A 57,671-nucleotide genomic window follows, 5' to 3' on the forward strand; every position below is an offset into this window, starting at 1 on the left:
GGGGTTGGTGTACAACGCATCTGCTTCATTGACTTGCACATCATCTTCCTGGCCGCCAAGTTGCCCCAGCTCCGCTTCGACGCTGACATCAAAGCGATGGCAAAAATCCACCACCTCTTTGACCCGTGAAATATTTTGCGCAAAAGGCAAATGCGAGGCGTCAATCATGACTGAGCGCACGCCAGAACGAACCTTCTGAGCGATATCGTCAAATTTCGTGTGATGGTCGAGATGAATCGCCAGTGGATGGTGATATTGCTTCGCCATCGCGCTGACCAGCGCCATCAGATTTTCTGTACCGGCATGAGTAAATGTGCCGGGCGTTCCGGCGATGATGACCGGCGCATGCATGCTGGCAGCAGTTTCCACCACCACTTGCATCGTTTCGAGATTGTGAATATTGAATGCCGGAACCGCATAACCGCCGCGCTGCGCGTTGTTCAGCATCTGCTTTGTCGATACCACGTACATTTTCACATCCTGTCGTTTATTTTCGATATCAAAACATAATGAAATTATTTGTTTTTAAATGTCGAGATAACGATCACAAAAACGACAATTCGAAAATTAATCAGAATGACAGGCAAAAAAACGGCCTCCCGATAGGGAAGCCGTAGCAAAGTGCGCGTGTTTTTATGCCGGATGCGACGTAAACGCCTTTTCCGTTATACGGGGTAGTGCTGTTCGTATAAGGCGTATCAGGCGATAGTAATTTTGCTATCGAGATAAACGTCCTGCACGGCGTTAATCAGTTTCACGCCGTCAGCCATCGATTTCTTGAACGCCTTACGTCCAAGAATCAGCCCCATTCCGCCAGCGCGTTTGTTGATAACCGCAGTACGCACTGCATCGCTGAGGTCAGTTTCACCGCCCGCAGCACCGCCGGAGTTTATCAACCCAGCCCGGCCCATATAGCAGTTAGCTAACTGATAACGCACCAGATCAATCGGGTTTTCGCTGGTCAATTTGCTGTAAACACGATCGTCGGTATAACCGTAATTAATCGCTTTATAGCCGCCGTTATTTTCCGCCATTTTTTGTTTGACGATATCCGCACCTATGGTCGCCGCCAGATGGTTCGCCTGACCAGTCAGGTCGGCGGAAACATGGTAATCAACGCCATCTTTCTTAAAGGCGGAGTTACGCAAATAGGCCCACAGCACTGTCACCATGCCCAGCTCGTGCGCACGTTCAAAAGCCGCAGAAATTTCTTCAATCTGGCGACGTGACTCTTCCGAGCCAAAATAGATAGTCGCACCAACCGCCACCGCGCCCATATTGAACGCCTGCTCCACGCTGGCATACAGCGTTTGATCGTAGGTATTCGGGTAACTTAGCGTCTCGTTGTGATTAAGTTTGACGAGGAATGGAATGCGATGCGCGTAACGCCGCGATACCGATGCCAGCACGCCGTAAGTTGACGCCACACAGTTACAGCCCGCTTCGATCGCCAGTTCAACAATGTTTTTCGGGTCAAAGTAGAGCGGGTTAGCGGCAAATGAAGCTCCGGCAGAGTGCTCAACGCCCTGGTCAACCGGCAGAATAGAAAGATATCCTGTGCCAGCCAGACGCCCGGTGTTGTACAACGTCTGCATATTACGTAACACCGCTGGCGGGCGATTATTGTCAATCATCACGCGGTCTACGTAGTCATGTCCGGGGAGATAAAGCTGGTCAGAAGGAATAGTCATACAACGGTGCTGTAAAAGGTTGTCGGCGTCTTTGCCAAGCAACTGCGCAATATCTGTCATTACTATGCTCCCGTAAATTCCGATTGGATATCGGCTATGGATTGTCCTGGCCCGCCTTTTGCGGGCAATCATAATCCTGGTCGTTACGGGCGAGTTTTTCCATCTTTTGGATGTTTTTTCAGCGTTTTCTGTTGGCTCGATTCATCAGAAAAAATGTTACAGCGGTCAAGCTTTCACCGCAAAGGTATTTAAAAGGTATTATTAAGTGGTATTGTCATCGCGTACCTTACATTACCTGTCATGAAGGAATTAAAAGATGAAAACAACAGCAAAGCTGTCGTTCATGATGTTTGTTGAATGGTTTATCTGGGGCGCGTGGTTTGTGCCATTGTGGTTGTGGTTAAGTAAAAGCGGTTTTAGTGCCGGAGAAATTGGCTGGTCGTATGCCTGTACCGCCATTGCGGCGATCCTGTCGCCGATTCTGGTTGGCTCCATCACTGACCGCTTTTTCTCGGCACAGAAAGTGCTGGCGGTATTGATGTTCGCTGGTGCGGTGCTGATGTATTTCGCCGCGCAACAGACCACTTTTGCCGGGTTCTTCCCGTTACTGCTGGCCTACTCGCTAACCTATATGCCGACCATTGCGCTGACTAACAGTATCGCTTTTGCCAACGTGCCGGATGTGGAGCGTGATTTCCCGCGCATTCGTGTGATGGGGACTATCGGCTGGATTGCCTCTGGTCTGGCATGTGGATTCTTGCCGCAAATGCTGGGTTATGCCGATATCTCACCGACGAACATCCCGCTGCTGATTACTGCCGGAAGTTCTGCTCTGCTTGGTGTGTTTGCGTTTTTTCTGCCCGACACGCCACCAAAAAGCACCGGCAAAATGGATATTAAAGTCATGCTCGGCCTGGATGCGCTGATCCTGCTGCGCGATAAGAACTTCCTCGTCTTTTTCTTCTGTTCATTCCTGTTTGCGATGCCACTGGCGTTCTATTACATCTTTGCCAACGGTTATCTGACCGAAGTTGGCATGAAAAACGCCACTGGCTGGATGACGCTCGGCCAGTTCTCTGAAATCTTCTTTATGCTGGCATTGCCGTTTTTCACTAAACGCTTTGGTATCAAAAAGGTATTGTTGCTTGGTCTGGTCACCGCTGCGATCCGCTATGGCTTCTTTATTTACGGTAGTGCGGATGAATATTTCACCTACGCGTTACTGTTCCTCGGTATTTTGCTGCACGGCGTAAGTTACGATTTTTACTACGTTACCGCATACATCTATGTCGATAAAAAAGCCCCCGTGCATATGCGTACCGCCGCGCAGGGGCTGATCACGCTCTGCTGCCAGGGCTTCGGCAGTTTGCTCGGCTATCGTCTTGGCGGTGTGATGATGGAAAAGATGTTCGCTTATCAGGAACCGGTAAACGGACTGACTTTCAACTGGGCCGGGATGTGGACTTTCGGCGCGGTGATGATTGCCATTATCGCCGTGCTGTTCATGATTTTTTTCCGCGAATCCGACAACGAAATTACGGCTATCAAGGTCGATGATCGCGATATTGCGTTGACACAAGGGGAAGTTAAATGAAAACAGAACGTATTCTCGGTGCTCTTTATGGGCAGGCGTTAGGGGATGCGATGGGGATGCCCTCCGAGCTTTGGCCACGCAGCCGCGTTAAAGCACACTTTGGCTGGATTGACCATTTTCTGCCTGGACCAAAGGAGAATAACGCAGCCTGTTATTTTAACCGCGCCGAATTCACCGACGATACCTCGATGGCGCTGTGTCTGGCGGATGCGTTACTGGAACGTGAAGGCGAGATCGATCCGGATCTGATTGGGCGTAATATTCTCGACTGGGCGCTGCGTTTCGACGCCTTTAACAAAAACGTACTAGGTCCGACCTCGAAGATTGCGCTTAACGCCATTCGCGACGGTAAACCCGTTGCTGAACTGGAAAATAACGGCGTGACCAACGGCGCAGCGATGCGCGTCTCGCCATTAGGTTGTTTGCTTCCGGCGCGTGATGTTGATTCCTTTATTGATGATGTGGCGCTGGCCTCCAGCCCGACCCATAAATCCGATCTGGCAGTTGCAGGTGCGGTAGTCATCGCATGGGCGATTTCTCGTGCCATTGACGGAGAAAGCTGGTCAGCGATTGTTGATTCACTGCCTTCAATTGCGCGACATGCACAGCAAAAACGCATCACTACCTTCAGCGCCTCACTGGCAGCACGTCTGGAGATTGCGCTGAAAATTGTGCGCAATGCCGACGGCACCGAATCCGCCAGCGAACAGCTGTATCAGGTCGTTGGCGCAGGTACCAGCACTATTGAGTCCGTTCCGTGCGCCATTGCGCTGGTTGAACTGGCACAAACCGACCCGAATCGCTGCGCCGTCCTGTGCGCTAACCTTGGCGGCGACACAGACACCATAGGTGCTATGGCGACGGCAATTTGCGGCGCGTTGCATGGCGTTAACGCTATCGATCCTGCGTTAAAGGCGGAACTGGATGCGGTAAATCAGCTTGATTTCAACCGCTATGCCACAGCGCTGGCGAAGTATCGCCAACAACGGGAGGCGGTATGAGCAGCGCTCGATTACACACGCTGCTGCCTGAATTAACCACGCGTCAGCCAGTGATGGTCGTCGGCGCGGCGGTCATTGATGTGATCGCCGACGCTTATGCCCTCCCCTGGCGTGGGTGCGATATCGAACTGAAACAGCAGAGCGTTAACGTTGGCGGCTGTGCACTGAATATTGCCGTGGCATTAAAGCGCCTCGGCATCGAAGCGGGTAATGCCTTGCCGCTCGGTCAGGGGGTGTGGGCGGAGATTATTCGCAACCGGATGGCAAAAGAGGACTTAATCAGCCTGATCGATAACGCCGAAGGTGATAACGGCTGGTGTCTGGCGCTGGTTGAGCCGGATGGCGAACGCACTTTTATGTCATTCAGCGGTGTGGAAAATCAGTGGAATCGCCAATGGCTGGCACGATTAACCGTTGCGCCTGGCAGCCTGCTCTATTTTTCCGGTTATCAACTGGCCTCGCCCTGCGGCGAATTGTTAGTGGAATGGCTGGAAGAGCTGCAAGACGTGACGCCATTTATCGATTTTGGCCCACGTATTGGCGATATCCCGGATGCATTACTGGCGCGGATCATGGCCTGTCGACCTTTAGTGTCACTCAATCGTCAAGAGGCTGAGATTGCCGCCGAACGTTTTGCTCTATCCGCAGAGATAACAACACTAGGCAAGCAATGGCAGGAGAAATTTGCCGCGCCGTTGATCGTTCGTCTCGATAAAGAGGGCGCATGGTATTTCAGCAACGACGCTTCTGGCTGCATTCCGGCATTTCCAACGCAAGTTGTAGACACCATTGGGGCGGGCGACAGTCATGCCGGCGGCGTACTTGCCGGGCTGGCCTCTGGTCTGCCACTGGCGGATGCCGTATTACTGGGCAATGCAGTGGCGTCGTGGGTTGTCGGGCATCGGGGCGGTGATTGTGCGCCAACGCGCGAGGAACTACTCCTCGCACACAAAAACGTATAGATCGCTGCGACAGTGGCTGATGCTGTACTCAATAGGCCGTTGCTGTTGGTCAAGCGCCACTTGCTTGATCACCAGCACCGGTATTTTGCTATCTAACTGAATATGTGACTGAAACTCGGCATCCGGCATCCGGGCGCTAACGCGGGAACGCGTACGTTGTGGGTAAATGTGCTGGCTGCGGAAGTAGTCATAAAGAGAAATCCCGATGGCATCAACATCATGAATTAAATGTGCCGGAACCCACGATTCCTCAATCGATACCGCTTCTTCATCGACATAGCGAATACGCTTAAGCAAAAAGACATCACTTCCCGCTTCGACCGCCAGCTGCTGCGCAACTTCTTCGGGACATTTCACGACACGCTTGTTAACCCATAGCGTATCGGGCTTTTTCCCGCGCAATACCACCTGCTGAGAAAAACCTCGCGCTTCTTTCAACGAGTATTCGAAGATGTTGTTGATCTGCGTACCGTAACCACGCGAACGCGTCACCACGCCCTCTTCTTCCAGCGCCTGCATCGCCTTGCGCACCGTAATGCGCGAAACGCCGGTTAACTGACTTAAATCACGCTCACCGGGCAAAATATTGCCATGCTCCAGCACCCCGCTGCGCACGGCATTTTTTACCGTTTCGGCAAACTTAATATAAAGCGGCGTGTTATCCGCCGCTAAAATACGTTCGTTCAGTTGGGCAATCAGCTGGGTATGCGCTTGTTCCATTTGTCTTTTTCCTGCCGGGGAGTCTGGTGGGAGTATATCACTGCTTCTTATTTAAGGCGTTTCTTTAATCCCATCAACGAATCCCTGCAACTCCTCCTCTGTGCCATTAAACACATTAAAATCCACCGGACCATTAATGCCATCTACCTGCCCACGGTCGGAATGCTGCCAGAAGCGCCAGGCCATGCCGTCATTGTCCGGACGACGTTGATAGTAGTGAGCCACCCACCACGGATATTCATTGAAATAGCCCGCCAGATTCGTGTGATAAAAAACGGCTCCTGAGTAAATAATCGGCTTTTTCCCCGTACTTTTTTCGACCATTTTTAGCCACTGACTTACCCGCTTGCGTAATTCTTTTGCCGATAATTTTCCCCGTTCTTCTACGTCCAGCACGGCAGGGAAATCGCCTTGTGAGAAATCCACCGTTTGCAGAAATAATCTCGCCTGAACTGAAGCGGATACCGACGGGGAAAAATAATGATACGCCCCGCGCAGCAGGCCATTTTCGCGGCTTAGTTGCCAGTTACGCGAAAAATAGGGGTCCACCAGCTTTTCGCCTTCCGTCGCCTTAATAAAGGCAAATTGTAAGCGAATACCGTTATCGCGCATTTTTGCCACCCGCTGCCAGTCGATTCGCTCCTGCCAGCGTGAAACATCAATACCATGAATGGTGTAACTGGCAGGAATGCGAATAGCAAAAGATTTGACCGGGCGATAACCGTAGAAGTGGATGTAGTCTTTAATCTGAATTGCTGTCGAATAGAAAAAATTCACCGTCTGACGCGGATAAATTGCAACGATGGAAATTAGCCCAAGAGCGCATAATAAAGCGGTGAATTTTTTTCGACTGGTGATTCTCAGCTGCATTGGTTTCATCCCTGAATGTCAGCGCCAAAGGCTGACAATAACCAAAGCAGCTATAGTACGGTGCTCACCACCAGGCGTGGAAGTGGTGAACCGGACCAATACCGTGACCAACTTCCAGCGTGTCGGCCTGGGCTAACGCCGATGAAAGCCAGCTTTTTGCCTCCTGTACGGTGTCAGCCCAGTTTGTATGGCGCGGGCGCAGTGCAGCCAACGCCGCAGAGAGCGTACAACCAGTGCCGTGAGTGTTTTTGGTCATAATGCGCGGTGCGGTAAACCGTTGTTCACCCTCGCGGGTAAACAGCCAGTCCGGGCTTTGCTCATCATCCAGATGACCACCTTTCATTAGCACTGCGCCACAGCCCATCGCCAACAGCGATCGCCCTTGTTCCAGCATTTCCTGTTCGGTGCGCGCGTGTGGCGCGTCGAGCAAGGCGGCTGCTTCGGGCAAGTTTGGCGTTATTAATGAAACATGTGGCAATAATCGACTGCGTAGCGTGGCAACTGCCGAAGGTGAAAGCAGCGGGTCGCCGCTTTTTGCCAGCATAACGGTGTCGAGTACCACGTTTTGGATCTGATAACGTTGCAACCGTTCTGCCACCGCTTCAACAATATCGGTTTCCGCCAACATACCGATTTTAGTGGTGTCGATTCGCACATCACTGAACACCGAATCGAGCTGGGCGGCGACAAAATCAGGCTCAATGCGATACACCGACTGTACGCCACGGGTATTTTGCGCCACCAGTGCAGTAATCACTGAGCAACCATAAGCGCCAAGTGCCGAGAAGGTTTTAAGATCGGCCTGAATCCCCGCACCACCACTCGGATCAGTACCGGCAATCGTCAGAGCGTTAATTCGTTTCATGCCTGCACCTCCTGCGTCAATTGCCAGAGCGCATCAAGGAAATGTGGAACAAAACTGCCTGGCCCCTCGCTTCTGGCAACTGCGCGTTCTCCGGCTTGTTTCATCCAGTGACAGGCAGATGCGATATTTTCCAGCGTATCGCCTGGTAGCGCACAACAGGCAGCGACAACCGCCGATAATGCACAGCCAGTTCCTACCACTTTGGTCATTAGCGGATCGCCACCGTGAATGCCAACGATACGATGTCCATCGGTAACATAATCCACCTCGCCAGTGACCACGACGATTGCGCCAGTTTCCCGTGCCAGTGTTTGTGCAGCAGGTATCGCGTTAGCTGCGGCATCAGTGGTATCCACTCCCCGTCCGCCATTAGCAACGCCAGCTAATGCCATGATTTCCGAAGCATTACCACGTATGGCGGTTGGCTTATGAGACAGAAGTTCCAGACAAAAACGGCGGCGATAATCGAGTGCACCCACCGCTACTGGATCAAGCGTCCAGGGTGTTTGAGAGCGTTTTGCCTGTTCAACGGCGGCACGCATCGCCTGTGCGCGTGGCTGCGTCAGCGTGCCAACGTTAATCAGCAACGCACTGGCGATTGCCGCAAACTGACTGGCCTCTTCGGTTTCGATGACCATCGCTGGCGATGCACCGAGCGCCAGTAAGGTATTGGCAGTAAAGGTTTGCACCACATCATTGGTCATACAGTGCACAAGGGGGGAATGTTTGTGAAAAAGATGTAACGCGTGCGCAGATTGCGCGGAACTCAGCAGGTCGACTTGCATAGTTTGCTCCTGCCATAACGTGAAGAAGCAATGACCTGGTGGTCCGTGACTTCCCTACGCTGGCATTATCCAGATCAGGTGATACGGGTATTTCTCAGCCTTCACGCAGAAGGGCACCCCGAGTCGTTTGGTTGAATCTCTATATTTTGTGCCAGCTTAGGGGAAGTGGCTTGCAGATGCAAGCTCGCCTCCATTAATTGCTTCTTCTCTGTGTACCCCATTTTGTACCCCATATCAGAAATGAAAAAGAAACATTTAACATCTATCATTCAGATGATAAAAACTATTGATTATCTTAATTTGCTAATTTATATTATTTATCTAAATTTGATAGGTGAGATAAAAAATGACAGAAACCCAGATCTACGAGAACATTAAGCAAGCCATTAGCAGCGCACCACGAAATAGCCAAACGATGGAAATGCACCTCCAGATGATCAAATATGCTGACCATCTGAAAAAGGTTACGGCAAAAGAGTTTTGTGAAGGTGTAGGACTTAAAGCCAGCTTTGGTACAGAGTTCAGCAAAATGAGAAATCTTACCGAGCGACTCAAAGCTGCTGGACTTGACACCACGAAGTTATAAAAAACAAATCATCAATATATTATTTTTGTTTTCCAGACTTACTTGCATATGTTTCTACGAGCATAAAAAACAACAACCACCACATAGCTATTACCATAATAATGTTTTCCTTTTATATTAAACAGAGAAATAGAATTAGAGCGTGGAATAGATGAATTCTATTTTCTATAACTTCTTGAGGTTGAATGTAGAAAAAGACAGCTCTTTCATTTCAATAACACCGAAATTTGATAGCTGTTTCAGCCAGAATTTTAAACCTGACTCAGAGCAACCTGCTCGATGTAACACATCGCTATATTTTAGCGGTGTTGGCTTTCCTTTATAGAGGTAAACAAGCGTTTCGTAGGTGTGTTTTCCGGTGTCGTTACACTGAATGCGGTCTACTTGATTTTTTACTAAATATTGGATCATAGTCCTCCTTATTAAAATGGAATGTCAAAATCGTCCTCTTCTGTCTCAGGTATCGTGTATATATGTTCTCTTCCTGTAAATTCAGAAACCACTATTGAAATTAGCCTGTATGCCTCTATTTTATCGCCCTGCGTTTCAGCTAAAGCCCACTCAAGGGCTGCTTCTGTTGGCTGTCCATTCGGTTTGCAAATAGTGACACCGCCCCAAGGAAGCTCTGTTTTTTCCTGCTGAATAGAGCGTGTTGTTTCTAGTGTTTTTTTATCTTCCGTAGGGGGAAGCTGTTCAGGAACAGCTTTAACAGTAGATACTTGCTCTGTCTGTGGCTTTTCTGCATTTACAGAGGCTTTCGCTTCTCTTGGTGCTGTAATATGTGCATCTGTAAAGGGTAATGCTTTATAGAGTGATGTTTGACCGTGGCGTGCCTCTACAGAAAGAACTCCCATATCAACAAACATATTTATAATATTGCGTACCTGACGATCACTAACCATTCCAATATTAGCTAATGTTTTTTGAGTAGCGTAACATTCTTGCCCTTGTTCATTGAATCCAGCTATATAGCTATAGATTTCAACGGCTGGCAGTGTAGCGGTGTATTCATTACCAGATGGTGAGTACCATTTTTTAAACATCTTCAACCATTGCTCAACAACTACATATTTTTGTTTACCATCTTTCTGATTTAGACATTTGGCTTTCGCTTCGGCAATTGTTTTGATATTTTTGATCATTTAGTTCCTCCTTTGTAAGGACTGTAATTAGTAGTTCATTAACAAGTTTTGGAATTGATTTCCCTTCTGCCTTTGCGCGATTTAACAACGCGTTATAAGTTGCAGAGTCAAAATTAATATTCATTTGGTTTTCTCCTCTCCTGTTATTATTCTTTCTCTGCTTCTGCCTTACGCAGTTCATCAATAATCTTGAGTGCATCGTCAAAGCATTTTTCACGCTCTGGATAACCTCGACTCCTTGCCATATTACGATTCATTACTACTTGATGTCGTGTTAACTCACCTTTTTTAAATGCCTCTACGACGTGTTCCGGTATAAACCATTTCATAAAAAACTCCTTATTCAGTTAAAAGAAAAACACCTTGCAAGCCTGACGGCTTCAAAGTGCATTGATTTTGATTATTTAGAGAAGAATGTTTTTCTGTCCCTCTAGTACCTATTATTACATATAAATAAACATTTGTCAATATCTTTTCATAAAAAATCAGAACCTTTTCATGCACTTACATTTTTTCTTAGCGATTCGTGCTCTCCTGTGTAGTGCTATTCTTCATTACCAGCTAAAACGCTCTAAAACGCGTTCTAACGAAGTTTTGATAAAAGCAATACATTCTCTTATGTAATGGCTGTTTAGCTCGCCAGAGGCTTATTTAAGTGGCTTATTTTGTATTTGTTAGATGATGATAGATATAAAACAGAGAGTTCTTAGATTAGTTACTTTATAAAACGCTCTGTAAAGCCCTGTAGTGAGTTTATATATGTAGGCAAAGCGGTTTCCATTCTCTACCCTGCTTAATGCTGTTAGAGAAGCATTTAGACCCCTTATTTTTAATTACCTAAAGTATCCTCTATACATCTCTGTTATGAAACACCTCTGAATCCTTCATAAAACACATTATGACGCAAAGAACACTTTTCTAAGGTGATTCCCTTCCTGAACTCTGTTTCTTGCGTCAGAGAGCTACACAGAGAGCTTATAAAGCTATTATTAATAATAAAGTAGATAAAGTAAGTAAGATAAGTAAGAAGATTAACTAAGATAGATAAGATTAATAAGATCAGAATTCTCTTTCGGTGTCGCCTCTGGCTTTTCCACCGAAAACAATTACACGACTACAGAATGTAGGAAGTGAAATTGTATTGAGGCTTAGTGAAATTACACGAGGAAAGCAGAGTGTAATTGAGCTTTAGCCGCTCTCTCTTCGAGTAATTACACAACTACAGAGAATAACAGAGTTATTAAATGTAGGAGGGTAATTAAGAGTTAGAGAGAGTTAACACGTAAGCAATCAGATGATTGGTTAGGTGATTACTCTTACTGCGCACAGCGCAATAGTATTCCTTCGTGGGCGTTACCGCCAACGATAGTTACACGAAGAAAGTAACGCTTTGCTTTCGGTGTGAGCGGAACGGGCCAGCCACAAAGCCCGAAAGGTAGCGGAGTAAGGCTGCTTGCCAGAGAGTGGAGCTAACGCCGGAAGGCAAAAGATCATATATATAGTATAAAGAATATTATTTAATTATAGTATTGGTGGAACTCATTACCTAAGGTAAACCGGAGACCACTTCCAACGGTTAGGCAACCACTTCCAATTGTGTTATTTCCCCTTTTACCCTAAGTAAATTTTAGCCTTTCGTTACATCCATTTATCACATAGCACTTACCCTGTGTAAATCATAGAATAATGCTCTCTATTCCCTGTGTAATTCCATACTAAAAAATTCAATGAAAAGTAGTTTAAAAGTGCAATGTTAGCTTTCTTCACTTTTACATCACTTTCGCTGCGCCTTGTGTAATGCGGCTTACAGAGCACTATCAGAAATTATTGATCAAAAATCAACCTATTATTTGTCGAACAAGTTTTCTTTAATGCAACAAAAATTATTTTTTCAAAATAAACACACAATTTAATAGCTTGCTAATTTTACCAAAATGTAACTACATGATTCTCATGCAAGAAGTGTAGTGATAAGGCAGGCTAAATCACCACACTAAAAAACTTCGAATTTCGTAGTGAAAAAAGTACTTTACACACCTAATCAACACGCTCAATAATCACTACACACAAATCAATACAGAAGAAAAAAGAAGATGGCTAATATTGGATACATTAGGGTATCGACTGTGCAACAAAACACAGACCGTCAATTAGCAGGAGTAACTCTTGATAAAGTCTTTGAAGATAAAGCGTCAGGCAAGAACACTCAGCGCCCACAGTTTGAGGCAATGATGAACTATGTGCGGGAGGGTGACGTGTTACACGTCCATAGTATTGATCGCCTTTGTCGTAATACAGCCGACCTTCTGGCAACTGTAGAGCAATTAACAAAGCGCGGCGTGTCTGTGCATTTCCATAAAGAAGACTTTAAGACAGGAAAGAACTCTCCCGCAGGGAATATGATGCTCACAGTTCTTGCAGCAGTGGCACAAATGGAACGTGAAATGATGCTTGAGCGTCAACGTGAAGGGATCGCCGCAGCCAAGGCCGCTGGACGTATAGCAAAACGTGGTAATGGAAAAGCAATTGATCGAGCGGGAATTGCTGCCGCTCTCGCGAATGGTGGCTCAATTCGGAGCGTAGCAAAAGATTTCAGTGTCAGCACGCAGACGGTGCAACGTATCAAGAAAGAGCAGGTGGCGTAATGCCTCCTTGATATTTGACAGGGACGGTCGGCAAAAATCGGGGCTTGCTGATCTCAGCGTTGAGCGGTTCTTGCAATGGTGCCTAGGTGCTCGCTTGTATTCCCCTTCGATAATCACCACTAAGCCACTTATTGCCTTGTGGAGTGGCCCGAAAATTACTGATATCTTATTGATTCAGTCGATCCCATTTAACCGCAGATACAATTCCCCAATTACCACTAGCATTAGGCCTACGCCACTTCGCGGTTTCCATTCCACGAAGGTATTCGAGAGCTTCATTGAACGAACTGAAACGTTTCTGGGCTGATTTTTCCCCTACTCTAAACGAACCATCGCGAGTACTTGCCAATCCTGGATGAAAACACGACCCATCTGCAGCATAAGGAACAAGTACCTCCTGATCATCAGGTTTCCTTGAATCAGAAGCCAGTAACTGCCAAGGCTCAATACGCAAAGCGTCAGCCAGAACCTCAATTGCATCAAGAGATGCATTAGAGCAACCACGCTCAATTCGACTCATATAACTACGTGCAAAACCACACCGATCTGCAAAGGCCTCTTGGCTTAAGCCAATAGCTATACGGAACTCTTTTACTCGTTGTCCAAAAAGGTATCTCAGATTCTTTCGCATGGCACAAAGATGCAATTTGACGCACCAATTAACCACGCACTAATCGTGACATTTTGAATCAATCATGTATTATTAGCATCACCATCCATTTGACACACCAAGGGAGACAAATGAAAAAACTAGTATTTGCCGCTTTGTTAATTCCAGTGATGGGCCACGCCACAACCTTTTCCTGTAAAGCAATACAGGAAGGTCATATTGACTCGGGAAGTCAGAAAGTTTCTGTAGATTCAACTTTTGATATACAAGATAAAAAAATGACCATAAATCTTGGCGGTAAAACTTGGAGACTTGATTTGGTAGGTCAAAAAAGCATCGCAAAGATGTATGCTACACCTGACGGAGGGGTTGCAGCCACATACATTGACAATGGCAGTATACCGATATTTGTATTACGCCCTTCTAATCCCGATGGGGAGATGGCTGTTTACACATTGAGTATGTGTTCTGAAGTATGATTGATCGGCGTGATATTCACGCCGTTTTTGGGGAAATTTGTATATTGAAAAATATAGAAATAGAACTTTTATCAAGCCTATTTATTAACAGGTAGTAATGTCAGATCGCCATAATGGGCTTGTCTATGGCAATTAGGACATAATGCAATAGCATTTTCCACAGAGTCCTCCCCCCCCTTTGAAAGCCACTCAATATGATGAACTTCTAGAAATGGAGTACCATCTTCCTTTAGAAAAGGAGCATCTCGCTTACAATATTGACATTTTCCATTTGCTCTCAAAAGAACTTCAGCAACTACATATGGGCTTCGTTTATAAACTCGTGTTGTTACTTCGATTAGTTCCGGGATTTTACTTTCTGTCGCTAAAATTTGCTTTCGTTCCACTGAAGATAATTTTGCAGCCGTCTCAACAGCTTCTTCGAAAACCGATTTTACTTGACGATAACGCCACATCCCTTCTAAATCCTGGTATAATTCCCAAATACCGTGCACAGATGGTTGATAGATTTCAAAAATATTTCCACGCTTGAACAATCGGTCATACTTATGATGCCGATGAGTTACATCATCAGTTCGTCGGGCAGTTTTGTTGAAACTCCAGTAGCTCCGCTTACAATTAACTGTATTAGCAATTAAATTGAGCCAAGTATTATCTTTATAAGATGGAAATAGCTTTCTAAGATAATCATCTACCTGCTTAGCCGTTGCAGCCCCACCAAACTGATTAGCAATTATCTGTATGGTAATAGCTCTTATCGGTTGATCGCCATACTTGTATTTTTTGCCTAAATTTTTAACCATAGAAGACTCACTAAGCCTAAATTCATCTTAAGTTATTATTGTAAATTAGTTGTGAAAATTTTTGATCTCAGACAATAAAAATCTACAAATTATTAGCTGGTTATACACTAAGAAGGATACACGAATAACTAAGTCTCCCAACAAAGACCATCGATCACATAACAAACGGTGGAAAGTGGGAATGTGTGCAGATAACGCTGGGTAATCCCTACTCCACTCTTTTCATGACCTACCACCTGTTGCAGATGCGCCAAATTACTCACCCAACCAGCTAAACAAGTAGAAATCATAGTATGCCGGAAACTATGCACCAAGCGCCGCTGCCCATAATCATCAAGATAAGGAATATCAAGCTGATCACGAACATCTGAAAGAACTTTACCTATCTTTGACATATTTCGACCTGAGACTTCCGAAAAGATTTTCTCTTTCCATTGGCGGTTAACAAAATCCAGAAACCCCCACTCAATCAGTTTGGGATGAATCACTACCTGTCTTGTAGCATTCTCAGTTTTACCCAGCCTTCTTTCCGCGATCAGAAGATAGTGCCGCTGGCTATCTTCATCAAATTTGATCTGCGACTTCTCCAGTTTAGCAATCTCACCTCTTCTGGCTCCTGTGTACGCCAACAACAAAGTGATCCACTTCTGCCATCCATCAGGCTGCTTTAGTGCCCATCCTACAAATTTTTTCATTTCTGCTGCACTGTATGCACCAAACCTAGCTTTGGATGGTGCCGCTACTATTCCATCAGTCGGAGACTTAGATAGAATATCTTTGTTTTCAGTCAGAAATGTTTTGAATAACGATTTGTAGATTTTAAGGTGCTTATGTACAGCCTCAGCACCAACTAAATCCTCTGGCAGCACATCATCACATTCGATTAGTTGCTGAATAGTCATTGACCTATACGGTTGCACTACACGCTTTGGTAAGTTTTCGACAGTTTCCATTACTCGCTTAATATCTTGTTTGGTGATTGCCGTTACGTCTGTTTCTTTTCCCAAGACAACAAGCAATACCTCCATATAACGCTCATTTGCCATTGAGATCGATTTTGTCCAATTTCGACCTCTTTCCTCCTTGTACATAGCCCACGCATCAGCAAGTGTTAGCACCTTTTCCGGTTTGGCTGGTGGTTGAAGCTGCAAAACTTCTTTAGAAATATTGTTCAATTGCTGAGGGAGTGGCAACGGAATCATTACGTTACGTGACGAAGCGATCAAGTTTGAAACAAACTTATTAAATTGTGGCAACGGAGTAGCGAGTGATTTAACGAAAGGAATGTGCGGAGTAAGGCCAATCATCAACGCCGATGCTTCGCGATAACTGTCAGTAAAAAGTGATTTTTTGTATATCCGACCATCCGAAAGCCGGATTTGTAGATAGTAATTACCGTTTCGCTGAAATGTGTATGGGAGAGTTCTTGACCTCATAAACGACCCCTTTTTGTACCTTAACAGCATGATTTATGGTCAAAAAGAGATACAACCACATAATTTTCAAGACTATTTTGGCCCCCTACGCTGGCATTATCCAGATCAGGTGATACGGGTATTTCTCAGCCTTCACGCAGAAGGGCACCCCGAGTCGTTTGGTTGCGATGATAAATCGCAAAGGAGGATGGTAATGTCCAGCGCACGCGTTGTAAACGAGGAAAAACGGCAGTTTTACAATCGCGTTAATAAATTATTTGATATATGAATCCAGCACCTTCAGAACGACATCCAGATCTTCTTCACGTTTTAGCTCATCCCCCTGGTGAACGATGTGTTCCGTCAGATGACCTTTAATCACTTCCCGCATCAGACCGTTTACCGCGCCACGGATAGCAGCAATCTGTTGTAAAACTGCAGCGCATTCGTGCGGCTCGTCGAGCATTTTCTTGAGCGCCACGACCTGGCCCTGAATCTTACTGGCACGCGCTTTCAGTTTCTGTTTATCACGGATGGTATGAGACATGGCAACACCTGGTTAACAAGAATATGAAAAATCATAGCACTATTAATCTACTGGGGGGTAGTATCAGGTACTGGGGGGGAGTAGAATCAGATTGCCGAATTAATACTAAGAATTATTATCATGACCGAATTTACCACTCTTCTTCAGCAAGGAAATGCCTGGTTCTTCATCCCCAGCGCCATCTTACTTGGTGCGCTTCATGGCCTGGAACCAGGGCACTCAAAAACGATGATGGCGGCGTTTATCATCGCCATCAAAGGCACCATTAAACAGGCGGTGATGCTCGGACTGGCAGCAACCATTTCGCATACCGCGGTGGTCTGGTTGATTGCCTTTGGCGGGATGGTGATCAGCAAACGTTTTACTGCTCAATCTGCAGAACCGTGGCTCCAGTTGATTTCCACGGTGATCATTATTGGCACCGCGTTCTGGATGTTCTGGCGTACCTGGCGCGGCGAACGCAACTGGCTGGAGAATATGCACGAGCACGAGCACGAGCACGAGCACGAGCATGATCATGAGCATCATCACCATCACGAACATGGCGAGTATCAGGATGCCCATGCACGAGCCCATGCCAATGACATTAAAAGACGATTTGATGGTAGAGAGGTCACCAACTGGCAAATTTTGTTATTTGGCTTAACCGGTGGCCTTATCCCCTGCCCGGCAGCAATTACCGTGCTGTTGATTTGCATTCAGTTGAAAGCCCTGACACTGGGCGCAACACTGGTCGTCAGTTTTAGCATTGGCCTGGCGTTAACGCTTGTCACCGTAGGCGTTGGCGCAGCAATCAGCGTTCAGCAGGTCGCAAAACGCTGGAGCGGATTTAACACTCTCGCTAAACGCGCTCCCTATTTTTCCAGTCTGTTGATTGGCTTAGTTGGTGTGTATATGGGCGTACATGGCTTCATGGGCATAATGCGATAACTCAATCCTTTAGGCTTGCATGTTATCTTCAGCCCAGGATGATTCTTAAATCAGCTATTTCCGCTGACTCTCTGCTCGCTAAGGATGCTTTTAGGGCATCCTTTCATTTACACTTTTTACGAAATCATGGGATCACTAACAAAATATCGCTTGTCAGTTATATTGTATGGCAGGAAAGATATGCGACTGATATTACAGATCCCCAAAGTGGAGAGTTTATGACCATTAAAAATAAGATGTTGCTGGGTGCGCTTTTGCTGGTTACCAGTGCCGCCTGGGCCGCACCAGCCACCGCGGGTTCGACCAATACCTCGGGAATTTCTAAGTATGAGTTAAGCAGTTTCATTGCTGACTTTAAGCATTTCAAACCAGGTGACACCGTACCAGAAATGTACCGTACCGATGAGTACAACATTAAGCAGTGGCAGTTACGTAACCTGCCCGCGCCTGATGCCGGGACGCACTGGACCTATATGGGTGGCGCGTACGTGTTGATCAGCGACACCGACGGTAAAATCATTAAAGCCTACGACGGTGAGATTTTTTATCATCGCTAAAAAAAGCCCCCTCGGAGAGAGGGGGAAATGCAAACACCTTGTTATTTTTTATTATTAGCCACTTGCTCGTCTTGCTTATTATTAGTCGTATTTCACATTGATTAATGCGGTTGCCTCCAGTGCGCCAGATTTAACTTTGTTTGTATCGTAAACGTAGTAACTGGCCGTTATCGGAATTGAAACCGTTGTATCTGTAAGTTTTGACTTTGCCGCAATTTCTTTTAAATTTGTATATCCTTTACTGCTGTTAGTGATATTTAAAAGTGTGACTGGCGTACCATTACTTTCAAGAATAAATCCTACGCCATTATCTTCCGCACCTTTCAGGATCGTGTTGCTGTTGGTTAACAAGTCAGAACTTGATAAATACACCTGCATTTTCCGTGATGTTTGATTTTGTTGACCTAATAAGTTTTTACAACGCAGAACAATATCCCCTTTGTTACTATTTATTGTTGCTTTGTTACCTGTAGCTGGTAATTGTGAAACGGGAATACTCTCTAACGTAATTAATAAATCGTCCGGTTTGCAGGTTGTGGTTATCGGGTTGTATGACAATGTCAGATTAAAGGAATAGACACCTGCATTTTGTGCCAATGCATTTCTGTAGCTATTTACACATGCATCCCATGACTTGCCACCGAATAAACACAGTAAAAATTGTACTGCAGCACTCCCGCGTGTCGATGATGAAGCACTGGATAATGTCGCAACACCATTAATCATCACTGAACCGCCGCCCCCCGCAGAAACATTCACTTTTGCATTACTGGCCGCAGGTGTCACCGTTACCGAATAACCACTGGTGAAACTGGTCTGAGTATTTGACAACGTGATGTTGTTTTTATTGGTCCATTCAAAATGTAAATTTAATTTAATGGTATCGTTATAAAGTCCAACAATAATATCCGACGGGCTCATAGGGGTGATAGTATTTGTACTCACGCATGACGAATCATTAAAATTATGCTCATATGTCGCCATTTGTGTTTGAGTAAGTGCAAAATCCCCCTGAACAACCAAATTGTGCTGAACAGATAACTCACTATAACATGCTGCATAGCTCACAGGCATAACCATCATTATTAATATAAATAGCATTATGCGAATTTCCATAGAACCACCTGACTATTACTGGCAAATATAATTTTTACTTTCATCAATCTCTTTACCGAAGGTGATTGTGCATGAAAGCCCTTGTTGCTTATCAATTGCCACATTAACCGATGGCGGTACTTCATTGGTGCGAATAAATAACTGGCTTCCCTGGCCGACAACACCAATATTATGACCATGGATATCATTGACTTCATAACCAAACGTTAATGGTTGCCCATCCGCTCTTAATGCTTTTATAAACCATGGCTTGCGCTGATCGGTATCAAAATTAACCAGTACAACCGCGCCGCGATAAGGGGCGGCAATTTTCCGGTTGCCACGTAATTCTGCTTCGCTATCGCTTTGTGACACATCCAACATCAGGTAATTTTCCCGATAAGGTGTCATTCCGTCGTATACCACCACTCCATTACGGTTTGTTGTGCGATATTTTTGCCCATTGACATAAGCATCTTTAATTCCTGGCGCATTCATCACAGCAAACGTTTCAGAAAGACGGTTTGCCAGATTAACGCCACCCGACCAGGCGACAATGCCCCCTGAAACACTGGCTCCAGCCTGTCGATAAGCACTCGACTGACTATAACTGCCATTCACTGTCGCAACCGGCGCGTTCCAGGTTAAATTCGCCCCAGCTGTCGTTTCATTTCCCTGATACTGATAACTCAGGTTGACCCCATAGTTAAACTGATCCCGGCTTCCAACGGTTCCTGATAATCCCGTATTATTTGAGGCAACCCCCTGATCATCAAACGTCGTTGAGTTAGACATATATATTTGCCGACGAGGCGTCGTAACGTCATCACCCCAATCAAAGGGAATCGATATAAAAATATTAAAACGTTTCTCTTCATGATGATTCTCGTCATAAGCCTGGCTTGCCGCGAGGGTATAGCTTATCCGTCGCAGGTTGTTGGAATAACTCAACTGATAATCCTTACTACTGCCGCTACGCCCCCAGTAATCTCGCCATAACGTACTTAATGACACAGAACCCCAGCCTTCTGGCAATGACTGGCTCATATTAGCAGAAAAGCTATTTTTACGGCCAAAATCGTTCTGGTAATAATCGGCAATGTCATAGATATCGTTTTCATCACGGCGATAATTATCTTTATTGTTTGCCCAAACGTGATCGTTAAATGTCCGGTAATCACGCGACGAATAACGCCAGGCTGCCAGACCAAAACGCGTCGACGTTTGGCTCACAAATTTGTTGTAGGCAATTTGATAACTTTGCCCGTCAAACACATCGCCGTTGTCTTGTTTACTATGCGACTTCGTGGCATCGACGGAAATGGCACCAATGCGTGTATTCCAGCCAGTCCCCAAAGTGAACGCGTAATAATTATTCGCGACCATCGATCCGCCATACAGCGTCAATAAGTTATTAAAACCATACTGATAACCCGCCTGAACAAAATCACTTTGTTTGCTCGCCCCTTCAATATGGCTACGACCTGCCGCAAAATCATATTTCGACACGCCGGGTTGCAGCATATTCGGCACTGCTGCATAAGGCACCAGATAGGTGGTTACCGAACCGTCCGCCTCTTTCACGCTGACATCAAGATCTGCTCCACCACCGGCCAACTGCAAATCTGTAATCGCAAACGGGCCAGGAGGAACCTCTTTCTGATAAACCACAAAACCGTTCTGTTCAATAGTTACCAGCGCGTTACTCTGAGCAATCCCCTGCACCCGTGGCGTAAAATTCTGTTTCGAGTTAGGCAACATCTGCATATCACGAAACAACCGCACACCGCTGAAGCGAACAGAATCAAAAATATCGCTTGATGTGTACATATCACCCACGCGAAGCGTGCCGAGAAGTTGGGCAAATCCACGTTCCAGATACAGGGTATTGCTTTTCCACACCCCTGGATTGCTATTTGTTTTACTGAAACTGGCATCAGAATGCAGTTGCCCCCCCAGTAAGTTTAACCCGCTGTTAAAACGTACATATGTACTCTTGCTATTACCCGACGCTTTATAGTCGCTGTAATACTGACTCACATAATAAGAGGTATAAAACGCATTAATACCCCGCTCCCAGTTTTCCGGTGGAACATAGCCACTTTCCAGTTCTTCCACCCACGCCTGCGGGACACTGAAATCGAGACGAAAAACTCCGATATCCCAGGTATAGCTCCCACCCTGAACAAGTTGCTCAAATGTTAAACATTGCTTACCGCTGGCAAAGTTATCGGTATTAATGCCTAACCGCTTGATAATTTCCCTTGATAAACATGTTTCTTGCGGGTTGTCTTTAACAATAATCTCATATTTCCCGCGCCATTGCTTATTGACATAAATATCGATGTCATACTGCCCCGGCAAGGGTTGATTATCATCAAGACGAATATTTGCAACCTGCTGGTCTTTCATTCCACCTATCATAAAATGGGTATCAAAGGTTTCTTCAGCTGCATAAGCTTCAATGCCGAGCAATAACGCTACGATTGCTGATGCAAGTGGGGTCATTCTCAACATAGGCAGCTCCTGCAATTAAATTTTGTCACTAATATAGTTGCCATGGTCATCGATAATGGTCAGATGCCAGTTATTCGCATTATTACTTTTGACATTAATACTCTGACTTTCTAAGGGGGCAATCATAATAGTTTCATAATTGACTTTGACATTATTAGCTTTGACATCCGAAATCGTCACCCAATTTGCTGAGTCATTTTTTATCACCAATCCATTGCCACTGCGATTTACCCGTAACTTTTTAAATGTCGCTTTATTTACCGGTGCAATACCCGCAGGCCGGTAAAACAATTTGATTCTGTTTTGCATTGCAAATTTCAGTGCATTCTTGCCCTCTTGCTCTGGACTATTTGGTGGAATATCCAGAACATTCAGATAAAAAATGCTCTCTTTATTAGTGGGCAGTTTATTCGGCATAATTTTGATTTTTACTTGCTGCCCGGAATTTGCCCCTATTTTTGCCACTGGTGGCGTTAACATGAAAGGAACCTGAATTTTTTCTGGTGGTAACGACGTATCACCATCATCAATCCACGCCTGCAGCAGCGAAGAACGGTTTCCCTGATTCATCAACTGCACCATCACTTCTTTATTTTCTGCCGGGTAAATAATACGCGTCCCGTAGATAACAATACCGGCATGTGCAGGAAGGACCATAGAAGAAATGAGTAAAGCAAATAATCCTTTCATCTTAATGCCTCTTAAATTAAAAGGCCGCCATGGGGATAGCGGCCATGTTTATTACCTGGAGAAACTTGAAATTTTATTTATTAATCCTGCGCCACACGCATAACCAGAGAAGATAACACATCACCTGATTGCACTGAATTATCTGTCAGCTTCAGGTATTTTGCTTTAAACGGAATAGCATATTGACCTTCCGCTGTTTTATAACTCTCAATGTTAAAAGGTGCAGAAACATCCAGGACATCGCTGTTATCACCTAAATAGAGATAGTACCCCACGGTATCGTTGCTACTGGCTATCGCCTTATCGTTTCCGGTTATTTTATCGTTGGTAATCAACGAGAGTTTTACACCAGCAACTTCTTTCGGACAGCTAATTTTTAACATGCTGCTGGTTACACCGACTGCATCATCATAGGTCGAGTATTTAGCTTTACCTTCAAAGACAGTGGTTGGTACAGTTGGCATATTAATACTTACTGAATCGCCACCCGCTTCGAATTTACACGGAGATTCTGCAATATTCCCTTTAATGGTTAATGTTCCGGTATCAACGTCTGCGGCAAATACCCCAGCGCTCATAAAAAAAGAAGAAAAGACAGCGGCAGCAATAATTGAACGTTTCATAATATGTTCCTTAATAAAATTTATTTTTTGGTTGTTAAGAGTCTGTATCTCTTAGAAACAAATTTCTCACATCAAAAAAGTTGCCGCAATGTAAACATATTGTTTTATTGATTTAAAGCAAATTAACTATTGCAATATAAATACAACAAATACTTAAGCATATTAAATATTTATCACATCTATTAATTAATGCAGATTTTTGTAAATGGTATTATTTATATCAATAAAAAAGCTAAAATCATTCACACGAATGATTTCAGCTTTCTAAATCCGATTAAAAAACCAGGGTGGCAAATTAATCGTAGCGATTTAACACGATTCGACGTTTGCTATCGCTACCTGCAACAACCACTTCTGTCGTTACACCTTTGACTGGCGAAGAAACCTGATGACGGGTATCAACATCATACGTTAACTGACCACAATGCTGTTGAGGTTGTCCATTAACCATAGCCATACTGCATGTTGGGGGACTGATCCTGCCATTAATCGTTAATGTGGCAGTCTGTGAAGAGAACGCGGGAGAAGCCATTCCATAGGCAAGAAAAATAATTCCTGACAGCCAGTACTTATTCATTGAACGTTATCCCTGTAGTAAAGGTTATGCCTGGATAGAATGAGTGCATAACAAACTATAGCTGTACATCCACTACACAGCCACGAAGGATGATAATGAAGCATTGCCTGTACGATCAATCGACTTTATAGAGTTTCGGACGAAGGTCCGCAGAATATTTGCAGCATTAAATAAGTGTTCATTAATGCGGCAAAAACAAATACACCGCATCAATGTAACATCTCTGCGGTGTATGAAAAGCAACCAAAAAGGTTTATACGCGTTAGACCGCGCGGAAGGAAATCTCGCCAGGAATGACTTCTCCCTGCCAATAAAGCTGGGCTGCAACGCGGTCAGCCAGCTGGCGGTAGATAGCGGTAAATTCGCTCTCCGGACGGCTGATAACCGTTGGCGTGCCTTTATCGAGATCTTCACGTAAGGAGATGTGTAACGGCATCTGCCCCAGCAACTGCGTGTGGTATTTCTCGGCCAGTTTCTCTGCACCACCGGTACCGAAAATCGGTTCATGGTGACCACAGTTACTGCAAATATGCACACTCATGTTCTCGACAATACCGAGCACCGGAACCTCGACTTTCTCGAACATCACAATGCCTTTTTTCGCATCGATCAACGCAATGTCCTGCGGGGTGGTGACCACTACCGCGCCAGTTACTGGAATGTTCTGTGCCAGTGTCAATTGAATGTCACCGGTGCCTGGCGGCATATCAAGCACCAGATAGTCGAGATCCGGCCACAAGGTTTCCTGCAACATTTGCATTAACGCCTTGCTCGCCATCGGACCACGCCACACCATCGCATTGTCGTCAGTGACCAGATAACCAATTGAATTGGTTGCAAGGCCATGAGACATAATCGGTGCCATGTGGGTACCGTCCGGCGAAGTTGGACGCTGATTTTCTGCGCCCAGCATGGTGGGGATTGATGGGCCGTAGATATCGGCGTCCAGAATGCCGACTTTCGCCCCTTCCGCCGCCAGTGCCAGCGCCAGGTTTACCGCCGTGGAGGATTTACCCACGCCGCCTTTACCGGAGCTGACCGCAATGATGTTCTTCACGCCGTTAATTCCCGGCTGATTCTTCACGCGTTTTAAGGTGGCGATATTGTGCGACAGTTTCCAGTCGATAGCTTTCGCCCCGGTGATACGCAGCAGTTCGGCGCTACATTGCTCTTTTAACTCTTCGAACGCGCTATGCCAGACGAATGGCATAACCAGTTCCACATGCAACGTGTCGTCCATCCAGGCGACATGGTGCAACGCTTTCAGCGTGGTGAGGTTATGCTTCAGGGTTGGGTGCTGAAAATTGGCCAGTGTCCCGGCGACCATTGCGCGCAAGGCTTCTGGTGATTTGGCCTGGGATTGTTCGTTCATCCCGACTCCTTTTTTGTATAGATAAACCATCAGCTGATAGTTTACCTGAAGAATATAGAGAAGTACTTACTTAACATTTTCCCATTTGGTACTATCTAACCCCTTTTCACTATTAAGAAGTAATGCCTACTATGACTCAAGTCGCGAAGAAAATTCTGGTGACGTGCGCACTGCCGTACGCTAACGGCTCAATCCACCTCGGCCATATGCTGGAGCACATCCAGGCTGATGTCTGGGTCCGTTACCAGCGAATGCGCGGCCACGAGGTCAACTTCATCTGCGCCGACGATGCCCACGGCACACCGATCATGCTGAAAGCTCAGCAGCTCGGTATCACCCCGGAGCAGATGATTGGCGAAATGAGTCAGGAGCATCAGACTGATTTCGCAGGCTTTAACATCAGCTATGACAACTATCACTCGACGCACAGCGAAGAGAACCGCCAGTTGTCAGAACTTATCTACTCTCGCCTGAAAGAAAACGGTTTTATTAAAAACCGCACTATTTCTCAGCTGTACGATCCGGAAAAAGGCATGTTCCTGCCGGACCGTTTTGTGAAAGGCACCTGCCCGAAATGTAAATCCCCGGATCAATACGGCGATAACTGCGAAGTCTGCGGCGCGACCTACAGCCCGACTGAATTGATCGAGCCGAAATCGGTGGTTTCTGGCGCTACGCCGGTAATGCGTGATTCTGAACACTTCTTCTTTGATCTGCCCTCTTTCAGCGAAATGTTGCAGGCATGGACCCGCAGCGGTGCGTTGCAGGAGCAGGTGGCAAATAAAATGCAGGAGTGGTTTGAATCCGGCCTGCAACAGTGGGATATCTCCCGCGACGCCCCTTATTTCGGTTTTGAAATTCCGAACGCGCCGGGCAAATATTTCTATGTCTGGCTGGACGCACCGATTGGCTATATGGGCTCTTTCAAGAATCTGTGTGATAAGCGCGGCGACAGCGTAAGCTTCGATGAATACTGGAAGAAAGATTCCACTGCCGAGCTGTATCACTTCATCGGTAAAGATATCGTTTACTTCCACAGCCTGTTCTGGCCAGCAATGCTGGAAGGCAGCAACTTCCGCAAGCCGACCAACCTGTTTGTTCATGGCTATGTGACGGTGAACGGCGCGAAGATGTCTAAGTCTCGCGGTACCTTTATTAAGGCCAGCACCTGGCTGAATCATTTTGACGCCGACAGCCTGCGTTACTACTACACTGCGAAACTCTCTTCGCGCATTGATGATATCGATCTCAACCTGGAAGATTTCGTTCAGCGCGTGAATGCCGATATCGTTAACAAAGTGGTTAACCTGGCCTCCCGTAATGCAGGCTTTATCAACAAACGTTTTGACGGCGTGCTGGCAAGCGAACTGGCTGACCCGCAGTTGTACAAAACCTTCACTGATGCCGCTGAAGTGATTGGTGAAGCGTGGGAAAGCCGCGAATTTGGTAAAGCAGTGCGCGAAATCATGGCGCTGGCTGATCTGGCTAACCGCTATGTCGATGAACAGGCTCCGTGGGTGGTGGCAAAACAGGAAGGCCGCGATGCCGACCTGCAGGCAATTTGCTCAATGGGCATAAACCTGTTCCGCGTGCTGATGACTTACCTGAAGCCGGTACTGCCGAAACTGACCGAGCGCGCAGAAGCATTCCTCAATACAGAACTGACCTGGGATGGTATCCAGCAACCGCTGCTGGGCCACAAAGTGAATCCGTTCAAAGCGCTGTATAACCGCATCGATATGAAGCAGGTTGAAGCACTGGTGGAAGCGTCTAAAGAAGAAGTGAAAGCAGCTGCCGCGCCAGTTACTGGCCCACTGGCAGATGATCCGATTCAGGAAACCATCACCTTTGACGACTTCGCCAAAGTTGACCTGCGCGTGGCGCTGATCGAAAACGCAGAGTTTGTTGAAGGTTCTGACAAACTGCTGCGCCTGACGCTGGATCTCGGCGGTGAAAAACGCAATGTCTTCTCCGGCATTCGTTCTGCTTACCCGGATCCGCAGGCACTGATTGGTCGTCACACCATTATGGTGGCTAACCTGGCACCACGTAAAATGCGCTTCGGTATCTCCGAAGGCATGGTGATGGCTGCCGGTCCTGGCGGGAAAGATATTTTCCTGCTAAGTCCGGATGCTGGTGCTAAACCGGGTCATCAGGTGAAATAATCTCCTTTCAAGGCGCTGTATCGACAGCGCCTTTTCTTTATAAATTCCTAAAGTTGTTTTCTTGCGATTTTGTCTCTCTCTAACCCGCATAAATACTGGTAGCATCTGCATTCAACTGGATAAAATTACAGGGATGCAGAATGAGACACTTTATCTATCAGGACAAAAAATCACATAAATTCTGGGCGGTGGAGCAGCAAGGCAACGAGTTACATATCAGTTGGGGCAAAGTCGGCACTAACGGGCAAAACCAGGTAAAAAGCTTTGCTGATGCTGCGGCAGCGGCAAAAGCGGAGCTTAAGCTGATCGCGGAGAAAACGAAAAAAGGCTATGTGGAAAATGCTTCAGCAAACGTGCATATCCCCCCCATCACCAAAGCCACTCCTGAAGTTAAAACTCCCCCTGTGAGTCAAAATAAACACCCATGGCTGGCTGATGATGCAGTCATTCCTGTCACTGACGATATTAATCGATTTGCTTTTCCACATCGCTCTCGCCCCAGAGAGATCAATTATCTGCACAAAGATGGTCAAATATGGCAGCGCATTGCGAATAACACCAGGGCATATGACCCCGACAATAATTACCGCTCTTATCCTGAAAACTGGCAGCAAGCGTTTGCCGAGTTACAAAGTCGAATTCTGGACAATCAACAAACAGGGAGTGCGCAATCTGATGCGGCATTGCTCTGGAGTTTTTGGAACTCTTACTCTGCAGATGAACTGGTCGATGACTTAGTCATTCGCTGTGGTCTGGAAAGTGCCGTTGAAATCGCCCTTTTTGCTCTTCAACTCAAATATAAACCAGTAAAAGGCGCAGTCACCACCATCATTCCACCTGGTCACAAAGCAGAATCGCTACCGAGTTGGCATCAACGTCTATGTCATCATCTTTCACTCGCTTCAGAAGATGAGTGGCAACGCTGTGTGAATAAAGTGCTTACTGCTATTCCGACGCTATCCCCAGCACGGCAACCTTTTGCGGCGTTACTGCTCCCTGAACGCCCGGATATTGCCAATGCTATGGCTCTACGTTACGCAGACCAAAACGTTCCGGCGATGACCTGGTTAAGACTGGTAGTAACCGATGATGCCGCTCTGACTGCAGCAGAAAAATACGACTTCCCACCGTTATATCGTGATTTTCGCGCTTATCTGGCAATGTTGCTGGCAAATAATGGGGTGAGCGGTGTAAGCCGGATACTTACTGAGTTTGTGGAAGAGCATTCTGACAATCCCACTTATCTCTTCGAGCGCATCAGCGAGACTGAAGATCTTGTCAAATGGTTATGGAAAACGAATCACCCGGATGCGATTCAAATTCTGATCCTCGGTGTAATTGGCAAGAAAAAGCACCTGGAATACTTAAGCAAAGCCTGTCAAAAACATCCCGCTGCGGCTATTGCCGCTTATGCAACTTTGCTGGCAATACATGAAGATGCACAGTGGCGCAACGCGCTTGTCAAACTGGTTACCGTCACGCCAGAGTTGGTATGTGACGTCATTCCCTGGGTTAATGCTAAAGCGGCAGGCATCTTATCTGAATGTCGTCCGCAGCCAGTAGCTGAAGAATGTGAATATGCCACTGTGGATATGTTGCCGGAGCTGTTTGTTTCGCCGCCCTGGATGACCAAAGAGAAAAAGAAAAATACGCCTGTGTTTGATCTTCCAGTGCTTCCAGTTCCTTCTGTTTCTGATGTCACTCCCGAGATTGCCAAAAGACTAACCCGTACTTACCTTGTCACCCGCTTCCAGCAAATAGCCCAACAGCAGGCGACAAAACAAACATTGTTTACCGACCTGCCGCCGATAAAAAAAGCAAGCTGGGAGAAACACTTAATACCGCTTACACCGGAGCAACAAATACTGTGGCATCTTGGTTTTGAAAAATGGCGGGAAAGCGGAGAAAAAATCTACGAAAAAATTCCGGCGCCACAAAGCGCCGTTGATGCCCTGCTACGCTTCGATTTTCCAGCACTCAATGCTGAATTTGTGCAATACCATAACAATGCATACAAAAGCTGGAATCTCATTGCCCTCTGTTACCTGCCTGGTCAACAGGCCATTTCTTTTCTTAACCAGATAGTCAAAGAAGATAACTACTCTGATGAGGGAAATATTCTGGCAATTTTTGGTAGCGCCGCCATACCTGCATTTATGACCTGCCTGCAACGTGATCCACGACGTCTGTGCTTCTTCCCCTTTTTCCTCGGTGTCAGTGACCTGGCCTTACCGATGGCGCAACAATTACAGAAAAAAATGTCTTATGACGATGCGCGAAACTGGCTGACTGATTACCCGCGCCATGCCGCCGCCGGACTGCTTCCTGTAGCACTGGGTAAACACTGCCAAAATCGGGAATATGCCCGCCAGGCGCTCCGCCTGCTGGTGAATTTAAACCAACGAGAAACGATTGAGGAAATCGCCCGGGGGTATAACCAACCAGATGTTTTAGCTGCGCTGGCAACATTGTTCGATAGCGACCCACTGGAAGAATATCCTGCAAAAATCGCCCCATTGCCCGGCTTTTATCAGTTCACCTTATGGCGCAGACCACGGCTTAAAAGTAACAATCTGCCTCTGTCCGATGACGCTATGCGCCACCTGGGCACTATGTTGAGCTTCCCTCGCGACATTACCGCCTACGCTGGACTGGATATCATTAGAGAAATCTTCACCCGGGAATCACTGGCTGACTTTGGCTGGGATCTCTACACGGCATGGATGGAATCTGGCGCGCCCGCAAAAGAAAACTGGGCATTTACCTCGCTGGGGATTTTAGGCAATAACGACACCGCGCGTAAACTAACCCCGCTTATCCGGGCCTGGCCGGGTGAATCCCAGCATAAACGCGCGGTTTCTGGGCTCGATGTGTTAGCCAGTATCGGTAGCGATATTGCGCTGATGCTGCTTAATGGCATTGCACAAAAAATTAAATTCAAAGCATTGCAGGAACATGCCCGCGACAAAATCAATATGGTCGCCGAAAATCGCGGATTGACAATGGCCGAACTGGAAGACCGCCTGGCTCCAGATTTAGGGCTTGATATCAACGGCTCGCTGATACTTGATTTCGGCCCACGTCAATTCACCGTTGGTTTTGACGAAACCTTAAAACCTGTAGTGCGCGATGCAAACGGCAAGGTCCTGAAAGATTTACCCAAACCAAATCAGAGCGATGATAAAACACTGGCAACTGACGCCGTTAACCTCTTTAAACAATTGAAGAAAGATGTTCGTGCTATCGCCAGCCAGCAAATTACCCGTCTGGAACAGGCTATGTGCCAGCGCAGACGCTGGACGACAGAGCAGTTCCGCCTGTTCATGGTGGAGCACCCACTGGTACGTCACTTAACCCGACGACTGTTATGGGGGGTATATACTGAGGAAAACACGCTGATTGCCTGCTTCCGGGTCGCAGAAGACAGCACTTACAGCGATATGCAGGATGAGCTATTCACGCTACCAGCAGGAAACATCGGTATTCCGCATATGCTGGAAATCCCCCCTGAATCTGCCGCTGCATTCAGGCAAATTTACGCTGATTACGAACTGCTCCCCCCCTTCCAACAGCTCGATCGTGGTAGTTATCGTCTTGCTGATAATGAACGGAATACCCACGAACTGACACGCTGGAGCGGACGCCTTTGCCAGGCAGGGCGCATTGTCGGGCTAGAGCGCCGAGGTTGGCAACGTCTGGAAGAAAGCGGCAGCGTCTATGCGATGCGCAAATCTACTCCTTATGGCGATCTCGAACTTGAAACAGAACATTTTTCATTAATTTATGGCGAAACAGGTTATGGCGACCTGTTACCTGTTGAAAGCGTAAAAATCACCTCGCCAGATGATCGCTACGGTAAACAACCTTTACTTACTTTTTCCATGCTCGACGACATCACCGCCAGCGAGCTGATTAACGACATTGAATCATTGTTTGATTAAAAGGATTTAGCAATGAAAACCTATATTTATCAGGACGAAAAATCACATAAATTCTGGGCAGTGGAGCAACAGGGAAACGAGCTGCATATTAGTTGGGGCAAAGTCAGTACCAACGGGCAAAGCCAGGTAAAAAGCTTTGCTGATGCTGCGGCGGCGGAAAAAGCGGAACTGAGGCTGATTGCGGAGAAGATGAAGAAGGGGTATGTGGAGCAAGCGAAGGATAATTCTTTGCAACCTTCCCAAACGGTAACGGATTCTCTCAAGGTAGCGGCCTTATCCACCATTATTCAGGAACAACCCTTTTGCGTAGCAGAAGCCCGTGTGGCTGACAAAAATACAGATGATGTTTTACCGTGGCTGGCGAAAGATATTGCTGTCGTTTTTCCGCCCGAAGTTGTACACACCACGTTAAGCCATCGCCGCTTTCCCGGAGTTCCTGTTCAGCAAGCAGACAACTTGACCCAGTTACGTCGCTTAGCCTGTAGCGTGTCGCAACGGGATAATAAAACAGCCACATTTGACTTCAGCGCCTGTTCTTTAGTATGGCAAAACACCGTCGCCCAGGCGATCAGTCAGATCGACTGCCTGAAAACAACACAGTTACCATCACCAGTAATGGCTGTACTCACGGCACTTGAAATGAAATGCACAAGATATAAAGTGCGTGAGGATGTTATGGATCAGATCATTCAGGAAGGCGGTCTGGAATATGCTACTGATGTAATAATACACCTTCAACAGATTGATATTGAATGGAATTATGCGAATAATATCATTATTATTCTGCCGTCTGGCATTGCACCTGATAACTTGCAGCAATATTCCAGTTTTGAATTACGCCTACGGAAACATTTATCACTGGCGGAAGAGTCTCTCTGGCAAAAATGTGCACAAAAACTTATTGCCGCAATTCCACATATTCCAGAATGGCGGCAACCATTAATTGCTTTGTTATTACCCGAAAAACCAGAAATTGCACATGAAATTGCCCAGCGTCTACTGGGGAAAAAAAAATTACCCTCGCTTGAGTGGCTAAAAATAGTGGCGACTGATGAGCACATTCTTGCCTCATTAGAAAAATATCACGAGCCATATGCCATTTTTGATGATTACTATTGTGGTGCGATATGGTCAGCCACCGTATTACAGGAGCAAGGTGTTGCAGCCCTGCCCCGATTTGCTCCCTATGCCGCAAGTGACTACTGCGCCGATGTGTTGCGTCATATCAATCATCCGTTCGCATTAACACTGCTTATACGTGTAGCCGGGCATACTAAACGCTGTCACGATCGAATGACGAAAGCCTGCGCTGCGTTCCCACACGCAGCACTGGCAGCACTGGCGGAACTTCTAGTGCAAAAAGAAGAGAATAGTTGGCGCATTATGCTAATGACGATGCTTATCTCGCAACCAGCACTGGCAGAACAGGTCATTCCCTGGCTTTCGACACCCGCAGCTGCAGTGCTGAAATCATGCCAGCAACAACTGACACAGCCATCAAACCATGCCAGCACCGATCTACTGCCGGCCATAGTAGTCTCCCCACCATGGCTTTCGAAAAAGAAAAAATCGTCGATTCCGGTGCTTGATTTAGCACCATTAGGCATTGAGCCAATCAGTTATCTGACAGAAGAAATCAGTAATCAACTTTTGGCGAAATATATCTGGTATTCAAAACACATCACGGTTAGTCATGAAGAAAGTACTGCCAATCTGTTGGCAAGGATGGGTTTTCAACGACGGATCGCTGGTACATATATTAAAGCTCCCGAAGCGGTAGTTGAGGCATGGCTAAATGAAGATTATTCAACCTTAATAAGTGAATTTAAGGTGTTTCATTCACCTACCGGGCATTATTGGCATTTGGGGATTTTGACAACATTGCCGCTGGAGAAAGCAATAAGAGCATGGAATGCCCTTACTCTATCTCCGCATACCGATACCGAATACGCCATGTTACATTTTGGACTCAAAGGATTACCTGGGTTAGTAAACTCACTTGCACGTTATCCACAGGAAGCCTTGCCCATAACGAATTACTTCGCAGCGAGTGAGCTGGCTCCTGCCGTCGCCCGCGCCTTCAACAAACTCAAAACCCTACGACAAGACGCCCGCACCTGGCTGCTGAAATACCCGGAACACGCCATTACCGGCCTGCTACCTTCGGCGCTCGGCAAAGCCGGTGAAGCACAGGATAACGCCCGCGCTGCCTTGCGTATGCTTATCGAAAACGATCATCAGCCATTACTGCAAGAAATCGCCCGGCGTTATAACCAGCCGGAAGTAACAGATGCGGTGAACGCTATGCTTGCGCTCGATCCCTTAGATAATCACCCGACAAAAATCCCCACTCTTCCGGCCTTTTATCAGCCATCGATCTGGACCCGCCCGGTATTAAAAGCAAATGCCCAATCACTGCCAGATAACGCCCTCCTCCACCTCGGTGAAATGCTCCGCTTCCCTCAGGAAGAGGCTCTGTATCCGGGATTATTGCAGGTGAAAGATGCCTGTACCGCCGACTCACTGGCTGAATTTGCCTGGGATCTGTTTACCGCCTGGCAGACCGCTGGCGCACCGTCGAAAGAAAGTTGGGCGTTCACTGCGTTAGGCGTTCTCGGTAACGATGACACCGCCCGCAAACTGACGCCATTAATCCGCGCCTGGCCTGGCGAATCTCAGCATAAACGTGCCACCGTTGGGTTGGATATTCTCGCTGCTATCGGCAGCGATATCGCCCTGATGCAGCTTAACGGCATCGCCCAGAAACTGAAATTCAAAGCATTACAGGAGCGAGCAAAAGAAAAAATTGCCGACATTGCCGAAAGCCGCGAACTCACAGTGGCAGAACTTGAAGATCGGTTAGCACCGGATCTCGGTCTGGATGATAACGGTTCGCTGCTGCTGGATTTCGGGCCACGGCAGTTCACCGTCAGCTTTGATGAAACCTTAAAACCGTTTGTGCGTGATGCTTCCGGCAGCCGCCTGAAAGACTTGCCTAAACCGAACAAAAGCGATGATGAAACCCAAGCGAACGATGCAGTTAACCGCTACAAACTGTTGAAAAAAGATGCGCGTACCGTTGCCGCCCAGCAGGTAGCAAGGCTGGAATCCGCCATGTGCCTACGCCGCCGCTGGTCGCCGGAAAACTTCCAGCTATTCCTGGTTGAGCATCCGCTGGTTCGCCACTTAACCCGCCGTCTGATTTGGGGCGTTTATAGCACCGAAAACGAGCTACTGGCCTGTTTCCGGGTGGCAGAAGATAACAGCTACAGCACCGCTGACGATGATCTTTTCACCCTGCCGGAAGGCGATATCTCTATTGGTATTCCTCACGTTCTGGAAATATCACCGACGGATGCCGCCGCCTTTGGTCAGCTTTTTGCCGACTACGAACTTTTACCGCCGTTCCGTCAGCTCGACCGCAACAGTTATGCCCTGACTGAAGTCGAACGCAACGCCAGCGAACTAACCCGCTGGGCAGGCAGAAAATGCCCGAGCGGTCGGGTTATGGGGCTGTCGAATAAAGGCTGGGTGCGTGGTGAACCGCAGGACGGTGGCTGGATCGGCTGGATGATCAAACCTCTGGGCCGCTGGTCATTAATCATGGAAATCGATGAAGGATTTGCAGTTGGTATGTCGCCAGCCGAACTCAGTGCCGAGCAACTCTTAAGCAAGCTGTGGCTATGGGAAGGCAAAGCAGAAAGCTATGGCTGGGGGAGTCATTCAACACAGGAAGCGCAGTTCTCCGCACTCGATGACATCACCGCCAGCGAGTTGATTAACGATATTGAAGCCCTGTTTGAATAAGGAAAGAACATGGACAAGGAATTACCGTGGCTGGCGGATAACGCCCAACTGGAACTGAAATATAAAAAAGGCAAAACACCACTCAGCCATCGCAATTGGCCGGGAGAACCGGTGCCTGTTATCACTGAAAGCCTCATCCAGACACTGGGTGATAAATTGCTACACATTGCTGAGAAGAAAAAAAACATTGTCTGGCGTTATGAAAATTTTTCACTGGAATGGCAGTCCGCCATCACGCAGGCCATCAACTTGATCGGCGAGCACAAACCCTCAGTTCCGGCCCGGACAATGGCGGCGCTAGCCTGTATCGCGCAAAATGACAGCCAACAGTTGCTCGACGAAATCGTCCAACAAGAGGGACTGGAATATGCGACTGAGGTGGTGATTGCACGCCAGTTTATTGCACAGTGTTATGAGAGTGATCCTCTGCTAGTGACATTGCAGTATCAGAACGAGGATTATGGCTATGGTTATCGCTCAGAAACCTATAACGAATTCGATCTCCGACTGCGTAAGCATCTCTCTCTGGCAGAGGAAAGCTGCTGGCAGCGTTGCGCCGACAAACTCATTGCCGCACTGCCAGGACTACCCCAAGTTCGCCGTCCTTTTATTGCGCTGATCCTCCCGGAAAAACCAGAAATCGCCAATGAGTTGGTAGGCCTTGAATGCCCGTGGACTCATTTTCATTCTAAGGAGTGGTTAAAAGTTGTTGCTACTGACCACAGGGCAGTGGGAAAACTCGAACGCTACTGGAGCCAGGATATATTTAGCGATCGCGAAGCCAGCTACATGTCGCATGAAAACCACTTCGGCTACGCGGCCTGCGCCGCCCTTTTGCGCGAACAAGGAATTGCAGCCGTTCCACGCCTCGCGATGTATGCCCATAAAGAAGATTGCGGCAGTCTGCTGGTACAAATTAACCATCCGCAGGTCATCCGTACCCTGCTGTTAGTTGCTGATAAAAATAAACCCAGCCTGCAACGTGTGGCTAAATACAGTAAAAACTTCCCCCATGCGACGCTTGCCGCACTGGCAGAGCTTCTGGCGTTAAAAGAACCGCCTGCACGCCCTGGTTATCCAATCATCGAAGACAAAAAGCTGCCTGCACAGCAAAAAGCTCGAGATGAATACTGGCGTACGCTGTTACAAACGCTGATGGCATCGCAGCCACAACTGGCAGAAGAGGTGATGCCGTGGTTAAGTACTCAAGCCCAGGCAGTGCTGAATAGTTATTTATCGGCACCGCCCAAAACGGTTATTGATAGCACCGATAACATCCAAATGCCTGAAATCCTCGTTTCACCACCGTGGCGTAGTAAGAAAAAAATGACAGTTCCACGTCTTGATTTGGCACCGTTCGAATTAACGCCGCAAGTTTACTGGCAACCAGGCGAACGAGAGAGGCTTGCCGCCACTGAGTCTGCCCGTTATTTCAGCACGGAATCTCTTGCGGAACGCATGGAACAAAAAAGTGGACGAGTTGTATTACAGGAGCTGGGTTTTGGAGATGATGTATGGCTGTTTTTGAATTATATACTCCCCGGAAAACTGGATGCTGCACGCAATTCACTCATTGTTCAGTGGCATTACTACCCAGGGCGGGTTGAAGAGATCATGAATGGCTGGAGCTCCCCGGAAGCTCAATTAGCAGAACAGGCGCTTCGCAACGGTCACGTAGAAGTGTTAATTAACATATGGGAAAATGACAGCTACTCACGCTATCGTCGGGAAAAGAGTATCTGGAACCTGTATTTATTGGCGCAGTTGCCGCGTGAGATGGCTTTGACTTTCTGGCTACGTATCAATGAGAAAAAGCATCTGTCTGCGGGTGAGGACTATTTTCTCAGTATCTTCGGATTGGATGCTCTACCAGGTCTGCTGTTGGCTTTTTCACATCGTCCAAAAGAAACATTTCCATTAATTTTAAATTTCGGCGCAACAGAACTGGCCCTGCCCGTTGCCCGCGTCTGGCGACGTTTCGCGGCGCAGCGTGATCTGGCTCGCCAGTGGATTTTACATTGGCCGGAACATACAGCTACTGCACTTATCCCTCTTGTCTTCACCAAATCCAGCGATAATAGCGAAGCTGCATTACTTGCCCTGCGTTTACTTTACGAACAGGGACATGGCGAATTACTGCAAACCGTGGCAAACCGCTGGCAGCATACAGATGTATGGCCTGCCCTGGAGCAATTACTTAAACAGGGTCCAATGGACATTTACCCGGCACGCATTCCCAAAGCCCCTGATTTCTGGCATCCGACAATGTGGTCCAGACCGAGACTTATCACGAATAATCAGCCTGTTACCGATGATGCTCTGGAAATTATCGGCGACATGCTGCGCTTTACCCAGGGCGGACGTTTTTATTGCGGGCTGGAACAACTGAAAACGTTCTGCCAGCCACAAACGCTGGCAGCTTTTGCCTGGGATCTCTTCACCGCGTGGCAACAAGTTGGCGCCCCCGCAAAAGACAACTGGGCATTTCTGGCGTTAAGTCTCTTCGGTGACGAAAGCACGGCTCGGGATCTGACAACACAGATCCTCGCCTGGCCACAGGAAGGCAAATCTGCCCGTGCCGTCAGTGGCCTGAACATACTTACTCAGATGAATAATGATATGGCGCTGATACAGCTGCATCATATATCGCAACGGGCGAAATCCCGCCCCTTACGTGATAACGCGGCGGAATTTCTTCAGGTGGTCGCAGAAAATCGTAGGCTAAGCCAGGAACAGTTAGCGGACAGATTAGTCCCAACACTGGGTCTTGATGATCCGCAGGCGTTGAGTTTTGATTTTGGTCCACGGCAATTTACCGTTCGCTTTGATGAAAACCTTAACCCGGTTATCTTTGATCAGCAAAACGTTCGCCAGAAAAGCGTTCCCCGGTTGCGCGCCGATGACGATCAACTGAAAGCGCCCGAGGCACTGGCCCGACTAAAAGGGCTAAAAAAAGATGCGACTCAGGTGAGCAAAAACCTGCTCCCGCGTCTTGAAACGGCCCTACGCACCACCCGACGCTGGTCGCTGGCAGATTTTCATACTCTGTTTGTTAATCATCCCTTTACCCGCCTGGTTACTCAGCGATTAATATGGGGCGTGTATCCGGCAAATGAACCGCGTCGTTTACTCAACGCCTTTCGTGTGGCCGCAGAGGGGGAGTTCTGCAATGCACAAGATGAGCCCATTGACCTGCCTGCGGATGCTTTGATTGGCATTGCCCACCCGTTAGAAATGACAGCAGAAATGCGCAGTGAATTTGCACAGCTTTTTGCCGATTACGAAATTATGCCGCCTTTTCGCCAGTTGACGAGGCGCACAGTGCTGCTCACGCCTGACGAGTCAGCCAGTAACAGCCTGACTCGCTGGGAAGGTAAATCCGCTACCGTTGGGCAACTTATGGGAATGCGATACAAAGGCTGGGAGTCAGGCTATGAGGACGCATTTGTCTATGACCTGGGCGAGTACCGGCTGGTCCTTAAGTTTTCATCCGGTTTTAACCACTACAATGTTGATAGCAAAGCGCTAATGAGCTTCCGTTCTCTTCATGTATACCGTGACAATAAATCTGTCACTTTTGCCGAACTTGATGTGTTTGATTTGAGTGAAGCGTTAAGCGCACCCGACGTCATTTTCCATTAAACCACAGCGGGCAGTGATGCGACTGCCCGTTATTAACACGACCTGCCACCGGGAAAAGCGATGATCGTGCAAAAAGAGCTGGTCGCTATTTATGATTATGAAGTCCCTGTACCTGAAGATCCGTTTTCCTTCAGACTTGAGATCCATAAATGCTCTGAATTATTTACAGGTTCCATCTACCGGCTGGAGCGATTCCGGCTACATCCAACATTTCATCAACGTGATCGAGAGGATATCGACCCGCTAATAAATGATGCGTTGATTTATATAAGAGATGAGTTTATTGATGAGCGAAAATTACGGGGCGAATCACCAGAAATGGTAATAGCCATTTTTAATCGTGAACTACAGAATATATTCAACCAAGAAATAGAAAAATAGCTTTATTAAAGAGGGAGACGGTATTCCCCCTTAGATGCGTTTCAATTTGCCCGTTACTTCAACAAATCAATCAACCGTAACAGAGCCACTAATAACTCCAGTACGGCAATGAGCACAGTTAACTTTTGTGTCAGCGTGTCCATCCGCTCTCCTTATTAAGGAGCGCAACACCAGCACCTTACCCTTACACTGCCTGTCGATACTGGTTTACGTATGTTGGACCACGATGTTGCACTCCGGATCAGGGCACTACCTGCGGCACCACCCGTCCGGTAGCCATGACTTGAAATGGGTTCGATCCGGCGCAACGTCCCAACAGTCAGGATTATAAATCTCATTATCTTAATTGCAACGGGGTCCACCGATGGTTATAATTCGTTCGTTGGAACACGATGTTGCACAGGCTGCGGCGTTGGGCCTGAAAATAGTAAATAAAAGAACCTGCCTCACCAGCAGGTTTTTTTATTTACTGTGATCTGCTTTCCAGATATTTTCCGCTCAAACAACTAATGCGCCAAACATTTATTGCGCGTAAAATATCGTTTATTTCATTAATACATTTCAGGGATGAATATATGTCACCGCAGAATAATCATCTGCAGCGTCCGCCTGCCGCTGTGTTATACGCCGATGAACTGGCAAAATTAAAACAAAATGATCACGCACCTTGCCCGCCCGGTTGGCAGTTAAGTTTGCCTGCGGCCCGTGCTTTTATCCTTGGCGACGAAGCGCAAAATATTAGCCGTAAAGTCGTGATCAGTCCCTCCGCTGTCGAACGCATGTTAGTCACTCTCGCTACCGGGCGCGGTTTGATGTTGGTGGGGGAACCTGGCACCGCAAAATCGCTCCTGTCTGAATTACTGGCAACCGCTATTAGCGGCGATGCCGGGTTAACCATCCAGGGCGGCGCATCTACCACCGAAGATCAAATCAAGTACGGCTGGAACTACGCTCTGCTTATCAATCATGGTCCATCAACGGAAGCGCTGGTCCCTGCCCCGCTTTACCAGGGAATGCGCGACGGCAAAATCGTCCGTTTTGAAGAAATAACGCGTACACCGCTGGAAGTGCAGGACTGTCTGTTAGGTATGCTTTCTGACAGGGTGATGACGGTGCCGGAACTCACCGGTGAAGCCAGTCAGCTCTATGCGCGGGAAGGCTTTAATATTATTGCCACTGCCAATACCCGCGATCGCGGCGTCAATGAAATGAGTGCTGCGCTAAAGCGTCGTTTCGATTTTGAAACTGTCTTTCCGATTATGGATTTCGCTCAGGAGCTGGAGCTTGTCGCCAGTGCTTCGGCGCGTTTGCTGGCCCATAGCGGTATTCCGCATAAAGTGCCTGACGCGGTACTGGAGTTACTGGTCCGCACCTTCCGCGATCTGCGTGCCAACGGCGAAAAGAAAACGTCAATGGATACACTAACAGCGATTATGTCCACCGCTGAAGCCGTGAACGTGGCCCACGCTGTGGGCGTCCGCGCCTGGTTTTTAGCGAATCGCGCAGGTGAGCCAGCCGATCTGGTGGACTGTATTGCCGGAACCATCGTCAAAGATAACGAAGAAGATCGCGCTCGTCTGCGCCGTTACTTCGAACAGCGAGTCGCCACACATAAAGAAGCTCACTGGCAGGCTTATTATCAAGCCCGCCACCGCCTGCCGTGAGGAAAGATGCATGAGCGAGCCGTTAATTGTCGGCATCCGGCATCATAGCCCGGCCTGCGCCCGGCTGGTGAAATCGTTAATCGAAAGCCAGCGGCCACGATACGTGTTGATTGAAGGCCCGGCTGATTTTAATGACCGGGTAGACGAACTGTTTTTAGCCCACCAGCTTCCGGTAGCTATTTACAGTTATTGCCAGTATCAGGACGGTACGGCCCCCGGGCGCGGTGCCTGGACGCCATTTGCTGAATTTTCACCGGAGTGGCAGGCGCTACAAGCCGCACGTCGTATTCAGGCACAAACTTACTTCATCGATTTACCTTGCTGGGCGCAGAGTGAAGAAGATGACGATTCGCCTGATACGCAAGAGGAAAGCCAGACCTTGCTGCTGCGTGCCACCCGCATGGATAACAGCGACACCCTGTGGGATCACTTGTTCGAAGATGAAAGCCAGCAAACTGCATTACCCTCTGCGCTGGCGCACTATTTTGCACAACTGCGGGGCGATTCCCCCGGAGATGCTCTCAATCGTCAGCGCGAAGCCTTTATGGCCCGCTGGATTGCATGGGCGATGCAGCAAAACAATGGCGACGTGTTAGTCGTCTGCGGCGGCTGGCATGCTCCGGCACTGGCAAAGATGTGGCGCGAATACACGCAGGAAATTAACACGCCGGAATTGCCCTCGCTGGCAGATGTCGTTACAGGTTGTTATCTCACCCCCTACAGTGAAAAGCGCCTTGATGTGCTGGCAGGATACCTTTCCGGTATGCCTGCCCCGGTCTGGCAAAACTGGTGCTGGCGGTGGGGCTTGCAGCAGGCAGGTGAACAACTGCTGAAAACGGTTCTTACCCGTTTGCGCCAGCACCACTTGCCTGCTTCAACAGCGGATATGGCTGCCGCTCATCTGCATGCGATGGCACTGGCACAGTTGCGCGGTCATACACTACCGTTACGCACTGACTGGCTGGATGCCATAGCAGGCTCGCTGATTAAAGAAGCCCTGAATGCGCCGTTGCCGTGGAGCTATCGCGGCGTTATTCATCCCGATACCGATCCGATTCTGCTAACGTTGATAGACACATTAGCGGGTGACGGATTCGGTAAACTTGCCCCTTCTACGCCACAACCGCCTCTGCCAAAAGATGTCACCTGCGAACTGGAACGTACCGCAATCTCTCTTCCGGCGGAGCTTACCTTAAATCGCTTTAACCCCAATGGACTAGCGCAAAGTCAGGTGTTACATCGGCTGGCAATACTGGAGATCCCAGGGATTGTACGCCAGCAGGGAAGCACACTGACACTTGCAGGCAACGGTGAAGAACGCTGGAAATTAACCCGCCCGCTTAGCCAGCATGCGGCATTGATTGAGGCCGCCTGCTTTGGTGCAACACTCCAGGAAGCCGCACGCCATAAATTAGAAGCCGATATGCTGGACGCGGGTGGAATCGGCAGTATCACCACATGTCTTAGCCAGGCGGCGTTAGCGGGTCTGGCGTCCTTCAGTCAGCAATTACTGGAACAACTCACATTATTAATCGCCCAAGAAAATCAGTTTGCCGAAATGGGCCAGGCGCTGGAAGTGCTTTACGCCTTGTGGCAGCTCGATGAAATCAGCGGTATGCAAGGCGCGCAGATATTACAAACGACGTTATGCGCGGCTATCGATCGCACGCTGTGGCTGTGTGAATCTAACGGCAGACCGGATGAAAAGGAGTTTCACGCTCACCTGCATAGCTGGCAAGCGCTTTGCCATATCCTGCGCGATCTACATAGCGGCGTTAATTTACCCGGCGTTTCTCTTTCTGCGGCGGTAGCCTTACTGGAGCGACGCAGTCAGGCGATTCATGCCCCGGCGCTGGATCGCGGCGCGGCTCTTGGCGCACTAATGCGTCTGGAACATCCCAACGCCAGTGCCGAAGCGGCGCTGACGATGCTGGCGCAGTTATCCCCGGCACAATCCGGCGAGGCGCTGCACGGTTTGCTGGCGCTGGCCCGCCATCAACTGGCCTGTCAGCTGGCATTTATCGCCGGTTTCAGTAGTCATTTAAATCAACTGAGTGACGACGATTTTATTAACGCCCTGCCCGATTTACGCGCGGCGATGGCCTGGCTACCACCACGAGAACGCGGGACGCTGGCGCATCAGGTGCTTGAGCATTACCAGCTCGCACAGCTTCCCATTTCAGCGCTGCAAATGCCGTTGCATTGTCCACCGCAAGCCATTGCACATCATCAACAACTCGAACAGCAGGCACTGGCATCGCTGCAACACTGGGGAGTTTTCCATGTCTGAACTGAACGATCTTCTGACCACCTGTGAGCTACAACGCTGGCGATTAATTCTTGGCGAAGCGGCAGAAACGACCCTTTGTGGGCTGGATGACAATGCCCGGCAGATAGACCACGCGCTGGAGTGGCTGTATGGGCGCGATCCTGAACGGCTCCAGCGTGGTGAACGCTCTGGTGGATTAGGTGGCTCAAATCTCACCACCCCTGAGTGGATCAACAGTATTCACACACTGTTTCCGCAACAGGTGATTGAGCGACTGGAAAGCGATGCCGTACTGCGCTACGGCATTGAAGATGTGGTGACGAATCTCGACGTACTGGAACGTATGCAGCCTTCTGAAAGCCTGCTACGCGCCGTTTTGCACACCAAACATCTGATGAATCCCGAAGTACTGGCTGCCGCCCGCCAGATAGTGCGCCAGGTTGTTGAAGAAATTATGGCTCGACTGGCAAAGGAAGTTCGTCAGGCTTTTTCTGGTGTCCGCGATCGCCGTCGCCGCTCATTTATTCCACTGGCGCGAAACTTTGATTTCAAAAGTACTCTGCGCGCCAACCTGCAACACTGGCACCCGCAACACGGCAAGTTGTATATCGAATCCCCCCGCTTTAACAGCCGCATTAAACGCCAAAGCGAACAATGGCAACTGGTCTTACTGGTTGATCAAAGCGGATCAATGGTGGACTCGGTGATCCACTCCGCAGTGATGGCGGCCTGTTTATGGCAGTTACCCGGTATTCGTACCCATCTGGTGGCGTTTGACACCAGCGTCGTCGATCTCACGGCAGACGTTGCTGATCCGGTAGAATTATTAATGAAAGTGCAATTAGGCGGCGGGACCAATATCGCCAGTGCTGTGGAATATGGTCGGCAACTTATTGAACAACCAGCGAAAAGCGTCATCATCCTCGTGAGCGATTTTTATGAAGGGGGTTCATCATCATTGCTGACGCATCAGGTGAAAAAGTGTGTCCAGAGCGGCATCAAAGTGCTGGGGCTGGCAGCGCTCGACAGCACCGCAACGCCTTGCTATGACCGCGATATGGCCCAGGCGCTGGTTAATGTTGGCGCACAAATAGCCGCAATGACACCGGGTGAACTGGCTACCTGGCTTGCGGAGAATTTGCAGTCATGAATTCACTACGTCCGGAATTATTAGAACTCACGCCGCAGGCCCTGACGGCGTTAAGCAATGCCGGTTTTGTTAAGCGCAGTCTTAAGGAACTGGAAAATGGCAACGTCCCGGAAATCAGCCATGAGAACGGCGCTTTAATCGCCACCTTCAGTGACGGTGTCCGTACCCAACTGGCGAGCGGTCAGGCACTGAAAGAGGCTCAGTGCAGCTGCGGGGCCAACGGCATGTGCCGCCATCGCGTGATGCTGGTTTTAAGTTATCAGCGACTTTGCGCCACCACCCAGCCTACGGAAAAAGAAGAAGAGTGGGATCCGGCAATCTGGCTGGAAGAACTGGCTACCCTGCCCGATGCCACCCGCAAACGCGCACAGACACTGGTCGCTAAAGGCATCACCATTGAGTTGTTCTGTACGCCGGGCGAAATTCCCTCTGCCCGCTTACCGATGAGCGATGTACGTTTTTATTCCCGCAGCAGCATTCGTTTCGCACGCTGTGATTGTATTGAAGGCACGCTGTGTGAACACGTAGCACTGGCTGTGCAGGCCTTCGTCGAGGCCAAAACTCAGCAAGCGGAATTTACTCATTTAATCTGGCAGATGCGCAGCGAACACGTCACATCATCTGACGATCCGTTTGCCAACGATGAGGGCGACGCGTGTCGTCAATATGTTCAGCAATTAAGCCAGGCGTTATGGCTTGGCGGCATCAGCCAGCCGCTTATTCATTACGAGGCTGCTTTCAGCCGCGCGCAGCAAGCGGCGGAACGCTGCAACTGGCGCTGGGTAAGTGAATCACTACGACAGCTACGGGCAAGCGTTGATGCCTTCCACGCCCGCGCCAGTCACTATCATGCCGGAGAATGCTTACGTCAGCTTGCGGCATTAAACAGTCGATTAAATTGCGCACAAGAGATGGCGCGGCGCGACAGTGTTGGTGAAGTTCCTCCTGTGCCGTGGCGCACGGTCGTTGGCGCTGGCATTGCCGGAGAAGCAAAGCTTGATCATCTGCGGCTGGTGTCTTTAGGTATGCGTTGCTGGCAGGATATTGAACAGTATGGTTTACGCATCTGGTTCACCGATCCCGACACCGGCAGTATTTTGCACCTTTCGCGTAGTTGGCCGAGAAGCGAACAAGAAAACGCTCCCGCGGCAAAACGTCGGCTGTTTAGTTTTCAGGCTGGCGCACTGGCAGGTGGGCAAATTGTTTCACAAGCAGCGCGTCGCAGTGCCGAAGGCGAACTGCTGTTCGCGACCCGTAACCGCTTGAGTAGTGTTGTGCCGCTGTCGCCAGATGCCTGGCAAATGTTGAGCGCGCCGTTGCGCCAGCCGGGCATTGTGGCTTTGCGGGAATATTTACGCCAGCGTCCCCCCGCCTGCATACGGCCTCTTAATCAGGTGGATAACTTATTTATTCTGCCGGTCGCTGAGTGTATTTCACTCGGTTGGGATAGCAGCCGCCAGACGCTGGATGCGGAGGTAATCAGCGGCGAAGGTGAAGATAACGTGCTGACATTATCCCTACCAGCCTCTGCCTGTTCGCCCTTTGCTGTTGAACGCATGGCAGCTCTGTTACAACAAACAGAGGACCCCGTGAGTCTGGTTTCTGGCTTTGTCAGCTTTGTAGAGGGGCAATTGACACTGGAACCACGGGTGATGATGACAAAAACCCGCGCCTGGGCGCTGGACGCAGAAACTGCGCCTGTGGCACCGCTACCTTCTGCCAGCGTTCTGCCTGTGCCGTCTACCGCTCATCAGTTGCTGATGCGCTGCCAGGCGTTACTTATTCAACTGCTCCATAACGGCTGGCGCTATCAGGAACAGAGTGCTATTGGTCAGGCAGAGTTGCTGGCGAATGACCTCACCGCGGTGGGTTTTTATCGGCTGGCACATGTGTTGGCACAATTTCGTAATACAGAAAGCGAGGCACGGGTAGAAGCAATGAATAACGGTGTTTTGATTTGCGAACAATTATTCCCCATGCTTCAGCAACAAGGATGAAATAGTGCTTTTTACTAAGAGTTCTACTCCAGTTCCGGACTGCTCACGCCACAGTATTAGGCATATCCTATATAGCCCCTGGTGAGAGTCACCAGTTCCTTGATTAAATAAAATGGAGTTTTACATGAAGGCTTTCAATAAGCTGTTTTCCCTTGTGGTAGCATCTGTTCTGGTTTTCTCTCTTGCTGGCTGCGGTGACAAAGAAGAATCGAAGAAATTCAGCGCCAATCTGAACGGCACTGAAATTGCCATTACCTATGTCTACAAAGGTGACAAGGTGCTTAAGCAATCTTCTGAAACCAAAATTCAATTTGCCTCCATTGGTGCAACCACCAAAGAAGATGCCGCCAGGACACTTGAGCCGTTAAGCGCCAAATACAAAAACATCGCGGGTGTTGAAGAAAAATTAACCTATACCGATACCTACGCGCAGGAAAACGTGACTATTGATATGGAAAAAGTGGATTTTAAAGCCCTGCAGGGTATTTCAGGAATCAACGTTTCTGCTGAAGATGCCAAAAAAGGTATCACTATGGCGCAAATGGAACTGGTGATGAAAGCCGCTGGTTTTAAAGAAGTGAAATAATCTGTCGGCGGCCATGTTTCGCATGGCCGCCATACCCGTCTTAGCTTTTCTTCACATGCTGGCGCGCTGCCAGTCCACGCAGAAAATAACGTAAAAATTGATCGCCGCATTCGCGGAAGTTTTTATGATCCGGTGCACGCATCATCGCCGTAATTTCCGGCATCGAAACGCGGAACTGCTGTTCGGTGAGGATTGCCAGAATGTCATCGGTTTTAAGCGAAAACGCGATGCGTAATTTTTTCAGCACGATGTTGTTATTAATGCGACGTTCCGGCTCCAGTGCCGGAGCAGACTCATCCTTGCCGCGTTTTTCATAAATCAGGCAATTGAGGAATGAAGACAAAACAATGTCCGGACAACGCTGAAAACCCTCTTCGTCTTCTTTACGTAGCCAGACGGCGATCTGTTCCGCGGTGGCTTCGACATTACCCAGCGCCAGAATACGCACCAGGTCATTATTATTGGCTTTCAAAATGTAGCGCACGCTGCGCAGAATATCGTTACTTAGCATGAGGCCTTCAGGTGTTGATGAGGCAAAAAGCCATTTTAGCAGTCTTTTACAGGCCAATCGCCTCTTTTAAGCTTTTCAGATAACGGCGGCTGACCGGCACGGTTAAGCCATTACGCAAAATCAACTCGGCCTGACCGTTATCTTCCAGACGAATCTCCTGTAAATGCGCGAGGTTAACCAGATACTGACGATGGCAGCGCAGTAGTGGTGTACGACTCTCCAGGGTACGTAATGTCAGTTCGGTAAAGCCCTCTTTCCCTTCGTGACTGGTAACGTAGACACCGCTCATCCGACTGCTGACAAATGCCACATCTTTCATTTGCAGCAAATAAATCCGACTATGCCCCGTACAAGGGATAAATTTCAGCGCCTGTTGATTTTCCGGTAACAACGAAACATCCTGCTTGCTGCGCTCCAGACGCAATCGCGCCAGCGTTTTCTCCAGTCGCGCTTCATCAATTGGCTTCAGCAGATAATCAAAGGCATGTTCTTCAAAGGCTTTAATGGCGTATTCGTCAAACGCGGTGAGAAAAACAATATACGGGCGATGTTCCGGGTCGAGCATCCCCACCATTTCCAGACCACTGATGCGCGGCATCTGGATATCGAGAAACAGCACATCCGGGCGCAGTTTATGCACCGCGCCGATCCCTTCTACGGCGTTTGAACACTCTCCAACGATTTCAATATCGCTCTGCTCCTGCAAAAATACGCGCAGGTTCTCCCGTGCTAACGGTTCATCATCGACAATTAAGACTTTAATCATGCCTCGTCCCTCCATGGTAGTCGTAACGTTATTCGGGTGTAACTATCAGGCTCACAGGCGACGCTTATCCCATAGTCATCGCCAAACCGTTCACGTAAACGCTTATCCACCAGATTCATCCCCAGCCCACTGGCATTGGTTACCGGTTGATACAAACCTGCATTGTCTTCGATCTCCAGCATCAAATGTTGCCCCTCACGTCGGGCGCTGATTGCCACTCGCCCTGTATCCAGCAGTTGTGATGTCCCATGTTTAATGGCGTTTTCCACTATCGGTTGCAGGGTAAACGCGGGCAATTGCTGCTGGGATAATTCTTGCGGAATAGCAATGTTGACCTGCAACCGCGACTGGAAGCGCGCCTTTTCAATTTGCAGATAAGCGTTCACATGTTCAATTTCGTCGGCGAGAGTAACAAACTCCGAAGGCCGCTTTAAGTTTTTGCGGAAAAAAGTGGAAAGATACTGCACCAGCTGGCTGGCCTGTTCGCTGTCGCGGCGGATCACCGCTTTAATGGTGTTAAGCGCATTAAACAAAAAATGGGGATTCACCTGGGCGTGAAGCAGTTTGATCTCTGACTGGGTGAGCATCGCTTTTTGCCGCTCATATTGCCCGGCGAGGATCTGTGCCGAAAGCAGTTGCGCAATCCCCTCACCCAGCGTGCGATTGATTGAACTGAATAAACGGTTTTTGGCTTCATACAATTTGATGGTACCCATCACTCGCTGATTTTCACCACGCAACGGAATGACCAGCGTCGACCCCAGTTTGCATTGCGGATGCAAAGAGCAACGGTAAGGCACTTCGTTGCCATCAGCGTAGACCACTTCACCGGTTTCAATCGCTTTTAAGGTATAAGTTGAAGAAATCGGTTTGCCGGGTAAATGGTGGTCGTCACCAATTCCGGTAAAGGCCAGCAATTTCTCTCGATCGGTAATCGCGACTGCACCAATATCCAGCTCCTGATACAGCACCTGTGCCACTTTCATGCTGTTCTCTTCGTTAAACCCCTGGCGCAAAATGCCTTCCGTCGAGGCCGCCACTTTCAGCGCAGTGGCAGAAAAAGCCGAAGTGTATTTTTCAAACATCGCGCGTTTATCGAGCAATATACGCATAAACAGTGCCGCGCCGACGGTATTGGTGACCATCATTGGCGCAGCAATATTACTCACCAGACGCACCGCATCTTCATAAGGTCGGGCGATCGCCAGGATGATCAACATTTGCACCATTTCAGCGACGAACGTAACGGCACCGGCGGTAATGGGGTTAAAGACTTTATCAGTGCGCCCGCGACGGATCAGGATGCTGTGTACCAGGCCGCCGAGCAATCCTTCAACGATGGTCGAGATCATGCAACTTAGCGCGGTCATGCCCCCCATCGAATATCGATGTAACCCGCCGGTCAGACCAACCAGCCCACCGACGACCGGACCGCCGAGTAAGCCGCCCATTACCGCGCCTATCGCACGGGTATTGGCAATAGAATCGTCAATGTGCAACCCAAACCAGGTGCCCATGATGCAGAAGATGGAAAAGACGATGTAGCAGAGAAATTTATGCGGCAGACGAACCGTGACCTGCATTAGCGGTATGAATAATGGCGTTTTACTCATTAACCACGCAATGACTAAAAAAACGCACATCTGCTGAAGCAGCAGCAACACCAGATTAAAATCGTACATACCCGCAAACCACACTTCCCTTTAAAACGCGTAACATACATTGCCTGCGTTTAACTTTCTTTGAACTCTTGCAGAAAAATGAGAATTCGTGAGTACGATCACTCAAAATCGCCTGGCAAAAATAAAATCACCCTATAGATGCACAAAAAACGGGCAAAACTACCTGGTTCGCAAAACTGCGTCTAAAGTTAAACCGGGACCTCGCGAGCAAGGGTGAGACGATGGCGCTTTACACAATTGGTGAAGTGGCGTTGCTTTGTGATATTAACCCTGTCACGTTACGCGCGTGGCAGAGGCGTTACGGATTGCTGAAACCGCAACGGACAGACGGCGGTCATCGGCTGTTCAACGATGCCGATATTGACCGGATCCGCGAGATCAAACGCTGGATCGACAACGGCGTGCAGGTCAGCAAAGTAAAAATGCTGCTCAGTAATGAAAATGTTGATGTGCAGAACGGCTGGCGCGATCAGCAAGAAACATTACTGACTTACCTGCAAAGCGGCAATCTGCATAGCCTGCGAACGTGGATCAAAGAGCGCGGTCAGGATTACCCCGCCCAGACACTCACCACACATCTGTTTATTCCTCTGCGCCGACGACTTCAGTGTCAACAACCGACTCTCCAGGCGCTGCTAGCGATCCTCGACGGCGTACTGATCAACTACATCGCCATCTGTCTGGCTTCGGCACGTAAAAAACAGGGTAAAGATGCGCTGGTGGTTGGCTGGAATATTCACGATACCACCCGTCTGTGGCTGGAGGGCTGGATTGCCAGTCAACAAGGATGGCGCATTGATGTCCTCGCCCACTCGCTCAATCAACTACGCCCTGAACTGTTCGAAGGCCGTACATTGCTGGTGTGGTGCGGTGAAAATCGAACCTCCGCCCAACAGCAGCAACTCACCAGTTGGCAGGAACAAGGCCATGATATTTTCCCACTCGGCATTTAATGATTCGTTAACAAATGCGCTTTACTGTACAATCCTTTCGTTAACATAAGGAGTGCATTATGCGCATAGCTAAAATTGGGGTCATCGCCCTGTTCCTGTTTATGGCGTTAGGCGGAATTGGTGGCGTCATGCTCGCAGGTTATACCTTTATTTTGCGTGCTGGCTGAACGCCTGCACCAGCCTTTCAAACAGGCGGTCTGCGATGATCGCCGCCAGTGCCACCAGTAACGCCCCCTGGATCACATACGCGGTATTAAATCCGCTAAGCCCGATGATGATCGGCATACCCAGCGTGCTGGCCCCTACCGTTGAGGCGATCGTCGCCGTACCAATGTTGATAATCACCGAAGTTCGCACGCCCGCCAGAATCACCGGAGCCGCCAGCGGTAGCTCGACCTTACGCAGTCGCTGACCACGACTCATTCCCATACCTTTCGCAACTTCTGTCACGCTGGCATCAATCGCTCCCAGCCCGGCAAGTGTCGCCTGCAGGACGGGCAGCACGCCGTAAAGGATCAAGGCGATAATCGCGGGTTGCAGACCAAAGCCGATCACCGGAACGGCAATCGCCAGCACCGCGACGGGCGGAAAAGTCTGCCCAACGGCGGCAATAGTTTCCACCAGTGGGCGAAATTCCGCGCCCCACGGGCGAGTAACAATAATTCCTGCACCAGTGCCAATGATCACCGCAAACAAACTCGAAATTCCCACCAGCCAGAAATGAGCCAGTGCCAGAGCTGCAAAACTTTCTTGCTGATAAACGGGGCGTGGCAGTTGTGGGAACAAGGCAGCAAACAGCGGCTGGCTGTAAGGCAGCCAGAAAATCAGTGCCACAAACAAAGCAATGAGCCAGAACAGCGGATCGCGCAACATCTTCATACGTTTATGCCTCCACCAGCAGATCCTGAAAATGCAGCGTGCCGCAAGGCTGGCCCTGCGTGTTCATCACCGGCAGCACCTCGCATCCCCGCGCGACAAACAGGGAGAGCGCATCGCGTAGCGTCATCTCTTCTGCCAGTGCCTCACCTTCTGCACGTTCTTCGCGACGCACGTAATCCGCCACACTACGTAACGAAAGCAGGCGCACACCCAGTTCACTACGTCCAAAAAACTGGCGAACAAAATCATTCGCCGGACGAGTCAGCATCGTCAGCGGATTGCCCTGCTGCACCACTTCACCGTGATCCATCAATACCAAATGTTCTGCCAGCCGTAGCGCCTCATCAATATCATGAGTGACCAGCACAATAGTGCGCCCCTGCAAACGGTGAATGCGCGTCATCTCTTGTTGCAACGCGCCGCGCGTTACCGGGTCCAGTGCGCCAAAAGGTTCATCCATCAGCAAGACTTGCGGATCGGCAGCCAGTGCGCGCGCCACTCCCACACGTTGCTGCTGACCACCGGAAAGCTGATGCGGATAACGCTCACGCAGATTTGACTCCAGCCCCAGTAGCGCCATTAATTCGTCGATACGATCGTCAATCCGTGCCCGCGACCATTTTTGTAATTGCGGCACGGTAGCGATGTTTTGCGCCACGCTCCAGTGGGGGAACAGGCCAATAGATTGAATGGCATAGCCCATCCGGCGGCGCAACTCCAGTACTGGCAGCGAGCGAATTTCTTCTCCGGCAAAGCGGATCACGCCGCTGTCATGCTCCACCAGGCGGTTGATCATTTTCAGGGTGGTGGATTTGCCGGAGCCAGATGTGCCAATCAGCACCGAAAAACTCCCCTCCTGAAAATTGAGATTGAGATCGTTAACGGCTTTTTGTGCGCCGAACAGTTTGCTGACATGGCTAAATTCAATCATTACGTTTCACCTTCAGCAGTGCGATAAGCAAATCGAACAGCGCGTCGGTAAGCACCGCCAGAACAATTACCGGGATCACCCCCAGCAACACTAAATCAATGGCGCTGCTTAGCAGCCCCTGGAAAACCAGCGCACCAAAACCGCCTGCGCCGATTAACGCCGCAATCACCGCCATGCCGACGGTTTGCACCATCACCACCCGCAGGCTACGCAGAAATACCGGTAACGCCAGCGGTAACTGAACATGCAGGAATCGCTGCGCCTCGCTCATGCCCATCGCTCTGGCGCTCTCCAGCATATCGCGGGGGATCTGGTTCAAGCCGACTACCACGCCGCGCACCAGCGGCAGCAAGGCATAGAGCACCAGCGCAATCAGTGCGGGTGTCATTCCGGTTCCTGCTATGCCGAGCTTACCCAGCCACGGAAAGGCCGTAACCAGCGCGGCAAGCGGCGCAATCAACAGGCCAAAGAGCGCCACCGAAGGCACGGTCTGAATGACATTCAACAGAGAAAAAATCGCCCCCTGCCGCGCAGTGGAAAAGTAGCACCAGACGCCCAGCGGCACACCAATCACTAACGCAGGCAGCACCGCACCAAACAGCAACGTCAGATGTTGTGCCAGCGCGTCGTCAAACACATCCTGACGGTTGGCGTATTCTTTCATTAGCGAGAGATCGTTAAGCGTGCCGGAGTACAGCAACCACAGCGGAATAATGGCAATCTGCATATGCAACAACCAGCGCCACAGCGGATGCGTGGAGATTCGGCGGATGGCATCGCTACAGGCCAGCAATGCCAGCGCCGCAGCCAGCCAGAAACCACTGCCGAGGCTGGTACGCGCCAGCGCACTGCCATTTTGCGCCAGTTGGGTCGCCGCTTTTCCCGCTCCCCACACCAGCAATACGAAGACGAGTTGCGCCAGGATGAGTGCAAAAATGCTGCCTTTTCTACCGGGAATAAAACAGGCTGTCAGCCAGGCGCAACATACGCCCACCAGCATCCAGATCGTTTGCGGCCACAACTGCCAGAGATGACGCCCCTCACCAGAGACTAAACGATTAGGCGCGTAACTGATAAACGGCAGCGCCGCTGCGATTGCCGTCAGCAACAGCAGCAGCGCCAGAACAGGATTAATACGTAAATAAGTCACGGGAAATTACTTCGTCCACCCTTTTTGTTTCAGGTAGTCGGCAGCCACTTTTTTGGCATCCAGTCCTTCAACGGCAATGCTGGCATTCAGTTGCTGTAATGTTTTTTCATCGAGGCTGGCGAAGACTGGCTGTAGCCACTGTGCCATTTGCGGATACTCTTTCAACACCGACTCTCGCACCACTGGTGCAGGCGCGTAGATAGGCTGAACGCCTTGCGGATCGCTTAAGGTTTGCAGCCCCAGCGCCGCGACCGGACCGTCAGTGCCGTAAGCCATTGCGGCATTAACGCCGGATGTTTGCTGGGCAGCGGCCTTGATCGTCACCGCCGTGTCGCCACCAGCCAGTGACAGCAACTGATCCTGACCGAGCTTAAAGCCATAGGCTTTTTCAAAGGCGGGTAACGCATCGGCGCGTTCGATAAACTCTGCTGAGGCAGCCAGTTTGAAGGTGCCACCCTCTTTCAGATAACGACTCAGGTCAGCAAGCGAAGTGAGTTTGTTTTTCTCTGCCACATCCTGACGCACGGCGATGGTCCAGGTGTTATTTGCAGGCGCGGGCGTCAGCCAGATTAACTTGTTTTGCTCTGCATCGAGTTTTTTGACTTTCTCATAGCCTTGCTGCGCGTTTTTCCATGCCGTATCGTTTTCATCTTTAAAGAAAAACGCGCCATTGCCAGTATATTCCGGATAGATATCCAGCTCACCAGAAGTGATCGCCCCGCGCACTACGGGAGTCGTTCCCAATTGCACTTTATTTACCGTAGGAACGCCGTGACTTTCCAGCACCTGCAAAATGATATTGCCGAGCAGCGCGCCTTCGGTATCGATTTTTGAACCGACTTTAACGGGGGAAGCCGCGTGCAGCGGCAGGCTCACGGCTGCCAACAAAACCAGTGAACCTGCCCAGACCTTTGAGAGTGGCATGATGCTTTCCTCATTCTTTTACTGTTGTTTTCAGCGAATTAAGAGAAAAGCATAGTTGATAATGACAGGGTTAGCCTGAGCGGACGGATTCAGTTGCAGAATCAGATAAATACTTAAGAGGCATATTCGGTCCGGCGTTTCCTGCCGGATGCGGCGCGAGCGCCTTATCCGGCCTACAAAGGGCGAAAATTCAGCAAGTTAAGATATGAACATCAGGCAAAGGGCGCAAACGTCGCGCCCTTGCTAAAGCATTACAGCAACTCAAACTCGCCTTTCTTAACGCGTGCGGAATCAGTGCCGATAAAGACATTGAACTTGCCAGGCTCGGCGTCATATTTCATCTGTTGATTCCAGAACTTCAGCGCCTCGATATCAATCGGGAAGCTGACGGTCTGGGTTTCGCCCGGTTTCAGGGTGATTTTCTCAAAGCCTTTCAGCTGTTTTACCGGGCGACTCATGGAAGCCGTCACATCCTGCAGGTACATCTGAACTACCGTCGCCCCTTCGCGCTTACCGGTGTTCGTCACCTGCACGCTGGCGGTCACTTTGCCGTCACGCTTCATGGTCGGCGCAGAAAGTTTCACATCAGAGACGGTGAAAGTGGTATAGCTCAGACCATAGCCGAACGGATAAAGCGCCCCGTTAGCTTCATCAAAATAACGCGAAGTGTATTTGTTCGGCTTGTCGGCATTATACGGGCGACCGGTATTCAGATGACTGTAGTACACCGGGATCTGCCCGACAGAACGCGGGAAGGACATCGGCAGCTTGCCGGACGGGTTGTAATCGCCAAACAATACATCGGCAATTGCATTACCGCCTTCAGTCCCCGCAAACCAGGTTTCCAGAATCGCATCCGCCTGCTGATCTTCTTTCACCAGCGCCAGCGGACGCCCGTTCATCAGCACCAGCACCAGCGGTTTACCGGTGGCTTTCAGCGCCGCAATCAAGTCACGTTGGCTTTGCGGAATAGTGATATCGGTACGGCTGGAGGCCTCGTGCGCCATCCCCTGAGCTTCACCGACCACAGCCACCACCACATCAGATTGCTTCGCGGTTTGCACCGCTTCATCAATCATCTCTTGCGGCGAGCGCGGGTCGACTTTGACCGCCTCTTCATACTGATTCAGGAAATCGATAATGCCTTTGTCACTGGTGACGTTCGCCCCTTTGGCGTACAGCACTTTACCGTTTTCACCGACGGCGTTTTTAATCCCTGTTAGCACAGTAACAGATTGATCGGCGACACCTGCTGCCGACCAGCTTCCCATCACGTCACGCTTGCTGTCTGCCAGCGGGCCAACCACCGCAATGGTGGCTGATTTTTTCAGCGGTAACGTTTCGAGACGGTTTTTCAGCAACACCAGGCTTTCGCGTGCCACTTCACGCGCTTCTTTGCGGTGCAGGCGGTTTTCGGCATTGGTATCCACCGGGTCAGACTCTTTCGGACCGAGATGGCTGTACGGGTCGTTAAACAACCCCATATCATATTTAACGTTCAGTACATGACGGGCAGCGTCATCCAGCTCTTCCATCGTCACTTTGCCGGATTTGATCAACCCAGGCAGATACTTCGAGTAATACTCGTCGCTCATACTCATGTTGATGCCGGATTTCAGCGCCACGCGCACCGCATCTTCCGGGTCTGCCGCCGTGCCATGTTTAATCAGCTCTTTGATTGCGCCGTGATCGGAAACGGTGATGCCTTTAAAGCCCCACTGGTCGCGCAGAACATCTTTCAGCAGCCAGGAGTCGGAGGTGGCTGGCGTGCCGTTCAGCGAGTTCAGCGCCACCATCACCGCACCGCTGCCTGCATCCAGCCCCGCTTTGTACGGCGGCATATAGTCGTTAAACAGGCGCTGCGGACTCATATCGACGGTGTTGTACTCTTTACCGCCTTCTACCGCGCCGTATGCGGCAAAGTGTTTGACGCTGGTCATCACCGAGTAGCGATCTGCCGGGCTTTTACCCTGCATCGCTTCCACCATGGTTTTGCCCATTATTGAGGTGAGATACGTATCTTCGCCAAAACCTTCGGAAGCACGTCCCCAGCGCGGATCGCGCGAGACATCGACCATCGGTGCCCAGGTCATGTTCAGGCCATCATCTGCCGCTTCATAAGCAGAGACACGCCCGACTGTTTTCACTGCATCGAGGTTAAAAGACGAGGCCAGACCGAGGCTAATCGGGAACACCGTGCGCTGACCGTGCAGCACGTCGTAAGCAAAGAAAAGAGGAATTTTCAGGCGGCTTAATTCCATCACCTGATCCTGCATGGCGCGGATATCCTGACGGGTTACGGTGTTGAAAATCGCCCCAACCTGCCCGTCTTTGATCATCTCGCGGATCGCCTCTTTCGGATTATCCGGGCCGACGCTGATTAAACGCAGCTGACCAATTTTCTCATCAACTGTCATTTTCTTAAGCAGTTCGGTGACGAACGCATCCCGCGCTTCGGGCGTTAATGGATGGTTGCCGAATAAATCATCCGCCAGTGCTGGCTGCAGGGCCAGACTCACCGCGATTCCTACTGAACATAGCCATTTCATATGGATTTTTCTTCCTCTGTTGCCCGACGAGGCAGCGAAAATGGTGCAAAAACCGTAGTTTGCCATAAGCATGATAGAGAGAGAAAAAGAATGCTCAGTTTATTGTCTGAATTTTCAAAATATTCACTCGCTGAATTGTCATACAAGGCGCTATTCTAGTTTGTGATATTTTTTCGCCACCACAAGGAGTGGAAAATGTCTTCCATGACAACAACTGATAATAAAGCCTTTTTGAATGAACTTGCCCGTCTGGTCGGTCATTCACACCTGCTCACCGATCCCGCAAAAACGGCCCGCTATCGCAAGGGCTTCCGTTCTGGTCAGGGCGACGCGCTGGCTGTCGTTTTCCCTGGCTCACTACTGGAATTGTGGCGGGTGCTGAAAGCCTGCGTCACCGCCGACAAAATTATTCTCATGCAGGCCGCCAATACAGGTCTGACCGAAGGATCGACGCCAAACGGTAACGACTATGATCGCGATATCGTGATCATCAGCACCCTGCGTCTCGATAAGTTGCACGTTCTCGGCAAGGGCGAACAAGTGCTGGCCTATCCGGGCACCACGCTTTATTCGCTGGAAAAAGCCCTCAAACCGCTGGGACGCGAACCGCACTCGGTGATTGGATCATCGTGTATAGGCGCATCGGTC

48 protein-coding genes and 2 riboswitches (2 of these 50 cut by a window edge) are annotated in these 57,671 nt (G+C 49.0%); of the genes, 21 read left to right on the top strand and 27 right to left on the bottom strand.

The window, feature by feature from the left end; all coding sequences use genetic code 11:
* Both gatY and fbaB read right to left on the bottom strand, forming a co-directional pair.
* Positions 1-471, bottom strand: the 5' portion of a protein-coding gene (gatY, locus tag ACJHYW_RS14185) for a tagatose-bisphosphate aldolase subunit GatY (protein WP_000289802.1). 384 nt of this gene lie to the left of the window's left edge; only the first 471 of its 855 coding nucleotides appear in the window; the start codon lies at positions 469-471; its stop codon lies off the left edge, out of view.
* 227 nt (positions 472-698) lie between these two features.
* The gene (fbaB, locus tag ACJHYW_RS14190; RefSeq protein WP_000129551.1) at positions 699-1,751 is read right to left on the bottom strand and encodes a class I fructose-bisphosphate aldolase; all 1,053 of its coding nucleotides are present in this window, start codon (positions 1,749-1,751) and stop codon (positions 699-701) included.
* Positions 1,752-2,007: 256 nt separating this feature from the next.
* Here fbaB and ACJHYW_RS14195 point away from each other — a divergent pair, with 256 nt between their 5' ends.
* The 3 genes from ACJHYW_RS14195 to ACJHYW_RS14205 are packed head-to-tail and all read left to right on the top strand — an operon-like array spanning position 2,008 to position 5,248.
* Positions 2,008-3,285, top strand: a complete 1,278-nt coding sequence (locus tag ACJHYW_RS14195) for a nucleoside permease (protein WP_000858523.1) — start codon at positions 2,008-2,010, stop codon at positions 3,283-3,285.
* A complete protein-coding gene (locus ACJHYW_RS14200; RefSeq protein ID WP_000846189.1) occupies positions 3,282-4,286 on the top strand; it encodes an ADP-ribosylglycohydrolase family protein in 1,005 nt (334 codons plus the stop codon). The genes ACJHYW_RS14195 and ACJHYW_RS14200 overlap by 4 nt, the downstream gene beginning before the upstream one ends.
* Positions 4,283-5,248, top strand: a complete 966-nt coding sequence (locus ACJHYW_RS14205) for a carbohydrate kinase family protein (protein ID WP_000093021.1) — start codon at positions 4,283-4,285, stop codon at positions 5,246-5,248. The genes ACJHYW_RS14200 and ACJHYW_RS14205 overlap by 4 nt, the downstream gene beginning before the upstream one ends.
* Here ACJHYW_RS14205 and ACJHYW_RS14210 read toward each other — a convergent pair.
* The 4 genes from ACJHYW_RS14210 to thiM form a co-directional block, all read right to left on the bottom strand.
* Complete coding sequence (locus ACJHYW_RS14210; RefSeq protein ID WP_000434038.1) at positions 5,222-5,968, bottom strand: GntR family transcriptional regulator; 747 nt, start codon at positions 5,966-5,968, stop codon at positions 5,222-5,224. The genes ACJHYW_RS14205 and ACJHYW_RS14210 overlap by 27 nt on opposite strands.
* Before the next feature lie 51 nt (positions 5,969-6,019).
* On the bottom strand, positions 6,020-6,838 hold the full coding sequence (locus ACJHYW_RS14215) for a glycoside hydrolase family 25 protein (RefSeq protein ID WP_001361580.1): 819 nt from the start codon (positions 6,836-6,838) through the stop codon (positions 6,020-6,022).
* Positions 6,839-6,902: 64 nt separating this feature from the next.
* Positions 6,903-7,703 (bottom strand): bifunctional hydroxymethylpyrimidine kinase/phosphomethylpyrimidine kinase, encoded by an 801-nt coding sequence (gene thiD, locus ACJHYW_RS14220; RefSeq protein WP_000822262.1) that lies wholly within the window; start codon positions 7,701-7,703, stop codon positions 6,903-6,905.
* Entirely contained in the window at positions 7,700-8,488 is a 789-nt protein-coding gene (thiM, locus tag ACJHYW_RS14225) for a hydroxyethylthiazole kinase (protein WP_001195576.1), read from the bottom strand. The genes thiD and thiM overlap by 4 nt, the downstream gene beginning before the upstream one ends.
* 34 nt (positions 8,489-8,522) lie before the next feature.
* Positions 8,523-8,619: riboswitch (TPP riboswitch) on the bottom strand.
* A gap of 215 nt (positions 8,620-8,834) precedes the next feature.
* Here thiM and ACJHYW_RS14230 point away from each other — a divergent pair.
* A complete protein-coding gene (locus ACJHYW_RS14230) occupies positions 8,835-9,074 on the top strand; it encodes a hypothetical protein (protein WP_000141032.1) in 240 nt (79 codons plus the stop codon).
* A 165-nt stretch (positions 9,075-9,239) separates the two neighbouring features.
* Here ACJHYW_RS14230 and ACJHYW_RS14235 read toward each other — a convergent pair whose 3' ends face one another.
* From ACJHYW_RS14235 to ACJHYW_RS14245, 3 genes are all read right to left on the bottom strand, one after another.
* Positions 9,240-9,485 (bottom strand): hypothetical protein, encoded by a 246-nt coding sequence (locus tag ACJHYW_RS14235; RefSeq protein ID WP_000617145.1) that lies wholly within the window; start codon positions 9,483-9,485, stop codon positions 9,240-9,242.
* An 11-nt stretch (positions 9,486-9,496) separates the two neighbouring features.
* Positions 9,497-10,216: a hypothetical protein gene (locus ACJHYW_RS14240; protein ID WP_000594464.1), complete on the bottom strand. Its 720-nt coding sequence runs from the start codon at positions 10,214-10,216 to the stop codon at positions 9,497-9,499.
* Positions 10,217-10,362: 146 nt separating this feature from the next.
* A complete protein-coding gene (locus ACJHYW_RS14245; protein WP_000870791.1) occupies positions 10,363-10,545 on the bottom strand; it encodes a hypothetical protein in 183 nt (60 codons plus the stop codon).
* A gap of 1,764 nt (positions 10,546-12,309) precedes the next feature.
* Here ACJHYW_RS14245 and ACJHYW_RS14250 point away from each other — a divergent pair.
* On the top strand, positions 12,310-12,861 hold the full coding sequence (locus tag ACJHYW_RS14250) for a recombinase family protein (RefSeq protein ID WP_001273871.1): 552 nt from the start codon (positions 12,310-12,312) through the stop codon (positions 12,859-12,861).
* Positions 12,862-13,027: 166 nt separating this feature from the next.
* Here ACJHYW_RS14250 and ACJHYW_RS14255 read toward each other — a convergent pair whose 3' ends face one another.
* Complete coding sequence (locus tag ACJHYW_RS14255; protein WP_001316486.1) at positions 13,028-13,492, bottom strand: helix-turn-helix domain-containing protein; 465 nt, start codon at positions 13,490-13,492, stop codon at positions 13,028-13,030.
* A 110-nt stretch (positions 13,493-13,602) separates the two neighbouring features.
* Here ACJHYW_RS14255 and ACJHYW_RS14260 point away from each other — a divergent pair, with 110 nt between their 5' ends.
* A complete protein-coding gene (locus tag ACJHYW_RS14260; protein ID WP_000737407.1) occupies positions 13,603-13,950 on the top strand; it encodes a hypothetical protein in 348 nt (115 codons plus the stop codon).
* 77 nt (positions 13,951-14,027) lie between these two features.
* Here ACJHYW_RS14260 and ACJHYW_RS14265 read toward each other — a convergent pair whose 3' ends face one another.
* From ACJHYW_RS14265 to rcnR, 3 genes are all read right to left on the bottom strand, one after another.
* Entirely contained in the window at positions 14,028-14,753 is a 726-nt protein-coding gene (locus ACJHYW_RS14265; protein ID WP_000240373.1) for an HNH endonuclease, read from the bottom strand.
* Positions 14,754-14,881: 128 nt separating this feature from the next.
* Positions 14,882-16,189, bottom strand: coding sequence for a tyrosine-type recombinase/integrase (locus tag ACJHYW_RS14270; RefSeq protein ID WP_001257775.1), 1,308 nt, complete (start codon positions 16,187-16,189; stop codon positions 14,882-14,884).
* Positions 16,190-16,255: 66 nt separating this feature from the next.
* Positions 16,256-16,351: riboswitch (TPP riboswitch) on the bottom strand.
* A 91-nt stretch (positions 16,352-16,442) separates the two neighbouring features.
* Complete coding sequence (rcnR, locus tag ACJHYW_RS14275; RefSeq protein WP_000019944.1) at positions 16,443-16,715, bottom strand: Ni(II)/Co(II)-binding transcriptional repressor RcnR; 273 nt, start codon at positions 16,713-16,715, stop codon at positions 16,443-16,445.
* Between the two features lie 120 nt (positions 16,716-16,835).
* Between rcnR and rcnA the strand changes: the two genes are divergently transcribed.
* Both rcnA and rcnB read left to right on the top strand, forming a co-directional pair.
* Complete coding sequence (rcnA, locus tag ACJHYW_RS14280; RefSeq protein ID WP_061092862.1) at positions 16,836-17,645, top strand: nickel/cobalt efflux protein RcnA; 810 nt, start codon at positions 16,836-16,838, stop codon at positions 17,643-17,645.
* 218 nt (positions 17,646-17,863) lie between these two features.
* Complete coding sequence (gene rcnB / locus ACJHYW_RS14285; RefSeq protein ID WP_000153067.1) at positions 17,864-18,202, top strand: Ni(II)/Co(II) efflux transporter accessory subunit RcnB; 339 nt, start codon at positions 17,864-17,866, stop codon at positions 18,200-18,202.
* Between the two features lie 81 nt (positions 18,203-18,283).
* Here rcnB and ACJHYW_RS14290 read toward each other — a convergent pair whose 3' ends face one another.
* The 6 genes from ACJHYW_RS14290 to apbC all read right to left on the bottom strand — a co-directional run bounded on the left by ACJHYW_RS14290 (position 18,284) and on the right by apbC (position 25,076).
* Entirely contained in the window at positions 18,284-19,318 is a 1,035-nt protein-coding gene (locus tag ACJHYW_RS14290) for a putative fimbrial-like adhesin protein (RefSeq protein ID WP_000405682.1), read from the bottom strand.
* 15 nt (positions 19,319-19,333) lie between these two features.
* Positions 19,334-21,814, bottom strand: a complete 2,481-nt coding sequence (locus tag ACJHYW_RS14295; RefSeq protein ID WP_410233364.1) for a fimbrial biogenesis outer membrane usher protein — start codon at positions 21,812-21,814, stop codon at positions 19,334-19,336.
* A gap of 15 nt (positions 21,815-21,829) precedes the next feature.
* Positions 21,830-22,504, bottom strand: coding sequence for a fimbria/pilus periplasmic chaperone (locus ACJHYW_RS14300; RefSeq protein ID WP_000677183.1), 675 nt, complete (start codon positions 22,502-22,504; stop codon positions 21,830-21,832).
* An 80-nt stretch (positions 22,505-22,584) separates the two neighbouring features.
* Positions 22,585-23,127: a fimbrial protein gene (locus ACJHYW_RS14305; RefSeq protein WP_000830468.1), complete on the bottom strand. Its 543-nt coding sequence runs from the start codon at positions 23,125-23,127 to the stop codon at positions 22,585-22,587.
* A gap of 295 nt (positions 23,128-23,422) precedes the next feature.
* The gene (locus ACJHYW_RS14310; RefSeq protein WP_001046488.1) at positions 23,423-23,704 is read right to left on the bottom strand and encodes a YehE family protein; all 282 of its coding nucleotides are present in this window, start codon (positions 23,702-23,704) and stop codon (positions 23,423-23,425) included.
* A gap of 262 nt (positions 23,705-23,966) precedes the next feature.
* Positions 23,967-25,076, bottom strand: coding sequence for an iron-sulfur cluster carrier protein ApbC (apbC, locus tag ACJHYW_RS14315; RefSeq protein WP_001005448.1), 1,110 nt, complete (start codon positions 25,074-25,076; stop codon positions 23,967-23,969).
* Positions 25,077-25,207: 131 nt separating this feature from the next.
* Here apbC and metG point away from each other — a divergent pair, with 131 nt between their 5' ends.
* The 10 genes from metG to ACJHYW_RS14365 all read left to right on the top strand — a co-directional run bounded on the left by metG (position 25,208) and on the right by ACJHYW_RS14365 (position 46,678).
* Positions 25,208-27,241 (top strand): methionine--tRNA ligase, encoded by a 2,034-nt coding sequence (gene metG / locus ACJHYW_RS14320; RefSeq protein WP_001295427.1) that lies wholly within the window; start codon positions 25,208-25,210, stop codon positions 27,239-27,241.
* A 140-nt stretch (positions 27,242-27,381) separates the two neighbouring features.
* The gene (locus tag ACJHYW_RS14325) at positions 27,382-31,182 is read left to right on the top strand and encodes a DUF4132 domain-containing protein (protein ID WP_001215675.1); all 3,801 of its coding nucleotides are present in this window, start codon (positions 27,382-27,384) and stop codon (positions 31,180-31,182) included.
* Between the two features lie 12 nt (positions 31,183-31,194).
* Entirely contained in the window at positions 31,195-34,989 is a 3,795-nt protein-coding gene (locus ACJHYW_RS14330; protein ID WP_061092861.1) for a DUF4132 domain-containing protein, read from the top strand.
* A gap of 9 nt (positions 34,990-34,998) precedes the next feature.
* Positions 34,999-38,631, top strand: coding sequence for a DUF4132 domain-containing protein YehI (yehI, locus tag ACJHYW_RS14335; RefSeq protein ID WP_000356813.1), 3,633 nt, complete (start codon positions 34,999-35,001; stop codon positions 38,629-38,631).
* Between the two features lie 60 nt (positions 38,632-38,691).
* Positions 38,692-39,012, top strand: coding sequence for a protein YehK (gene yehK, locus ACJHYW_RS14340; protein ID WP_000636920.1), 321 nt, complete (start codon positions 38,692-38,694; stop codon positions 39,010-39,012).
* Positions 39,013-39,587: 575 nt separating this feature from the next.
* Positions 39,588-40,676, top strand: a complete 1,089-nt coding sequence (locus ACJHYW_RS14345; RefSeq protein WP_001361588.1) for an ATP-binding protein — start codon at positions 39,588-39,590, stop codon at positions 40,674-40,676.
* 10 nt (positions 40,677-40,686) lie between these two features.
* Positions 40,687-42,966, top strand: coding sequence for a DUF5682 family protein (locus ACJHYW_RS14350; RefSeq protein ID WP_001294431.1), 2,280 nt, complete (start codon positions 40,687-40,689; stop codon positions 42,964-42,966).
* Positions 42,959-44,095 (top strand): vWA domain-containing protein, encoded by a 1,137-nt coding sequence (locus ACJHYW_RS14355; protein WP_001292746.1) that lies wholly within the window; start codon positions 42,959-42,961, stop codon positions 44,093-44,095. Before ACJHYW_RS14350 ends, ACJHYW_RS14355 begins: the two co-directional genes overlap by 8 nt.
* On the top strand, positions 44,092-46,092 hold the full coding sequence (locus ACJHYW_RS14360; protein WP_001361589.1) for an SWIM zinc finger family protein: 2,001 nt from the start codon (positions 44,092-44,094) through the stop codon (positions 46,090-46,092). Before ACJHYW_RS14355 ends, ACJHYW_RS14360 begins: the two co-directional genes overlap by 4 nt.
* Before the next feature lie 124 nt (positions 46,093-46,216).
* Positions 46,217-46,678, top strand: a complete 462-nt coding sequence (locus ACJHYW_RS14365) for a YehR family lipoprotein (RefSeq protein WP_001296231.1) — start codon at positions 46,217-46,219, stop codon at positions 46,676-46,678.
* A gap of 40 nt (positions 46,679-46,718) precedes the next feature.
* Here the strand turns inward: ACJHYW_RS14365 and ACJHYW_RS14370 are convergent, their stop codons facing one another.
* From ACJHYW_RS14370 to btsS, 3 genes are read right to left on the bottom strand one after another with little or no spacing between them, the layout of a single operon-like run.
* The gene (locus tag ACJHYW_RS14370; protein WP_001361590.1) at positions 46,719-47,189 is read right to left on the bottom strand and encodes a DUF1456 family protein; all 471 of its coding nucleotides are present in this window, start codon (positions 47,187-47,189) and stop codon (positions 46,719-46,721) included.
* A gap of 46 nt (positions 47,190-47,235) precedes the next feature.
* Positions 47,236-47,955: a two-component system response regulator BtsR gene (gene btsR / locus ACJHYW_RS14375; protein ID WP_001308766.1), complete on the bottom strand. Its 720-nt coding sequence runs from the start codon at positions 47,953-47,955 to the stop codon at positions 47,236-47,238.
* A complete protein-coding gene (gene btsS / locus ACJHYW_RS14380; RefSeq protein WP_001334139.1) occupies positions 47,952-49,637 on the bottom strand; it encodes a two-component regulatory system sensor histidine kinase BtsS in 1,686 nt (561 codons plus the stop codon). Before btsS ends, btsR begins: the two co-directional genes overlap by 4 nt.
* A gap of 221 nt (positions 49,638-49,858) precedes the next feature.
* Between btsS and mlrA the strand changes: the two genes are divergently transcribed.
* A complete protein-coding gene (gene mlrA / locus ACJHYW_RS14385; protein ID WP_001240398.1) occupies positions 49,859-50,590 on the top strand; it encodes an HTH-type transcriptional regulator MlrA in 732 nt (243 codons plus the stop codon).
* Between the two features lie 59 nt (positions 50,591-50,649).
* The gene (locus ACJHYW_RS14390; protein ID WP_001216963.1) at positions 50,650-50,757 is read left to right on the top strand and encodes a protein YohO; all 108 of its coding nucleotides are present in this window, start codon (positions 50,650-50,652) and stop codon (positions 50,755-50,757) included.
* Here ACJHYW_RS14390 and yehW read toward each other — a convergent pair.
* The 5 genes from yehW to bglX form a co-directional block, all read right to left on the bottom strand.
* Positions 50,738-51,469, bottom strand: coding sequence for a glycine betaine ABC transporter permease YehW (yehW, locus tag ACJHYW_RS14395; protein ID WP_000783133.1), 732 nt, complete (start codon positions 51,467-51,469; stop codon positions 50,738-50,740). The genes ACJHYW_RS14390 and yehW overlap by 20 nt on opposite strands.
* Before the next feature lie 4 nt (positions 51,470-51,473).
* Positions 51,474-52,400 carry a glycine betaine ABC transporter ATP binding protein YehX gene (yehX, locus tag ACJHYW_RS14400; RefSeq protein ID WP_000569365.1) on the bottom strand — a complete coding sequence of 309 codons (927 nt, stop codon included), beginning with the start codon at positions 52,398-52,400 and terminating at the stop codon, positions 51,474-51,476.
* A complete protein-coding gene (yehY, locus tag ACJHYW_RS14405) occupies positions 52,393-53,550 on the bottom strand; it encodes a glycine betaine ABC transporter permease YehY (protein WP_000221778.1) in 1,158 nt (385 codons plus the stop codon). Before yehY ends, yehX begins: the two co-directional genes overlap by 8 nt.
* Before the next feature lie 6 nt (positions 53,551-53,556).
* Positions 53,557-54,474: a glycine betaine ABC transporter substrate-binding protein OsmF gene (gene osmF, locus ACJHYW_RS14410; RefSeq protein ID WP_001131264.1), complete on the bottom strand. Its 918-nt coding sequence runs from the start codon at positions 54,472-54,474 to the stop codon at positions 53,557-53,559.
* Between the two features lie 251 nt (positions 54,475-54,725).
* A complete protein-coding gene (bglX, locus tag ACJHYW_RS14415) occupies positions 54,726-57,023 on the bottom strand; it encodes a beta-glucosidase BglX (RefSeq protein ID WP_000871485.1) in 2,298 nt (765 codons plus the stop codon).
* 195 nt (positions 57,024-57,218) lie between these two features.
* Here bglX and dld point away from each other — a divergent pair, with 195 nt between their 5' ends.
* Positions 57,219-57,671, top strand: partial view of a D-lactate dehydrogenase gene (gene dld / locus ACJHYW_RS14420; protein WP_000097378.1) — the start only. 1,263 nt of this gene lie beyond the right edge of the window; the window shows 453 of its 1,716 coding nt (coding positions 1-453); its start codon is at positions 57,219-57,221; the stop codon falls past the right edge of the window.

The sequence above is a fragment of the Escherichia sp. WS3063 genome, assembly GCF_046486595.1.
Taxonomy (GTDB): domain Bacteria; phylum Pseudomonadota; class Gammaproteobacteria; order Enterobacterales; family Enterobacteriaceae; genus Escherichia; species Escherichia coli.

Coding starts and splice junctions, on each gene's coding strand:
- ACJHYW_RS14250 (WP_001273871.1), top strand. CDS start 12,310: ATGGCTAATATTGGATACATTAGGGTATCGACTGTGCAACAAAACACA.
- rcnR (WP_000019944.1), bottom strand. CDS start 16,715: ATGTCTCATACCATCCGTGATAAACAGAAACTGAAAGCGCGTGCCAGT.
- ACJHYW_RS14200 (WP_000846189.1), top strand. CDS start 3,282: ATGAAAACAGAACGTATTCTCGGTGCTCTTTATGGGCAGGCGTTAGGG.
- btsS (WP_001334139.1), bottom strand. CDS start 49,637: ATGTACGATTTTAATCTGGTGTTGCTGCTGCTTCAGCAGATGTGCGTT.
- ACJHYW_RS14270 (WP_001257775.1), bottom strand. CDS start 16,189: ATGAGGTCAAGAACTCTCCCATACACATTTCAGCGAAACGGTAATTAC.
- ACJHYW_RS14230 (WP_000141032.1), top strand. CDS start 8,835: ATGACAGAAACCCAGATCTACGAGAACATTAAGCAAGCCATTAGCAGC.
- rcnB (WP_000153067.1), top strand. CDS start 17,864: ATGACCATTAAAAATAAGATGTTGCTGGGTGCGCTTTTGCTGGTTACC.
- btsR (WP_001308766.1), bottom strand. CDS start 47,955: ATGATTAAAGTCTTAATTGTCGATGATGAACCGTTAGCACGGGAGAAC.
- ACJHYW_RS14215 (WP_001361580.1), bottom strand. CDS start 6,838: ATGCAGCTGAGAATCACCAGTCGAAAAAAATTCACCGCTTTATTATGC.
- ACJHYW_RS14370 (WP_001361590.1), bottom strand. CDS start 47,189: ATGCTAAGTAACGATATTCTGCGCAGCGTGCGCTACATTTTGAAAGCC.
- thiM (WP_001195576.1), bottom strand. CDS start 8,488: ATGCAAGTCGACCTGCTGAGTTCCGCGCAATCTGCGCACGCGTTACAT.
- ACJHYW_RS14195 (WP_000858523.1), top strand. CDS start 2,008: ATGAAAACAACAGCAAAGCTGTCGTTCATGATGTTTGTTGAATGGTTT.
- ACJHYW_RS14330 (WP_061092861.1), top strand. CDS start 31,195: ATGAAAACCTATATTTATCAGGACGAAAAATCACATAAATTCTGGGCA.
- ACJHYW_RS14235 (WP_000617145.1), bottom strand. CDS start 9,485: ATGATCCAATATTTAGTAAAAAATCAAGTAGACCGCATTCAGTGTAAC.
- ACJHYW_RS14350 (WP_001294431.1), top strand. CDS start 40,687: ATGAGCGAGCCGTTAATTGTCGGCATCCGGCATCATAGCCCGGCCTGC.
- yehX (WP_000569365.1), bottom strand. CDS start 52,400: ATGATTGAATTTAGCCATGTCAGCAAACTGTTCGGCGCACAAAAAGCC.
- ACJHYW_RS14265 (WP_000240373.1), bottom strand. CDS start 14,753: ATGGTTAAAAATTTAGGCAAAAAATACAAGTATGGCGATCAACCGATA.
- thiD (WP_000822262.1), bottom strand. CDS start 7,703: ATGAAACGAATTAACGCTCTGACGATTGCCGGTACTGATCCGAGTGGT.
- ACJHYW_RS14305 (WP_000830468.1), bottom strand. CDS start 23,127: ATGAAACGTTCAATTATTGCTGCCGCTGTCTTTTCTTCTTTTTTTATG.
- ACJHYW_RS14245 (WP_000870791.1), bottom strand. CDS start 10,545: ATGAAATGGTTTATACCGGAACACGTCGTAGAGGCATTTAAAAAAGGT.
- ACJHYW_RS14255 (WP_001316486.1), bottom strand. CDS start 13,492: ATGCGAAAGAATCTGAGATACCTTTTTGGACAACGAGTAAAAGAGTTC.
- rcnA (WP_061092862.1), top strand. CDS start 16,836: ATGACCGAATTTACCACTCTTCTTCAGCAAGGAAATGCCTGGTTCTTC.
- ACJHYW_RS14345 (WP_001361588.1), top strand. CDS start 39,588: ATGTCACCGCAGAATAATCATCTGCAGCGTCCGCCTGCCGCTGTGTTA.
- bglX (WP_000871485.1), bottom strand. CDS start 57,023: ATGAAATGGCTATGTTCAGTAGGAATCGCGGTGAGTCTGGCCCTGCAG.
- ACJHYW_RS14240 (WP_000594464.1), bottom strand. CDS start 10,216: ATGATCAAAAATATCAAAACAATTGCCGAAGCGAAAGCCAAATGTCTA.
- ACJHYW_RS14390 (WP_001216963.1), top strand. CDS start 50,650: ATGCGCATAGCTAAAATTGGGGTCATCGCCCTGTTCCTGTTTATGGCG.
- ACJHYW_RS14290 (WP_000405682.1), bottom strand. CDS start 19,318: ATGGAAATTCGCATAATGCTATTTATATTAATAATGATGGTTATGCCT.
- yehW (WP_000783133.1), bottom strand. CDS start 51,469: ATGAAGATGTTGCGCGATCCGCTGTTCTGGCTCATTGCTTTGTTTGTG.
- ACJHYW_RS14210 (WP_000434038.1), bottom strand. CDS start 5,968: ATGGAACAAGCGCATACCCAGCTGATTGCCCAACTGAACGAACGTATT.
- ACJHYW_RS14205 (WP_000093021.1), top strand. CDS start 4,283: ATGAGCAGCGCTCGATTACACACGCTGCTGCCTGAATTAACCACGCGT.
- mlrA (WP_001240398.1), top strand. CDS start 49,859: ATGGCGCTTTACACAATTGGTGAAGTGGCGTTGCTTTGTGATATTAAC.
- ACJHYW_RS14295 (WP_410233364.1), bottom strand. CDS start 21,814: ATGTTGAGAATGACCCCACTTGCATCAGCAATCGTAGCGTTATTGCTC.
- ACJHYW_RS14300 (WP_000677183.1), bottom strand. CDS start 22,504: ATGAAAGGATTATTTGCTTTACTCATTTCTTCTATGGTCCTTCCTGCA.
- osmF (WP_001131264.1), bottom strand. CDS start 54,474: ATGCCACTCTCAAAGGTCTGGGCAGGTTCACTGGTTTTGTTGGCAGCC.
- ACJHYW_RS14365 (WP_001296231.1), top strand. CDS start 46,217: ATGAAGGCTTTCAATAAGCTGTTTTCCCTTGTGGTAGCATCTGTTCTG.
- ACJHYW_RS14325 (WP_001215675.1), top strand. CDS start 27,382: ATGAGACACTTTATCTATCAGGACAAAAAATCACATAAATTCTGGGCG.
- ACJHYW_RS14260 (WP_000737407.1), top strand. CDS start 13,603: ATGAAAAAACTAGTATTTGCCGCTTTGTTAATTCCAGTGATGGGCCAC.
- fbaB (WP_000129551.1), bottom strand. CDS start 1,751: ATGACAGATATTGCGCAGTTGCTTGGCAAAGACGCCGACAACCTTTTA.
- yehK (WP_000636920.1), top strand. CDS start 38,692: ATGATCGTGCAAAAAGAGCTGGTCGCTATTTATGATTATGAAGTCCCT.
- ACJHYW_RS14355 (WP_001292746.1), top strand. CDS start 42,959: ATGTCTGAACTGAACGATCTTCTGACCACCTGTGAGCTACAACGCTGG.
- metG (WP_001295427.1), top strand. CDS start 25,208: ATGACTCAAGTCGCGAAGAAAATTCTGGTGACGTGCGCACTGCCGTAC.
- apbC (WP_001005448.1), bottom strand. CDS start 25,076: ATGAACGAACAATCCCAGGCCAAATCACCAGAAGCCTTGCGCGCAATG.
- ACJHYW_RS14310 (WP_001046488.1), bottom strand. CDS start 23,704: ATGAATAAGTACTGGCTGTCAGGAATTATTTTTCTTGCCTATGGAATG.
- yehI (WP_000356813.1), top strand. CDS start 34,999: ATGGACAAGGAATTACCGTGGCTGGCGGATAACGCCCAACTGGAACTG.
- ACJHYW_RS14360 (WP_001361589.1), top strand. CDS start 44,092: ATGAATTCACTACGTCCGGAATTATTAGAACTCACGCCGCAGGCCCTG.